This window comes from Alteromonas abrolhosensis (genome assembly GCF_001953635.1).
In the GTDB taxonomy this organism is placed as follows: Bacteria; Pseudomonadota; Gammaproteobacteria; order Enterobacterales; family Alteromonadaceae; genus Alteromonas; species Alteromonas abrolhosensis.
This window is the reverse complement of record NZ_MEJH01000010.1, coordinates 1-57,671: the sequence shown is the minus strand read 5'-3', so window position 1 is coordinate 57,671 and position 57,671 is coordinate 1. Positions and strand designations below refer to the sequence as shown.

The 57,671-nt window shown below is 44.9% G+C and carries 48 protein-coding genes and 1 tRNA gene; 29 read left to right on the top strand and 20 right to left on the bottom strand.

Annotated elements, in window-relative coordinates; translation table 11 throughout:
* The first annotated feature begins 322 nt into the window (after window positions 1-322).
* The 3 genes from BGK61_RS14795 to BGK61_RS14785 are packed head-to-tail and all read left to right on the top strand — an operon-like array spanning window position 323 to window position 2,493.
* Entirely contained in the window at window positions 323-988 is a 666-nt protein-coding gene (locus BGK61_RS14795; protein WP_014976894.1) for a FlgO family outer membrane protein, read from the top strand.
* Window positions 989-992: 4 nt separating this feature from the next.
* Window positions 993-1,757, top strand: coding sequence for a FlgO family outer membrane protein (locus tag BGK61_RS14790; protein ID WP_076012413.1), 765 nt, complete (start codon window positions 993-995; stop codon window positions 1,755-1,757).
* 10 nt (window positions 1,758-1,767) lie between these two features.
* Entirely contained in the window at window positions 1,768-2,493 is a 726-nt protein-coding gene (locus BGK61_RS14785) for a FlgO family outer membrane protein (RefSeq protein ID WP_076012414.1), read from the top strand.
* 124 nt (window positions 2,494-2,617) lie between these two features.
* On the opposite strand, the gene mnmC is transcribed toward BGK61_RS14785, so the two are convergent.
* The gene (mnmC, locus tag BGK61_RS14780) at window positions 2,618-4,678 is read right to left on the bottom strand and encodes a bifunctional tRNA (5-methylaminomethyl-2-thiouridine)(34)-methyltransferase MnmC2/FAD-dependent 5-carboxymethylaminomethyl-2-thiouridine(34) oxidoreductase MnmC1 (protein ID WP_076012415.1); all 2,061 of its coding nucleotides are present in this window, start codon (window positions 4,676-4,678) and stop codon (window positions 2,618-2,620) included.
* Between the two features lie 268 nt (window positions 4,679-4,946).
* Between mnmC and BGK61_RS14775 the strand changes: the two genes are divergently transcribed.
* From BGK61_RS14775 to BGK61_RS14760, 4 genes are all read left to right on the top strand, one after another.
* Window positions 4,947-6,512, top strand: a complete 1,566-nt coding sequence (locus tag BGK61_RS14775) for an AMP-binding protein (RefSeq protein WP_076012416.1) — start codon at window positions 4,947-4,949, stop codon at window positions 6,510-6,512.
* 293 nt (window positions 6,513-6,805) lie between these two features.
* On the top strand, window positions 6,806-8,020 hold the full coding sequence (gene fabB, locus BGK61_RS14770; protein ID WP_014949953.1) for a beta-ketoacyl-ACP synthase I: 1,215 nt from the start codon (window positions 6,806-6,808) through the stop codon (window positions 8,018-8,020).
* A 354-nt stretch (window positions 8,021-8,374) separates the two neighbouring features.
* A complete protein-coding gene (locus tag BGK61_RS14765) occupies window positions 8,375-8,605 on the top strand; it encodes a type II toxin-antitoxin system ParD family antitoxin (RefSeq protein WP_012518842.1) in 231 nt (76 codons plus the stop codon).
* Complete coding sequence (locus tag BGK61_RS14760; RefSeq protein ID WP_014998808.1) at window positions 8,602-8,898, top strand: type II toxin-antitoxin system RelE/ParE family toxin; 297 nt, start codon at window positions 8,602-8,604, stop codon at window positions 8,896-8,898. The genes BGK61_RS14765 and BGK61_RS14760 overlap by 4 nt, the downstream gene beginning before the upstream one ends.
* A 41-nt stretch (window positions 8,899-8,939) precedes the next feature.
* Here the strand turns inward: BGK61_RS14760 and BGK61_RS14755 are convergent, their stop codons facing one another.
* The gene (locus tag BGK61_RS14755; RefSeq protein WP_014998807.1) at window positions 8,940-9,629 is read right to left on the bottom strand and encodes a Crp/Fnr family transcriptional regulator; all 690 of its coding nucleotides are present in this window, start codon (window positions 9,627-9,629) and stop codon (window positions 8,940-8,942) included.
* A gap of 176 nt (window positions 9,630-9,805) precedes the next feature.
* Here BGK61_RS14755 and BGK61_RS14750 point away from each other — a divergent pair, with 176 nt between their 5' ends.
* The 10 genes from BGK61_RS14750 to purF all read left to right on the top strand — a co-directional run bounded on the left by BGK61_RS14750 (window position 9,806) and on the right by purF (window position 24,564).
* Complete coding sequence (locus BGK61_RS14750; protein WP_014998806.1) at window positions 9,806-10,561, top strand: class II aldolase/adducin family protein; 756 nt, start codon at window positions 9,806-9,808, stop codon at window positions 10,559-10,561.
* Window positions 10,562-10,799: 238 nt separating this feature from the next.
* A complete protein-coding gene (locus BGK61_RS14745; RefSeq protein ID WP_076011732.1) occupies window positions 10,800-12,002 on the top strand; it encodes a 4-phosphoerythronate dehydrogenase in 1,203 nt (400 codons plus the stop codon).
* A 29-nt stretch (window positions 12,003-12,031) separates the two neighbouring features.
* Window positions 12,032-13,048 (top strand): aspartate-semialdehyde dehydrogenase, encoded by a 1,017-nt coding sequence (locus BGK61_RS14740; RefSeq protein WP_014979671.1) that lies wholly within the window; start codon window positions 12,032-12,034, stop codon window positions 13,046-13,048.
* A gap of 497 nt (window positions 13,049-13,545) precedes the next feature.
* Complete coding sequence (locus BGK61_RS14735; protein WP_076011731.1) at window positions 13,546-18,225, top strand: FimV/HubP family polar landmark protein; 4,680 nt, start codon at window positions 13,546-13,548, stop codon at window positions 18,223-18,225.
* A 204-nt stretch (window positions 18,226-18,429) separates the two neighbouring features.
* Window positions 18,430-19,221 carry a tRNA pseudouridine(38-40) synthase TruA gene (gene truA, locus BGK61_RS14730; RefSeq protein ID WP_014998803.1) on the top strand — a complete coding sequence of 264 codons (792 nt, stop codon included), beginning with the start codon at window positions 18,430-18,432 and terminating at the stop codon, window positions 19,219-19,221.
* Between the two features lie 309 nt (window positions 19,222-19,530).
* A complete protein-coding gene (gene accD, locus BGK61_RS14725) occupies window positions 19,531-20,376 on the top strand; it encodes an acetyl-CoA carboxylase, carboxyltransferase subunit beta (RefSeq protein ID WP_014949945.1) in 846 nt (281 codons plus the stop codon).
* Window positions 20,376-21,707 carry a bifunctional tetrahydrofolate synthase/dihydrofolate synthase gene (gene folC / locus BGK61_RS14720; protein WP_083648679.1) on the top strand — a complete coding sequence of 444 codons (1,332 nt, stop codon included), beginning with the start codon at window positions 20,376-20,378 and terminating at the stop codon, window positions 21,705-21,707. Before accD ends, folC begins: the two co-directional genes overlap by 1 nt.
* Window positions 21,708-21,753: 46 nt before the next feature.
* Entirely contained in the window at window positions 21,754-22,377 is a 624-nt protein-coding gene (locus tag BGK61_RS14715; RefSeq protein WP_014998800.1) for an SPOR domain-containing protein, read from the top strand.
* 160 nt (window positions 22,378-22,537) lie between these two features.
* Window positions 22,538-23,026, top strand: coding sequence for a CvpA family protein (locus BGK61_RS14710; protein ID WP_014998799.1), 489 nt, complete (start codon window positions 22,538-22,540; stop codon window positions 23,024-23,026).
* Between the two features lie 14 nt (window positions 23,027-23,040).
* On the top strand, window positions 23,041-24,564 hold the full coding sequence (purF, locus tag BGK61_RS14705) for an amidophosphoribosyltransferase (protein WP_014998798.1): 1,524 nt from the start codon (window positions 23,041-23,043) through the stop codon (window positions 24,562-24,564).
* A 76-nt stretch (window positions 24,565-24,640) separates the two neighbouring features.
* Here the strand turns inward: purF and BGK61_RS14700 are convergent, their stop codons facing one another.
* Entirely contained in the window at window positions 24,641-25,240 is a 600-nt protein-coding gene (locus tag BGK61_RS14700) for a Yip1 family protein (protein ID WP_014998797.1), read from the bottom strand.
* A 208-nt stretch (window positions 25,241-25,448) separates the two neighbouring features.
* Complete coding sequence (gene miaE, locus BGK61_RS14695) at window positions 25,449-26,231, bottom strand: tRNA isopentenyl-2-thiomethyl-A-37 hydroxylase MiaE (protein ID WP_076011730.1); 783 nt, start codon at window positions 26,229-26,231, stop codon at window positions 25,449-25,451.
* Between the two features lie 179 nt (window positions 26,232-26,410).
* On the opposite strand from miaE, the gene BGK61_RS14690 reads away from it, so the two are divergent.
* Complete coding sequence (locus BGK61_RS14690; protein WP_076011729.1) at window positions 26,411-27,007, top strand: acyl carrier protein phosphodiesterase; 597 nt, start codon at window positions 26,411-26,413, stop codon at window positions 27,005-27,007.
* A gap of 250 nt (window positions 27,008-27,257) precedes the next feature.
* Window positions 27,258-28,769 carry a S10 family peptidase gene (locus BGK61_RS14685; RefSeq protein WP_076011733.1) on the top strand — a complete coding sequence of 504 codons (1,512 nt, stop codon included), beginning with the start codon at window positions 27,258-27,260 and terminating at the stop codon, window positions 28,767-28,769.
* A gap of 173 nt (window positions 28,770-28,942) precedes the next feature.
* On the opposite strand, the gene BGK61_RS14680 is transcribed toward BGK61_RS14685, so the two are convergent.
* A complete protein-coding gene (locus BGK61_RS14680; RefSeq protein WP_076011728.1) occupies window positions 28,943-29,881 on the bottom strand; it encodes a LysR family transcriptional regulator in 939 nt (312 codons plus the stop codon).
* A gap of 100 nt (window positions 29,882-29,981) precedes the next feature.
* Between BGK61_RS14680 and BGK61_RS14675 the strand changes: the two genes are divergently transcribed.
* Window positions 29,982-30,995: a zinc-binding alcohol dehydrogenase family protein gene (locus BGK61_RS14675; protein ID WP_076011727.1), complete on the top strand. Its 1,014-nt coding sequence runs from the start codon at window positions 29,982-29,984 to the stop codon at window positions 30,993-30,995.
* A gap of 266 nt (window positions 30,996-31,261) precedes the next feature.
* On the top strand, window positions 31,262-33,328 hold the full coding sequence (locus tag BGK61_RS14670; RefSeq protein WP_076011726.1) for a catalase: 2,067 nt from the start codon (window positions 31,262-31,264) through the stop codon (window positions 33,326-33,328).
* 211 nt (window positions 33,329-33,539) lie between these two features.
* Here BGK61_RS14670 and BGK61_RS14665 read toward each other — a convergent pair whose 3' ends face one another.
* Window positions 33,540-34,529 (bottom strand): YhdH/YhfP family quinone oxidoreductase, encoded by a 990-nt coding sequence (locus tag BGK61_RS14665; RefSeq protein WP_014998792.1) that lies wholly within the window; start codon window positions 34,527-34,529, stop codon window positions 33,540-33,542.
* A 228-nt stretch (window positions 34,530-34,757) separates the two neighbouring features.
* On the opposite strand from BGK61_RS14665, the gene BGK61_RS14660 reads away from it, so the two are divergent.
* Window positions 34,758-35,198: a winged helix-turn-helix transcriptional regulator gene (locus tag BGK61_RS14660; protein ID WP_014998791.1), complete on the top strand. Its 441-nt coding sequence runs from the start codon at window positions 34,758-34,760 to the stop codon at window positions 35,196-35,198.
* A gap of 212 nt (window positions 35,199-35,410) precedes the next feature.
* Here the strand turns inward: BGK61_RS14660 and gtfA are convergent, their stop codons facing one another.
* The 3 genes from gtfA to BGK61_RS14645 all read right to left on the bottom strand — a co-directional run bounded on the left by gtfA (window position 35,411) and on the right by BGK61_RS14645 (window position 38,438).
* Window positions 35,411-36,907 (bottom strand): sucrose phosphorylase, encoded by a 1,497-nt coding sequence (gtfA, locus tag BGK61_RS14655; RefSeq protein WP_076011725.1) that lies wholly within the window; start codon window positions 36,905-36,907, stop codon window positions 35,411-35,413.
* A gap of 357 nt (window positions 36,908-37,264) precedes the next feature.
* Entirely contained in the window at window positions 37,265-37,447 is a 183-nt protein-coding gene (locus BGK61_RS14650) for an oxidoreductase-like domain-containing protein (protein ID WP_076011724.1), read from the bottom strand.
* Window positions 37,448-37,682: 235 nt separating this feature from the next.
* A complete protein-coding gene (locus tag BGK61_RS14645; protein ID WP_076011723.1) occupies window positions 37,683-38,438 on the bottom strand; it encodes an SDR family NAD(P)-dependent oxidoreductase in 756 nt (251 codons plus the stop codon).
* A 114-nt stretch (window positions 38,439-38,552) separates the two neighbouring features.
* Here BGK61_RS14645 and BGK61_RS14640 point away from each other — a divergent pair, with 114 nt between their 5' ends.
* Window positions 38,553-39,458, top strand: a complete 906-nt coding sequence (locus tag BGK61_RS14640) for a LysR family transcriptional regulator (protein WP_014998787.1) — start codon at window positions 38,553-38,555, stop codon at window positions 39,456-39,458.
* Window positions 39,459-39,509: 51 nt separating this feature from the next.
* Here BGK61_RS14640 and BGK61_RS14635 read toward each other — a convergent pair whose 3' ends face one another.
* The 4 genes from BGK61_RS14635 to BGK61_RS14620 form a co-directional block, all read right to left on the bottom strand.
* Window positions 39,510-41,279, bottom strand: coding sequence for a flotillin family protein (locus tag BGK61_RS14635; protein ID WP_076011722.1), 1,770 nt, complete (start codon window positions 41,277-41,279; stop codon window positions 39,510-39,512).
* Window positions 41,280-41,297: 18 nt separating this feature from the next.
* On the bottom strand, window positions 41,298-41,912 hold the full coding sequence (locus tag BGK61_RS14630; RefSeq protein WP_014998785.1) for an OB-fold-containig protein: 615 nt from the start codon (window positions 41,910-41,912) through the stop codon (window positions 41,298-41,300).
* Window positions 41,913-42,036: 124 nt separating this feature from the next.
* The gene (lpxH, locus tag BGK61_RS14625; RefSeq protein ID WP_014998784.1) at window positions 42,037-42,762 is read right to left on the bottom strand and encodes a UDP-2,3-diacylglucosamine diphosphatase; all 726 of its coding nucleotides are present in this window, start codon (window positions 42,760-42,762) and stop codon (window positions 42,037-42,039) included.
* Window positions 42,763-42,888: 126 nt separating this feature from the next.
* Window positions 42,889-43,380, bottom strand: a complete 492-nt coding sequence (locus tag BGK61_RS14620; protein ID WP_014998783.1) for a peptidylprolyl isomerase — start codon at window positions 43,378-43,380, stop codon at window positions 42,889-42,891.
* 185 nt (window positions 43,381-43,565) lie between these two features.
* Between BGK61_RS14620 and cysS the strand changes: the two genes are divergently transcribed.
* Window positions 43,566-44,948 (top strand): cysteine--tRNA ligase, encoded by a 1,383-nt coding sequence (gene cysS, locus BGK61_RS14615; protein WP_014998782.1) that lies wholly within the window; start codon window positions 43,566-43,568, stop codon window positions 44,946-44,948.
* Between the two features lie 114 nt (window positions 44,949-45,062).
* Here cysS and BGK61_RS14610 read toward each other — a convergent pair whose 3' ends face one another.
* The 4 genes from BGK61_RS14610 to gloB form a co-directional block, all read right to left on the bottom strand.
* Window positions 45,063-45,476: a halomucin gene (locus BGK61_RS14610; RefSeq protein ID WP_234349429.1), complete on the bottom strand. Its 414-nt coding sequence runs from the start codon at window positions 45,474-45,476 to the stop codon at window positions 45,063-45,065.
* A gap of 118 nt (window positions 45,477-45,594) precedes the next feature.
* Window positions 45,595-46,626, bottom strand: a complete 1,032-nt coding sequence (locus BGK61_RS14605; protein ID WP_014998780.1) for a hypothetical protein — start codon at window positions 46,624-46,626, stop codon at window positions 45,595-45,597.
* 80 nt (window positions 46,627-46,706) lie between these two features.
* On the bottom strand, window positions 46,707-48,371 hold the full coding sequence (locus tag BGK61_RS14600; protein WP_076010871.1) for a lytic transglycosylase: 1,665 nt from the start codon (window positions 48,369-48,371) through the stop codon (window positions 46,707-46,709).
* 64 nt (window positions 48,372-48,435) lie between these two features.
* Window positions 48,436-49,227 carry a hydroxyacylglutathione hydrolase gene (gene gloB / locus BGK61_RS14595; protein ID WP_014998778.1) on the bottom strand — a complete coding sequence of 264 codons (792 nt, stop codon included), beginning with the start codon at window positions 49,225-49,227 and terminating at the stop codon, window positions 48,436-48,438.
* An 84-nt stretch (window positions 49,228-49,311) separates the two neighbouring features.
* On the opposite strand from gloB, the gene BGK61_RS14590 reads away from it, so the two are divergent.
* Entirely contained in the window at window positions 49,312-50,172 is an 861-nt protein-coding gene (locus BGK61_RS14590) for a class I SAM-dependent methyltransferase (protein WP_076010870.1), read from the top strand.
* A 187-nt stretch (window positions 50,173-50,359) separates the two neighbouring features.
* On the opposite strand, the gene BGK61_RS14585 is transcribed toward BGK61_RS14590, so the two are convergent.
* Window positions 50,360-51,199, bottom strand: coding sequence for a mechanosensitive ion channel family protein (locus tag BGK61_RS14585; RefSeq protein ID WP_014998776.1), 840 nt, complete (start codon window positions 51,197-51,199; stop codon window positions 50,360-50,362).
* A gap of 338 nt (window positions 51,200-51,537) precedes the next feature.
* Entirely contained in the window at window positions 51,538-53,565 is a 2,028-nt protein-coding gene (gene metG / locus BGK61_RS14580; RefSeq protein ID WP_076010869.1) for a methionine--tRNA ligase, read from the bottom strand.
* 108 nt (window positions 53,566-53,673) lie between these two features.
* Here metG and apbC point away from each other — a divergent pair, with 108 nt between their 5' ends.
* The 4 genes from apbC to BGK61_RS14560 all read left to right on the top strand — a co-directional run bounded on the left by apbC (window position 53,674) and on the right by BGK61_RS14560 (window position 57,370).
* Window positions 53,674-54,780 (top strand): iron-sulfur cluster carrier protein ApbC, encoded by a 1,107-nt coding sequence (apbC, locus tag BGK61_RS14575; RefSeq protein ID WP_076010868.1) that lies wholly within the window; start codon window positions 53,674-53,676, stop codon window positions 54,778-54,780.
* Window positions 54,781-54,989: 209 nt separating this feature from the next.
* Entirely contained in the window at window positions 54,990-55,583 is a 594-nt protein-coding gene (dcd, locus tag BGK61_RS14570; RefSeq protein ID WP_014998773.1) for a dCTP deaminase, read from the top strand.
* A gap of 139 nt (window positions 55,584-55,722) precedes the next feature.
* Entirely contained in the window at window positions 55,723-57,159 is a 1,437-nt protein-coding gene (locus BGK61_RS14565; RefSeq protein ID WP_076010867.1) for an SLC13 family permease, read from the top strand.
* Between the two features lie 134 nt (window positions 57,160-57,293).
* Window positions 57,294-57,370, top strand: a tRNA-Pro gene (locus BGK61_RS14560).
* A gap of 82 nt (window positions 57,371-57,452) precedes the next feature.
* On the opposite strand, the gene BGK61_RS14555 is transcribed toward BGK61_RS14560, so the two are convergent.
* A partial coding sequence (locus BGK61_RS14555) for a transposase (protein ID WP_167369501.1) occupies window positions 57,453-57,671 on the bottom strand: 219 nt, incomplete at its 5' end.

Genomic DNA, 57,671 nt, shown 5'->3' with positions numbered 1-57,671 from the left:
CCTATTTAATTATCGGCAGCTTTCTGTCCTAAGGCGGCAAGTCGCCTCCGCTTTTCATGTACGGCCTGACGATAAACATCAGTTTCTTTTAACACTGAGAAAGGTATATCTCCTTAAACTAGGCGCTTTACGTCACTTGGTTATCAGCAATTTTATCAATGTAACCTTCAATGCAGCTTGTAGCCTCTCTTTGGTGTGAATTTTGCAGAAGCCTGTTTAAAGACACTGAAAATGTCGGTTTGCGTAGTAGCTGATCACTGTTTTTCGATGAGTTTTTGCTTCTTTCCGATAGAAATTTGACGTTTTTCACTGGACACGTGTAATGAAAAGTATGACAAAACCTGTCTCTCACGCTTTGCTGACAGAAAATGGTCGCTTGGTCGCGAAAGCCTTGGCATATACCGCGCTTCTCTTGGGCTTACTCTCTGGTTGCTCTTCATCTGACGAACCTAAGAGTCAATTTGCGCAAACCGATGCCAGCGACGTATCGGCGTTGGGTAATGTGGAATACCACACCTATATGTTGGCGAACGAACTTTTTGCTGATGTGGGTCCAGCACGTCAGTCTCGCTATGCGGTAGTTGGCTTTGTACCTGCCGATACTATGAAATACAGTGCCGATCACCAACATCCGCTAATGTTGTTGGGCCATCAACTTGAACAGGGAATGATTACTGAGGCCACGAAAAGAGGCTTTTCTACTCAAGAATTTAAGCTTTCGAACGATATAATTGTTAGTAACGAAAGCGACAGAGTATTAACCCGCGATATCGACCAGCTTTCCAACATTGAGCGCGTCGATTTTTATATTACCGGCACCATGGTGTATCAAGAGTCAGGTGCGGTGGTTAACGCTCGAATTATCAACGCTAGAAATAAAAACATTGTCGCTGCAGCAACACGCTTTTTCCCTGCCGAACTGTTTTGGCGCGAAGAACAAGTAACCACCAGAAACGGCAAGTTATACAGAACTGAAGGTACGAGGTAACCCCATGAAAAGACGAAATCAATACGCGGCGCTTTCGCTTTGTGCTTCACTGCTAAGCATTAGCGGGTGCTCTATGATGATGGGGGAAGAAGAGGTAGCCGAACAAGCGCCTCAGCGCCCGGCCATAAATGTGATTGATATTACTGCCGCCGACCGCGCTCCCTCAAAGCCAGTTGAAAATACCAGTGATACCCAGTCTCAGGGTATGGACGCGTACGGCGCTATCGGTCAACCTCCTTTGTATTCGAGCGTACAGGGCGCGTACAAAGGTCGACCTCTAACCAAACATATTGGCGACTATGTGAAGAATATGGCGCAAGACTTAATTGCCAATATGGAATATGTGAATAACAAAACACCTATTGGTGTAACCCATTTTGCATTGCTAGATACTGACTTGCAGAAAACAGATTTGCTTGGTCGTCAGATGGCGGAATCTTTTGTTCACGAACTGCATAAATTCCGCGTGCCGGTTATCGACTTCAAAGCCACCGAGTATATTCGCATTACTGACGATGGCGATTTTGTATTAAGCCGAGACTATTTGGAATTGAGCAGCAGCCTTCCTATTGAATACGTGTTAACCGGAACGATGACCAAGCACCAGGGTGGCGTGTTAGTTAACGCCCGTATTTTAGGCATGGAGTCGCGCGCAGTGGTGGCAACTGCGCAAATGTTAGTGCCGTTCTACGTGGTGGATGCACTTATTCCAAGTGATGGTAGCCAGCAAAACGGTATGCGCGATGGCGTTAAGCTAAGTCGCGGCTAGGAGTTTCAGTATGGTGCTTACAAAGAAGCTTTTGCCAAGCAGTTGGGTAGCCGTTGGCGTAATGCTGAGTGTTTGTATGACAGGGTGCACTAGCACGGAGTCTATGGGCTCGTTTTGGTTAGGCGAAGACGGTGAAATTACTCATCACGCCGAGCCAGTACCTGTACCAAGCCGTTCAGGGCTGGAGTACACACCAGATTCTCGCGATAGACAATATCAACAGCACGTGGAAGTCGAACCCGGCTATAAAGACCCACTACACCATGGCTATTCACCTTCACAAACGCACAAGCGCTTAAATGATTACGCCTCGCAACTTGCGATGGAGTTAATGGACAATGCAACCCGTCTTACGCAGCAAGATATGGTGGGTGTGGCGAGTTTTGTGAGGCTTAATCAGTCGTTGAGCGACAGCACCGTGTTAGGCAATCAGCTTTCAGAGTATTTAATAGCCGAGCTACAAGACTTTGGGTTAGCGGTTGTCGACTTTAAGCTTGCAGGTGGCATTACCGTAACGCCAGTCGGCGATTTTGTTCTTACTCGAGATGGTACTGCGCTAGCTAAACAGGTTGAAATGGACCATGTTGTAACCGGCACCATCATTGAAGATGACAGAGGAGTGCGGGTAAACGCCCGTATTGTGTCGTTGGAAAATAAACAAGTGGTGGCAAGCGCCAACGTATACATTCCTGCGTTTATCGTGATGGATTTAAATAAAATGGCTAGCGTAAACTAGCCATTTACTTCCATTGCGCTCTGTTTTCGAAAGCGAACTCCTTTCATGTTCGCTTGAAAACCTCTAAACATCCGATCTTTTGTGTCTAGGCACAGTAGAATTTTCACAAAGATCTCTCCGTTTATTAACCCTGGCTTCTAATCGCTTCGCGAGTCATAAAGCGGCTTGTGTTTACAGCATTAAGCAGGTCGTTGCTTAAAGGTAGCGGCTCCTTACATAGACTGCTCACCAAGACCTCTGCCATTAAAGGCGCGGTGGTTAACCCTCGTGACCCTAAGCAAGTAAGGGTGGAAACTACGCTGCTTGGCAACACTGGCGCGCTAGTCAACGGTTTGCCCACGCCTAGCATAGTGTAGTGTTCTTTTAATGAGTCAAAATTATGTAGTGCACCGACAACAGGCTGGTGGTCGGGTGAACCTAAACGCGTAGCCGCTCTGGCTTTACCGTCATGTTGTAATGATTGCACGATGTCGGTGTTTGCCAGCGCCTGTTCGTGGGTGGCGAGGTTCATTTCAGTTTCATCGCCTCGTACATCGGTACTTAAGTCGTTTTTAACGTAGGTTGAACCTAACGCATGCCGACCTTCGAATACAGGTGTCATATAGCCTTTGTGACACAACACAGTGTTAAGCTGTTCAATTGGCATTTGGGTGGGAATAGCTTCAACCTGTCCGCGAACAGGGCGAAGGGATAGGCTGTCAAAATCGCTAGCGTTTACCGCACCTGCACCAAGGGCAAGGATAAGGTGATCGGCAGCAATAACTTCTTCACTCTCAGCGCTACCTAAGTTAAAACGAATCCGCACCCGCTGCTTTGTTGTCTCAACTGCCTCATGAGATACATAGGTATGATTGGGTTTCAGCGTGAGTTTGCCACTTTGAAGTGCTTCTTCAATCATGGCAGTAACTAGCTGTGGAGGAGAAAGCCAACCTCCGAGGCCAATGTATAAGCCTGAATAGGGAAGGGGCAGGTTAGCGATATCGCTCACTTCTTTGCTGTCTACGGGCTTAATTAAAGCTTCAGGCCAAACGTCGGCTGCTGCCAGTTTATTTTGGCGTTCTGCTACCTTGTCGTTAAAGCTTAGTTGAATAACACCACAGAAATCATGGGCAACGTCGGCTAGGCCACAGGCTTTTACATGTTCAATAGTGTGGTCGTAGGCTTGTCTAGCATACAAAAAACTGTGCGCCTGAATGCGGCTGGCAATACTTGCTTCGCTATGAAGCTGCGGGTAAAAGCCGCCTTGCGGGTTGCCAGAAGCGCCGCTTGCAAGGGTGTCACCATTAAAATACAAAGTAGTGTTAATGCCGCGTTTTACTAAAGCCAGGCATGCCGTAGCTGCTGCAAGGCCGGAGCCTACCACTGCGACTTTACTTGTTTTATCTAAACTGTCGTTCGCGTACCTGTAATAGGGACCAGCAGGTAGGCGAAGTTTATGCTGCACATTCTCATTGTCTTGGTCAAAAACGCCGGTCAACATGTCGCGCTTACGACCAAAACCGTTGCGTTTTTTTATGGTAAAACCCACACCAGCAAGTCCACGTTTTACGATGCCTGCGGCGGTAAAGGTTCCAAAGGTAGTTCCGGTTTTTGACAAGCGAGCCATTTGGCTAAACAGAGCATCTGTCCACATATCAGGGTTTTTGCTAGGTGCAAAACCATCTAAAAACCAGGCATCGATGAGGCCATTTACAGGGGAATGCCACTGAGGTAGAAGTTCGTGAACATCACCAATCCACAAGTCGAGTGTGGTTGAATGGTTATCAAAATGAAGGCGATGACAACCTTCAAGGCCCATGGGGTAAAGTGAGGCGAGTGCTTGCGCTTCGTCTTTAAGGGCTGGAAAAGCTTCTAGCGCACGCTGCATATCCTGTTGAGGCAGTGGAAACTTTTCCGTGGTAATAAAGTACAGGCGCTTTAGCGGATGATCAGGGTTCGCTGCCCTAAATTCGTTAAAACAACGCATGGCGACCAAAAAGTTCAGCCCAGTTCCAAAACCAGTTTCGGCGATAACAAAAGTAGGGTTGGGCCACTGTTGCCAGCGCTCAGCAAGGTCGTTGCCTGCAACAAAAACGTGTTGGGTTTCATCAATTCCGCTGTCGTTAGAAAAATAAACGTCGTCAAAATGGTCGGCGACAGGCGTACCGCTCTCATTAAAATGAACCTGTGCATGCTTAGATTTCACTGTTTATTTTTCTCCTGTGGTTTTGGCTGAGCGATAACAACACATCAGCCCGTTTTCTTGTTATTTAAATCTGTAACAGTTGGTGGCGTATTCTACCTGCCACCACTTTGTTTTTCTGCATAAGTTTACATGTGAGCAGGGCCTGCATTTTCCCATTGCATACGTAAATAGCAATGTATCAATAAAAACAATGCGTTTATTTAAATCTCATTGTAAAAATTTTGTTAATTTTATTGTGGGTATATTGCGAAGAGTACAGGGGGAAGATATGGCAAGCGTGTTCCATCAATGCGGCAAAAGTATTTACAAACGCACTAGAGACGAAATGGATGCTCGTGCACGTATCATCGCACATGCACTTGCTGAACATGGTGTGTGCGATAACGATGTGGTAGCTATTCTTATGCGAAACCACGTCGATATATTTGAAATAGTAGAGGCATGCCGATATGTGGGGTCGCGCTATGTTTTGCTTAATTGGCACAGCCCCGTTGCCGAACTTTTGCCTATTTTAGACGACTGTGGCGCTAAAGTGCTATTCGCTCATCGCGATTTATTAAAGGGTGAGAATGTCCACGAAACGTTATTACAAGTTCCCACCTTGTCTGCGATATACACGATTAAAACGCCGGAAAACATTTTAGAGCGCTATCATCTTACAGATGATTCTGAATTGGCTACGGAACCGAAAATCGGGGAGCGGTATCTTTGCCTTGATACGCTATTAGCTGCCCCAAACGCAAAGCGCCACAATGAACCGCCTAAGCGCTTTAAGGGCATGTTTCCCTACACATCTGGCAGCACTGGAAAACCTAAAGGTATTAAGCGAGATGTAGACCTAACTCGGCCAGACCCTTATTTAATATTTAAAGGGCTGTCTGAAGCGTTAATGCAGCTATCAATAGGTGATCGCTTTTTTGTCTCGGCACCGCTTTATCACAGTGCGCCACATGCGCTTACGCTCTGCTGTTTAGCAGCGGGTAATATTGATGTATACATTGAGCCTCAATTCGACCCCGAACGCTTTTTACAAGACATAGAGCGGTTTAAACTGACTCACGCCTACATTGTTCCTACCATGATGGTGAGGCTACTTAAACTGCCCGAGTCGATAAGAAGCAAATACGACACTTCAAGCTTGCGATTTGCCTTATCAACCGGGTCCGCACTGCCAAGCGACGTGAAAGAAGCAATGATTAACTGGTTTGGTCCAATTTTCTATGAATCTTATGGCGCTAGTGAATTGGGCTTTATGACCCTAATTTCATCTCAAGAAGCATTAGAGAAGCCAAATTCTGTGGGTAAGCCCATTCCCGGTGCCGCGATTAAAATACTGAGCGACGATAAAGAGGAGTGCGAAGTAGGTGATGTTGGCGTTATATATGCGTACCTTTCCATGTTCGCGCCATTCAAATATACCAATACTACGGGCACGCAAAGCGACTTACATGTTGGTGAATTCACGACATTAGGTGATATGGGTTATGTGGACGAAGATGGCTACTTATATATTTGCGATAGGAAAAAAGACATGATCATCTCAGGTGGCGCCAATATATTTCCTGCTGAAATAGAAAGCGTCATCATCGAAATGCCTGAGGTTACAGACTGTGCGGTGTTCGGTGTGCCTGATGCTGAGTTTGGTGAAAAAGTTGTGGTGGCTGTTCAATGCTCACCCGACAATGCGCTTTCAATTGATGCGCTAAACGAGTATTTAGATGGCAAACTAGCGCGGTTCAAGTGGCCTAAAATGTTACAAATACTCGCTGCTCTACCCAGAGAAGATACGGGTAAAATATTTAAGAACAAACTTAGAGCTCACTTTTGTCAATAAAAGAAACCGCTAGAGCTATTTTGAAGGTTTTATGAAGGTATAAATTAACGCTGGTCATGACCCTGTGCATTCGTGCTACATTGGAGATATTCTGAACAAGAAAGCTTAGACGAAGACGGCAAAAACGAAAAAGAAGGGAAGTGGGAAACTACCTGTTTATACACATAAGCCCAGAATTAAAACAGGTAATGCAACGCTTAAGTTTGGCAAATTTGAGTATGGCAATTGGCAGAGCAGACCACTTTACCATTCAAAATCGTTACCATAAGCCGCAACAACGCAAAGGGTAAACTATGAGAAGAGCAGTTATCACCGGTCTTGGTATCGTATCAAGCATCGGCGTAAATAAAGAAGACGTACTTGCTTCACTTAAAGCGGGTAAGTCTGGAATTACATTTTCAGAACAGTTCGCCGAAATGGGCCTTCGCAGCCAAGTTTGGGGCAACATCGACATCGATTTGAAAGACCATATTGACCGTAAAGCTATGCGCTTTATGGGCGATGCGGCAGGCTACGCATACGTAGCGATGCAACAAGCCATAGCAGACTCTGGTTTAGAAGAAAGCGACATTTCAAACGAGCGTACAGGTATTATTGCTGGCTCAGGTGGCGCGTCTTCTGAAAACCAAGTGCTTTCTGCTGATATTCTTCGCGAAAAAGGCGTTAAGCGTGTTGGTCCATACATGGTTCCCCGCTGTATGGCTTCTACGGTATCGGCTTGCTTAGCGACCCCGTTTAAAATTCGTGGCGTGAACTATTCAATTGCCTCTGCGTGTGCAACTAGTGCCCACTGTATTGGTAATGCGCTAGAGCTTATTCAGCTTGGTAAGCAAGACGTTGTATTCGCCGGTGGCGGTGAAGAATTACATTGGTCACTATCAAGCCAATTCGACGCTATGGGCGCACTAAGCTCTAAATATAACGACAATCCTGCTGTGGCATCACGTACTTATGACGCAGCACGCGACGGCTTTGTAAGTTCTGGCGGCGGCGGTATGGTTGTTGTTGAAGAACTTGAGCACGCGCTTGCACGTGGCGCAAAAATCTACGGCGAAGTAGTAGGTTACGGCGCTACATCAGACGGTTTCGACATGGTTGCACCGTCGGGTGAAGGCGCAATTCGCTGTATGAAGATGGCAATGCAAAATATCGATGCGCCTATCGATTACTTAAATACTCACGGCACATCAACGCCAGTAGGTGACGTGAAAGAACTTGCCGCTATTCAAGAAGTGTTTGGTCAAGCAGGTGTGCCAATTAGTGCAACCAAGTCGCTGACAGGTCACGCACTAGGAGCTGCGGGTGTAAACGAAGCTATTTACAGCTTGTTGATGATGGAGAATAACTTTATTGCGCCATCAATTAACATCGACACACTGGACGACGCGGCACAAGGGCTAGATATTGTTACCCAAGCACGTGAAGCAACGTTAAACACTATTATGTCTAACAGCTTTGGCTTCGGCGGCACTAACGCAACGCTTGTTATGCAGCGTTATAACGGTTAATTAAAACCGCTTGAACCAGTAAGCTTTTTTAGCTTCAGTTAAGAAGTTTCAAAGAAGACAAAAGGGCGTAAATCTGAGCACCGTGGGTGCTTGTGTTTACGCCTTTTTTTATTGCTGTTTTTTTAAATAAAACCTGTGTTTTCAGAAGCAGCCGCTTAAGTGATTGTAATTGTGTATTTTGTCCGTCAATCAGAATGTCAAACTTTTATTAAGCGCAATGTTTCGAGTGACGCTAAATTTGTTGTTTAACTAAGTGCTCTGAGTCATCGGTAAAACCTAACTTTCATTACTCAATTGGCAATCTTTGTCAATGTTTGCCATAATTTGCAAATGGTGAACATTCGGAAATAGACAATGGCAACTTTAAATGTGTCGCTTCCTGACGAAATGCGTACGTGGATTGATGAACAAGTAAAAACTGGCAAATTTGCTAATGCTAGTGATTATATTCGCGATTTAGTGCGTCGCAATCAGAGTGAGCGAGAGGCAATTAGCTTAGCTCTCATAGAAGGTGAATTGAGTGGTAAAAGTGATAAGAATGTTTTAGATATTATTCAAGCTAAGAAAACTCGAGCCTCAGAATGAATAAATATACCCTCTCTAATAAAGCAGAGGAAGATATCTCCGGGATTTACGATTATTCAGCCAATATTCATGGCGTAACTCAAGCTGAAGCCTATCTTGTTGCCCTACACGAAGCTCTAGTTGTTCTGGCGGAAAACCCTAGTATCGGTACTTCAGCTGAGGATATCAGAAAGACTTACTTTCAACTGCCAGTTCATAGGCACATGGTCTTCTATAAAAAAGTCGATGACGGCATTTTCGTCATTAGGGTACTTCATCAACAGATAAAATACTCTATACATCTATGCGATTGAAATATAAAGGGAAGGCCCAGTAATGTGGCGAAAGTGCCAAGTCAAATAAACTGATAACGACTAAACAAGGTATCTGGCTCGGGAATAGTGATTTTCCCGTAATGCCGTTTAACCAAGCCTTCTTGTTGAAGTTCACCTAATAACTGGTTCACCGTTTGCCTACTGCTATTTATCATTTGCGCTAAAGACTCTTGCGAAAGGGTAAGTGTAATCGCGTTGTGTTTGGGCAAATGCTGACCGTAACTGGTGGTAAGCATTAAAAGCCGTTTTACCAGCTGGTGCTTAAGGCTAAGCCCTGCGCTTGAGTCAATAAACTGAAAAGCGCTGCGCACTCGCGTGCATAAAAGGCGAGTAAAATGCGGGTAGAGTTCAGGATATTGCTCAAGCAGTGCTTTAAACGCGCTCTTTTGAATAATCGCCACCGTGCAATTTGTCTCGCAGAAGTTGTCGTGAGTACGAGGGAGGTCGTCAAACATCGATATCTCACCAAACCAGGTGCCGGGGCCCAGTAGCGCAAATAGCATTTCGCGACCATCCACGCCCACAGTGACAACTCTTAAACGGCCTTCGCATACGCCATAAAAACCGACACCCTCTTCACCTTTGGCATGCAGTTGCTGCCCAGCTTTTAAGTGTTTTAGACGCATCTTGTCGAACATGGCTTCCTGCAAATAGGGTGGAAGCGCACTAAACCAAGTAGAGCTAGCGAGTACAGGTTTAAACTTTTCCATTTAACAAATTTCTTACAATGTCGTATATCCGACAGTGTATAGCAATTACTGCGCGTAATGTAGGCGGTAAGAGAAAGTAAGTGGAAGTTTCATTGAAACGCTCAAGGTATCGAGCCTTTCAATTAGGGAACACCCGCCCCAAATGAAATTAATTTGTACGTTAAAAGAGTAAAGCTATGACAGATTCAGTAAAGTCGAAAGTTAGCAGTGAAGAATGGCAAACCCGTGTTGACCTAGCCGCATGCTACCGCGCAGTTGCTATGTATGGTTGGGACGACCTTATTTTTACTCACATTTCTGCCCGTGTTCCTGGGCCTGATCATCATTTCTTGATCAATCCTTACGGTTTAATGTTTGATGAAGTTACTGCATCAAGCTTGGTTAAAGTTGATCTTCACGGTAACAAGGTAATGGAAAGTGAGTACGACATTAACCCAGCAGGTTTTACTATTCATAGCGCTGTTCATGAGGCTAGAGACGATGCAAAATGTGTCTTGCATTTGCACACAGCAGAAGGTGTGGCGGTATCCATTTTAGAAGAAGGGCTGCAGCCTTACTCGCAACAGTCGCTTTTTCCGCTGGCGTCGATTTCCTATCATGCCTACGAAGGCGTGGCCCTAAACCCAGAGGAAAAAGCACGTTTGGTTCGCGACCTTGGCGATACCCAATTTATGATTTTGCGCAATCACGGGCTTTTAACCTGTGCAGACAATATTCCCGATGCATTCTTGTTTATGTTTATTATGCAGCGCGCCTGTGAAATTCAGTTAAAAGCGCAGGCCACAGGCAAGCCGCTTATTCCAATTCACTCTGCAATTCTAGATGGCATTCGTACACAAGCCGATCAAGTCACCCGGCAGGCTGGTGGTTCGTTAGCATGGCCGGGTATTAAACGACGCGTTGAACGCCGTTTCCCTGGATATGACAAGTAACGGCGTGAAGTTTAACGTTATATAATACGATGATCGTAACAGATGAAGTGGACAAAAAAACGCGAGCTAAAGCGCTTTGCTTTAAGCGTTCCCGTTTTTAAAGATTGTATGAACTTCGGTCGTCTCTAAATGTTGCGGCCAAACGTGCATCAAAATGACGTAAATTAAACGAATCACCGACAAGATAAATCAAGGGCGCTGGGTTACTAAAAGCCTAAGTTGAGGTACACTTAGCGCCATGAAAATACTTCTTGAAGACACCATTCCGTTTGGCACCGATTACCTTAATAGCGTAGGTGAGGTTGAAACCTATGCATGGCAATCTCTTGTGCCTGAAATGCTGCGCGATGTAGATATTCTTGCGCTACGTTCTACCACCAAGGTTACCCCTGAACTACTGACCAGCGCTAGCAAGCTCAAGTTTGTTACTACGGCAACGGCGGGGACCAATCATCTAGATAAAACGCATTTAGATAGCGTGGGTATTATGCATAGCAGTGCAGCAGGCTGTAATGCCGTAGCGGTTGCCGAGTACGTGTTGAGTGTTTTGCTGCACGCGCAAAAAGCCCAAAAGCTCGATTTATATAATGCGACAGTGGGAATAGCAGGTGCTGGTAATGTGGGAACTGCATTATCAAGAATTTTAACGGCAATTGGCGTTAAACACTGTCTGTATGACCCACCGCTACAGCAAGCGCTAGCAAAATCAGGTAAGAAGGAGCATATCGGTCAGTCATTTGTAGACTTAGCGCAAATAGCAAAGTGCGATGTTATCTCGCTTCACGTGCCTTTTATTAAAGGCGGCGAATATCCTACATATCAGATGATAGACGAAGCGTTTCTGGAAGGATTAACGTCAAACCAGCTGCTTATAAATGCATGCCGGGGTGAGGTTATTGATGAAGTGGCACTACTTAGCGTACTTCAAGAGGAAAAACCGCCAACGGTGGTACTCGACGTATTCGACAATGAACCTGCCATAAATACAGCATTATTTGACTATGTTTGGTTCGTTACACCACATATCGCGGGGCACTCTGTAGAAGGCAAAGTGCGCGGTACGCAAATGATTTACGAGCAAATTTGTGACGTAGTGGGCAAAGCCACAGACAAAGTGCTTAGCGACTTTTTAGAGAAAACTAACCCGATCAAAGCTGCGTTAAATTCGCCAGAGGCGGCGCGGTTGTCTGTCGATGATCTCATTGCCGTATTCCACAATGTGTATGATGTAGCTATTGACGATGAGATAACGCGAAACGCGTTTGCGTCAGGCCATAATGGAACGCCAGAGACACACATAGCAAATACGTTCTCTACATTGCGCAAGCAATACAGAGTGCGTCGCGAGTGCAGCGCCTATGCGTTACACTTGCCAAAAAACACCAGTAAGCAAATCCAAGACACATTCACCAAACTGGGCTTTCATGTAAGTCTGGTTTAGTTATTTTAATATTAGGAGCATAAAGCATTATGTCGCAAGCGTTTGACGTAGCGGTACTTGGCGCCACAGGTTTAGTGGGCCAAACCATGATTGAACTATTAGAAGAGCGAGACTTTCCGGTAAACCGTTTGTATCCGCTTGCCAGTAAACGTTCAGCAGGTAGTACCGTGTCGTTTAAAGGCGAAGACATTGAAGTATTAGATGCTGATGATTTCGACTGGTCATTAGTGCAATTCGGCTTTTTCTCAGCCGGAGGCAGCATTTCTGCAAAATTTGCTCCTCTAGCGGCAGAGGAAGGCTGTATTGTTATCGACAATACTTCAGAGTTTCGTTACGAGCCAGATATCCCACTTGTGGTGCCAGAAGTTAACGCCCATGCACTGGCAGAGTTTCGCAATAGAAACATTATTGCGAACCCAAATTGCTCAACCATTCAAATGTTGGTTGCACTTAAGCCTATTCAAGACGCGGTTGGTATTGACCGTATTAACGTGTGCACATACCAGTCAGTTTCTGGTGCCGGTAAAGAAGCCATGGAAGAGTTGGCTAAACAAACCGCAGGTTTGCTAAACGCACGTGAAGTAAAGCCAGAATCTTTTAGTCGCCAAATTGCCTTTAACGTTATCCCTCAAATCGACGTATTCCAAGACAACGATTACACCAAAGAAGAAATGAAAATGCTGTGGGAAACCCAAAAAATTATGGGCGATCAAAGTATTTTGGTAAACGCGACGGCTGTGCGCGTGCCGGTTTTCTATGGCCATGCTGAAGCCATTCACTTAGAAACACGTTCGCCAATAGATGCGCAGCATGTTAAAGAGCTTTTAGCCGATGCGCCAGGCGTAACAGTTTACGACGGTAATGAGCAATTCCCAACGCAAGTAAGCAGTGCTAGCGGCAACGACATTGTGCATGTGGGTCGTATCAGGAATGATATTACTCATCCTTGTGGTTTAAATTTGTGGGTGGTGTCAGACAACATTCGCAAAGGTGCAGCGACAAACAGCATTCAAATTGCTGAGACACTTATTCGCGACTACTTGTAAATGCTCTACAGAGACACAGCCTCTGATTAATCGGATAAGCACAGGAAAAGGTAAACATTTTTCTGTGCTTGCCGATACGCAATGAAAGGGCAATGCCTGTTGCAATGAAGCAGCACTGTTCAACGGGATAAAAAGACAGCACTCGAAGCTACTGAATGACGGTTTTTAGCGAAAATTTGAGCATAAGAGTGGTTCAATACTACTGTCTAACTAGATCACCCTCAATAACTGGTTTATAGTTTGTAAAGTTAGGAATAGAACAACGTTAAAAACAATACTCAGTCAGACACTTAGGCGAAGGGTAAGAACTCTAAAAAGCGCAAATAAATCTTACTGCTAAGTTCATAAAGGCTGTAAAACGCTAGCTTGATTATTAATGGTTTCAAGGTGGCTTAAGAATAAAAATAAAAGCCAATATTTTCTTCCGTACTGATTGGCTAGAAAATCCGCCCATACGTCTCGGGTGGTAAAGACGCTTGAGGGCATATAGGACTGCTATGAAATTGCATTTGACGGGCTTACTTTTACTAACACTTTGTTTGTCTGGCCCTATTATCACTGTAGATGCACAAGAACGCGCTACCTTCTTAAAAGGTCCCAAAGACGCAACTGATCAGTATTCGGGCCTAGAATATGGCCCTATCGACGCCAACGATACTCTATGGCGTATTGCCGAGCGTTACCGCCAAAACAATAACCTGAGTGTATATCAGGTTATGACCGCTATTTACGAGCTCAATCCAAACGCATTCGAAAACGGCAATTTAAATTTATTAGTTGATGGTGCGGTATTAAAGTTACCATCAGAGCGGTATATCGCCAGAATTGATAAGCAAAAAGCCCAGATGCGCGCTGAGCAGGATGATAGAGCATTTGCTGAAATGCTTAATAAACCTGGCAGTAGCGTGAGAAACATCAAGCCTGCATCTCCTTTAGTCAATCAACAAGACTTGACGCAAACCCAAACTGATATTGAGCAGAAAATCACTCGCTTGGATCAGGAGCAAACCAGACAATTCGACGAACTGCGTATGCAGTTTGCAGCCTCACTGGAAAATGTTGAAGCGATTCTTAACGAAAACAGACGCTTGTACGAGCGTGTTGAGGCTGTTAATGGCGAGCTAGAAACCTTGCGTGGGCAAGTCGAAGGTGATGTTAAGAGCCAGCTTGATATGCAAGTGGCGCTTCAGCAAGAATTGCTCGACATGATCAAGGCCGAGCAAGCGCAGCGCGAAGCAGAAAAGCAGTCTTCGTTTTTAAGCGCACTTACCAGCCCTTTGAGTCTAATTATAGGCTCGGCAATTCTGTCACTATTGTTGGTTGGTGGCCTTATCATGTGGCTGCTCAAACGCAACAGTAAGCCTGAAGAAGCGCCTGCAGCTGCCCCGACGATTACAGCTGATAATGATGAAGTGCCGGTACCTGATTCTGACATTGGCGATCTATCAAGCGCATTGGCATCCGATTTTGATGATAAAGCAGAGTTATCAGATGACGATTTATTTAATGACGACGACTTGCTCGATGACGTACTTACCTCAGATTTAGAAGAAAGCCTAGATGATGAGTTAGAAACCTTCGCCGACCTTGAGGACGATATGTTGGTGCCAGACGATGGCAGTGATGACTTGTTTGAGGCAGGCGATGATGAACTAGATCAAAGCGAACTGGATAGCCTGTTCGACGACGATGACTTGTCAGATAAAGTATTAAACGAAAACGACGCAGACGACCTTGAAGGCTTTGACCTTTCGGGGGATGACGACATCTTTGATGAAGATGCTGAAGAGGGCGAGCCAGAGACGGCGGTTGCTGAAGAGCCTGCATCGGCAGATGACGACGATTTTGACATCGACGACTTACTCGATAATGTTCAAAGCCAAGAAACAACAGAATCTGAAAGTGACGAGCTAGATGAGTCGGGCGACGTAGACCCTGACGATATCCTTGCCGAGGTTAACGGAACTGCAGAATCTGAAAATGTTGACGAAGACGATATCGACGCATTGCTTGCTAGTTCGGTTGATTCATTGCCTGACACCGAAGAAGACGACGGTTTAGAAAGTGTTGCATCATTGCCGAGCGTAGAAGATGAAGACGATAAGCCTGAAATCAGTATTGACGATTTGCTAGAAGAACACGGCGTTGATGCAGGCCTTACTGATGAGCTAGATAGCAACGATGACCTTATCAATGAGGATATGCTGAGCAAGCTAGATGATGAGATTAATCAGCAAAACAAAGAAATAGATAAAATCACCGACGATTTGCTAAACGAAATTGAGCAAATCGAAATGATGGGTGGTCTAGGCGACGAATATGACGAAGACGAAGATGACATTGAAGAAGAAATAACAACTTCTTCGCCGTCGCCGCAGTCGATCCAGAGTCTTGATGCCATTACTGATGATTTGGACGAAATTGTCACTGACGAAATAGAAACTAACGCGGACTTCAGTGACCCTCTTTCCGATGAGCTTATTGCAGAGTTACAGGCGGAAGATGAGCTTGCTGAAGAGCCCTCAGCGGATCAAATGCCCTCAGCGGATCAATTGACCTCAGCAGAGCAAGAGCATTTAGAGGATGAAAATAACTCGGCTGATGACGAGGCTGAAGAAAATGACCCAAGCGCATTACCTTCTGATAGTGAAGAAGACGGTGACTTTGACGACCCGTTTACCGACGAGTTACTTGCAGAGCTAGAAGCAGAATTGGAAGGTGAGCCTGAAGTTAGCCCCGAACCTCATGATGAAGATTTGGACCTTGGTGATGCCGAAAGCGAAGAAAACGACGATGATTTTAGCGACCCGCTAACTGACGAGCTGCTTGCTGAATTAGAAGCTGAAGAATCTAAAGGCAGTGAAGATGTAGATCTGCTGACAGACGAGCTACTTTCTGAACTTGAATCCGAAATAGAACCTGATGATGAAACAGACGCAGAGTTTGAATCTGAAGTCGAGGTTGAGTCAGAAGGTGAAGTGGCACTTGAGTCTGAGCCAGAGCCAGAATTTGGCACTGAAGTAGAAGCAGAACAAGACGCTGAGATTGAGCCTGAATTAGAGGCGGAACTTGAGTCTGAGCCAGCGCCGGAATCAGAGCTAGAGTTTGAAGCTGAGCCTGAGCTTGAATCTGAATTAGAACAGGATATCGATTCTGAAACAGAACAAGACCAGGAATCAGAAGATAACGTTGAAACTGAAACTGAAGCTGAGCCTGAAGCCGACTCGGAAGATGAAGCAGAGCTAGAGGCGGAAGCCGAAGGTGAAACGGAGTCAGAACTAGATTCAGAGCCAGAATTTGCCACTGAAGTAGAAACAGAACAAGACGCTGAGATTGAGCCTGAATTAGAAGCGGAACTTGAGTCTGAGCCTGAGCCGGAATCAGAGCTAGAGTTTGAAGCTGAGCCTGAGCTTGAATCTGAATTAGAGGAGGATATCGATTCTGAAACAGAACAAGACCAGGAACCAGAAGAAAAAGCTGAACCTGAAGCCGACTTGGAAGATGTACTAGAGCTAGAGGCGGAAACCGTAGGTGAAACGGAGTCAGAACTAGATTCAGAGCCAGAATTTGGCACTGAAGTAGAAGCAGAACAAGACGCTGAGTTTGAGCCTGAATTAGAAGCGGAACTTGAGTCTGAGCCAGCGCCGGAATCAGAGCTAGAATTCGAAGCTGAGCCTGAGCTTGAACCTGACTTAGAACAGGATTTCGATGCTGAAACAGAACAAGACCAAGAGCAAGAAGAAAAAGTTGAACCTGAAGCCGACTTGGAAGATGAACTAGAGCTAGAACCTGAAGCCGAGACAGAACTAGAGCCAGAAACTGACGTAGAGCCAGATCCCGAAACCGTCGATGAAGACGCCGAAGAAAGAGCGGAGGAAACGTCAGACGATCCACTAGATGACGCTATTGAAGCGTTTGAAAGGCAAATGATGGATGATATCCCTTCGTTCAGTCAGATGGATACGGAAGAGCCTTTAGCGGGAGAAGAGCCCTCAGCGCAGGAAAAGCCTTCGGCGCCAACAGAGCAATCGGAAGATGCTTCAGCAGAAGACAGCGATGAATACGACGACAGCCTTCTAAACGCTGCTTATGACGAAATAGAAAGCTTTGAATTAGAGCAAGAAATTGACGGCGTAGTAGACGGTGAAGATGAAGATGAAGAGTTATTATCAAAATCTGACGCTGACGAAGATTCAAGTTCACCTGAAACAGCTGATTCAAACCAGCGCGACTCAGATGAGAATAAAGAAGACTTTAACGAACTTGACGATGTTCCAGGTCTTGACGACTGGTTGTCTGCTTCCGGTGACGATGACCATGTAGACGACAACGAGATTCTTGACGATCTTGACAGTGCGGAATTCGATGAGCTTCTTCAAAGTCTTGAGTCAGACACCATAGTCGATACAAGTGAAATCGAAAGTGATGACGGTCAGGAGCCAGAAGAATCTTTGGCAGACAGTGAAGAAGATACTTTCGAACTTGAGCAGGAAGATGATGAAGCCACATTCGAGTTAGAAGAGAGTGACGACAACCTTGGATTCGACGAAAGCGATGATACGTTTGAACTAGACGAAGAAGATGAAACCTTTGAGCTAGACGAAGATGGCGCTTATGAGTCTGAGCAAGAAGACGACGAAGATACTTTCGCCCTTGAAGAAGATGATTCGGAGCTTGCATTAGACGACCTTGAAATTCCAGATGATGTGGAATTGGATATTGCCACACCAACTGAAATTGAAGAGGACGAACAAGACGCTCAATCCGCTGAGACTGAAAAGGCTCAAGAGGATGACCTTAAACTCGATAACCCTGATTTAGATCTCGCTGCCTTACTTAGTGATGTCGACGGGGAAAGTGATGCTCAAACGCCTCCAGACGACTTCCTTGATGTGGAGGCTTTAATGGACGATGGCGATGATGCAGATGCTATTGACCCAGATAGCCAAGCACTAGATCTTGATGTGAGTTTATCTGACTTCACAGGTGTATCTGATGAAGACACGGTGATTGACATAGATAAAGACGCAGGACAAAACGCTAACTTGGATTTGGCTCGTGCTTATATTGAAATGGACGATGTAGACGCTGCAAAAGAGTTACTTGAAGAAGTGATGGAAGAGGGTAGCGAAGAACAAAAACAGGAAGCAGCAGCGATTTTAGCGAATATTGCCTAAGTAATCTTTACGGACACGCATAATAGATTGTTCGCTAGACGTAATGAACGGCCTGTATATTTAAAAGATATACAGGCCGTTTTTGTTTTAGGCGATGTACATTCATTTTCTATGAGCGAAAAGGGTTTTGCGTATTAGCAGCATTGCATGTTGCAAGCGACATGACTACACTTAGCGCCTTTTCAGAAACGGGGTAAAACAGATATGGGGCGAATTGCCTTAGGGATTGAATACGACGGTGCTGCTGTATACGGATGGCAACGCCAACGTGAAGTACCAAGTGTTCAAGAACATCTTGAAAAGGCACTATCGACAGTAGCCAACCAACCCATTGAAGTGCAATGCGCTGGACGTACCGATGCTGGTGTACACGCTACTGGGCAAGTAGTTCACTTTAACTGCGATGCGCCACGCTCAGAGCGCGCTTGGACACTCGGTGTTAATGCGAACCTACCAAATTCTGTTGCGGTTACTTGGGCAAAGAACGTCAGTGATGACTTCCATGCGCGTTTTTCTGCTACCCATCGCCGCTATCGTTACGTTATTCATAATGCGAAAATGCGCCCAGCTATTCTCCATTCCGGTGTTACCCATATTCACCGCGAATTAGATGAGAAAAAAATGCATGTTGCCGCACAAGCCTTGCTAGGCGAGCAAGACTTTACCTCGTTCCGCGCAGCGCTTTGCCAAAGTAAAACGCCATTTCGCAACGTTACTGATGTAAGCGTATATCGCCAAGGGCGATACGTTATAATTGATATTCGAGCCAATGCTTTCTTGCATCATATGGTTCGCAATATCACGGGCGCGCTTGTTGAGATTGGGGCAGGGGAGCAAGACGTAAATTGGATAGCTCACTTGTTAAGCCTGAAAGACAGAAGTAAATCTGCAGCCACGGCGAAGCCAAATGGGTTGTACTTGGTTGACGTCACTTACCCCGACGAGCATGGTTTACCTAAGCCGCCTTTAGGACCACTATTCCTTCCAGAAGCCTAATCTATCTACCTTCGTCTTTAAATTTTTCAATCTGAGTTAGCTGCACATCGCCTAGCAGTTAACTCAGGTTGAATTGAAGCGTGTATCTTTAAATCATCCCTTGCCAACTTCTAAGACCAGTTTTGTTTTTTCCATTTCGTTGTATTGTGGTCTAATAGCGCGCTATATTAGGTAGCTGTTCTATTGTGTTACGTATTTTTTCTTTGTAATACAGTATGAAACTTAAAAAATTAATGTGTTGTTGACCACAAGTATGAACAAACATCAATCGTCATGGTCGGCAAACAAAAAACAAAGGATTCAATTTCCATGAGCTGGATTCAAAAAATTCTTCCTCGCACGCAAACATCAACCAAGGGTAACGTACCAGAAGGTATCTGGACGAAGTGTGGTTCATGCCAAGCAGTGCTGTATAAGAGCGAACTGGAAAAACTTCAGGAAGTTTGCCCTAAATGCGACCATCACATGCGTATTACGGCGCGCCGCCGTATCGATGCGTTCTTAGACGATGGCGATCGCGTTGAGTTAGGTGCAGAGCACGAGCCACAAGACGTACTTAAATTCAAAGACTCTAAGCGTTATAAAGACCGTATTGTTGCTGCACAGAAGGCAACAAACGAAAAAGACGCACTAGTGGTAATGCAGGGCAAGCTAAAAGGTATGCCGGTAGTGGTTGCGTGTTTTGAGTTTGCGTTTATGGGCGGCTCAATGGCATCAGTAGTAGGTGCTCGCTTCGTTGCTGCTGTGAATGCATGCTTAGAAAACGATATGCCGCTTATTTGCTTTAGTGCAAGTGGTGGTGCGCGTATGCAAGAAGCACTGATGTCGCTAATGCAAATGGCTAAAACATCTGCAGCGCTTGCCAAAATGAGTAAGAAAGGCCTGCCTTATATCAGTGTACTTACAGACCCTACAATGGGTGGTGTATCTGCAAGTTTGGCAATGCTTGGTGACGTAAACGTGGCCGAGCCAAAAGCGCTTATCGGCTTCGCGGGCCCTCGTGTAATCGAACAAACAGTAAGAGAAAAGCTGCCTGAAGGTTTCCAACGCAGTGAATTCCTTGTTGAGAAAGGTGCAATTGATATGATTGTTGACCGCAGAGATATGCGTGATAGATTACACAGCCTGTTGGTAAAGTTGCATTATAAGAATTAGTGAATAACGAAAACAATCTAAATACTGGCTCAGCGCCACACGCAGAAAACGCCTCAGCGTCTTCACCTTCGCAAAAAAGCCTGAGCCAGTGGTTATCCTACCTAGAATCTATTCATCCTAGCGCCATCGATATGGGGCTAGACAGAGTGAAAGAAGTGGCCAATGCCATGGGACTTTCGCTTAGCCAGTCTTTGGTTATTACTGTAGCAGGCACTAACGGTAAAGGCACAACGTGTCGCTTACTCGAACAGGCCATGCTATCGCAAGGAAAAAGTGTTGCGGTATACAGTTCACCCCATTTAACCGACTATCGTGAACGCGTGCGCTACAACGGCGAATTACCGCCTGCAAGTGAATTTGTAAATGCATTTGAGTTTGTTGAAAACGCGCGGAAAGACACGGGTAGCGAACCTATTACCTTAACTTACTTTGAGTTTGGTACGCTGGCTGCCATGAAAATGATGCAGTCATGGGCTGTTGATGTGGTCATTCTTGAAGTAGGCCTAGGCGGACGTTTGGATGCCACCAACATTATTGATCCCGACCTTGCTGTTATTACAACTATCGATCTTGACCATCAAGATTGGCTTGGCAATACCCGCGAAAAAATTGCTCGGGAAAAAGCGGGGATCATGCGCAAAAACGGTAATGCTGTGGTTGGTGAGCTGTTTCCTCCATCATCGCTTTACGATGTGGCAAACGAGCTACAAGCAAACGTGCGATGGGCTACACAAGATTTCGAAACAGTAGTAGCAAGTGATTACAGTGAGTGGAGCTGGAAAGGGAAGAGCAATAGCTATGCGTCTCTACCTTACCCTAAAATTCCACTTCAAAATGCGAGTACTGCGTTGGCAGCGCTGGAACTTTTAGACTTGCTACCCGAAGAACTTGTGGTTAGAGATATTATTGAAAATACCACCATGCCTGGGCGTCAGCAGACTATCAGTGAATCACCCCTCGTAGTTGTTGATGTTGCCCATAATCCACAGGCTACGACAGCTATGCAAGATTGGCTAAATCGTTACGATGTAAGCCAAATGCGTATTGTGGTGGGCATGCTAAAAGATAAGTCTATTGCAGAGACCTTAGCGCCACTGGCGGCACTTAATGCCAAGTGGTACGTAGCATCAACAAGTGGTCCTCGGGGCTGTAAGGCAGAAGTACTTGAAAATGCACTTGTTAATGCCGGCACAACCATAGAGAATATAGACACGTTTCAGGACGTGGCCTCGGCATATAAGCGCGCGCTTGCAGATTATCAAACTGGTGAACTTATTCTCGTTTTTGGTTCTTTTGTTACCGTAGCAGACGTGCTTGCTGAGCAAAATTAACACGCGCATTGTAGAGTAAAACCGTGTATTCAAGCAGGAGAGCACAGTGACATCGGCATTAAAGAATAGACTGGTGGGGACAATTATTGTTGTCGCCCTAGCGGTTATATTTTTACCAGACTTTCTTGATGGCAAAAAGCAAACAAACAGGGAGCCTTTTGTCTCTGTTCCTGCTAATCCGCCTAAAAAGCCCATCGTAGAGCCTGAATCTTTTCCATCAGAGCGAGTAGCAAAAGCTGCAGTACCAGCGGTTGAAATTGAAGAAGAAACGGCATTAGATGATGAGCCGGTTTCTTCAGGCGCCGGCGACACTGGTACTTCGGACGAAGCCACTGTTGCAAAAGCGCCAGCGGTTAAAGCTTTTGAAGAAGAAGACAAGCTAGCGAGTCAAACGGTTGTAGACACAAAAAGTGATGCTGCCGACGATGATGCCGGTTGGGTTATTCAACTTGGTAGTTTCCGTCACGAGAAAAACGTGAAGGCACTGCTCGCCAAGCTAGAAAAGGCTGGATATCGCGCATTTAGTCGTAAAATTCAAACCAGCTCTGGCCCGCTCAATAAAGTCTTCGTAGGCCCGGATTTAGACAAGAAGAAACTGGAATCGGCACTACCACATTTAAAAGAGCTTACGAGTCTTAAAGGTAAAGTCACCACGTTCAAAGTTGAGTAACGCGTGGTGTTCATCATGCTTGTCGAATTTAGCATGAATGGAGAGGCAGTGATTGGTATTACAGACTAGTAATATTTCTATCTTCTGTTAGAATGCGCGCCATCTCGCCAAAGGCTCGTTGCTTCACAATAAAAAGCAACATCAACGCAATAAAGAGACGATGAACTGGGTAGACTTTTCCATACTGGGTATCATTGCGGTATCTACCTTAATAAGCCTGATCAGAGGGTTTGTTAAAGAAGCCATCTCGCTAGTGGTGTGGTTTGCTGCACTCTTTATTTCAAGCAATTTCTACGCTGACCTCGCCGTTTATTTTACAGCCATTGACGACCCTTATTTAAAAAATGGTGCTGCAATTGCGGCATTGTTTGTCACCACGCTCATTCTGGGCGGCATGATTAATTACGTTATTAGCCAGCTGGTTCAGGCAACAGGCTTGTCTGGCACAGATAGGGCACTAGGTATAGTTTTTGGTGCACTGCGTGGCGTGCTTATAGTTAGCGCATTGCTCTTTTTTATGGACACCTTCACTGGCGCAGCCTCCTCAGATTGGTGGCAATCATCGGTGCTCATTCCCGAGTTTGGTGTCATCATAGAGTGGTTTTTCAGCTATGTGAAAGACTCCTCCAGTTTCTTAAATCCCGCTTGAAATAGGTAACGCACATGTGTGGTATAGTCGGAATAGTTGGTAAAACGCCCGTAGCTCAGTCACTGTACGACGGTCTAACGGTTATTCAACACCGAGGACAGGATGCCGCAGGCATTATGACTATCGACCAAAATATGTTTAATTTGCGCAAGGCAAATGGTTTGGTTCGAGACGTGTTTCATACCCGCCATATGAAAAGGTTGTCTGGCAACATGGGCATTGGTCACGTTCGCTATCCAACAGCGGGTACATCAAGCTCTGCAGAAGCGCAGCCATTTTATGTAAACTCGCCGTTCGGTATTGCCTTTGCTCATAACGGTAATTTGACTAACGCGCATGAGTTACAAGAAGAAGTATTCCGCATCGCACGCCGCCATATCAACACCACCTCAGATTCAGAATTATTGCTTAACATTCTTGCTCATGAATTACAGCAAGTAGCGGGTTTAAGCGTAAGTGCTGAACACATTTTTGAAGTGGTAACGAAAGTTCACAAAAAGATCCGAGGTGCTTACGCAGTCGTTGCAGCCATTATCGGTCAAGGTATTGTTGCGTTTCGCGACCCGCACGGTATTCGCCCTCTTGCGCTAGGTAAGCGTATGAGCGAGTTAGGTGAAGAATGGATGGTGGCATCTGAAAGCGTGGCGCTTGATGCTGTTGGCTTCCAGTTTGTGCGCGATGTAATGCCAGGTGAAGCGGTATTTATTACCGAAGAAGGGCAGTTGCACACCAGACAGTGTGCCGAAAACCCAGTAACCTCTCCGTGTATCTTTGAGTTTGTTTACTTTGCTCGCCCAGACAGCTTTATTGACGGTATCTCAGTTTATGCATCACGCGTAAACATGGGTCGTAAGCTAGGTGAAAAAATTAAGCGCGAATGGGCGGACCTGGATATCGACGTGGTTATTCCTATTCCAGAAACGTCCATGGATGTGGCGCTTCAAATCGCGAACACACTCGATTTGCCATATCGCCAAGGCTTCGTTAAAAATCGCTACATTGGCCGTACTTTCATTATGCCTGGCCAAACTATGCGTAAAAAATCAGTACGTCGTAAGCTAAACGCAATCTCATCTGAGTTTAAAGGTAAGAGTGTACTACTTGTCGATGACTCTATCGTACGCGGGACTACATCAGGTCAAATCATTGAAATGGCGCGAGAGTCAGGTGCGAAGAAAGTGTACTTTGCGTCAGCTGCGCCAGAAATTCGTTTCCCTAATGTGTATGGAATCGATATGCCATCGGCAAACGAACTAATTGCTTATGGTCGTGAAATCGATCAAATTGCAGAGCTCATCCAAGCAGATGGCCTTATCTTCCAAGACATTTCTGACTTGGTGGATGCAGTTCGTGAAGAGAACGAATCTATTCAGCGTTTCGAAACGTCGGTGTTTGATGGTAATTATATTACTGCGGATATCGACCAAGAATACCTTGAGCGAATCGATATGTCGCGCGGTGAAGCTTCAAGAAAAGCGCCAGTGGTGCAAGCAGAGCTTAGCAACCTTGATGTGCATAATATTGATGCCGCTGACTAATGTAAGACGCTCTTTGGAATAACAAAAAGCCGCTTCTTAAAGCGGCTTTTTTAATGCTTTTAATTAATGAAGAAGGTTAGTGAACGAATACCGGTCCGCCGGACAGTCCCCATACCAATACCGAGCCTGTCATTAGGATAACGAGTAACACTAATCCGCATGTCACCACCGAACTTGAGTAAATGAAGCCTTTATCTTCAGGCATATGCATCAAAATAGGCACGCCAGAATAAAGCAAATACACCGAGTAGCTAATACCGACTAACAGAGCCGTCATCACCACCCAAAGTTCAGGGTAAAGACCTGCGAAGCCCACCATAAACAATGGAGTAGCCGTGTACGCTGCAAGTTCTAGCGACTGAGTATAAGTTGGCGTCGCATCAAACGCTTTCGCCAACTCATGAATAAGTACAGCCAACGCGACTACGCCTGCAATTAAGCCAAAATACATGCCTATGCCCATCATAATGGCAGTATTTTCACTAAGGCGTATTATGTCACCAGCACCGATACTCCAGCCTGTATGAGCACTGGAGTAATACGCCACAAGTGAAGGGATAAGTGCTATAAAAGCGATATGGGTAAGCGCGTAAAAATAAGTTTCGTGTTTGGTATCAATGGTTTGCCACTCTTCTTTAGGGTGAGTGTAAATACCAATTAAATGATTCAAAATCATAAAGTCCTGCCTTTTTCACCAACGTTATTATTTTAAAATATTGTTGTAGGGCAGGGAGAACACACGGACAACCCGTAATAACAAGGATACACAACCACGGCGCAAGGCGCCAAACACTGCCGTTAACAATATGTTTACAAAATGAGTGTGCAGCAGAAATCCAAAGCCGTCAATATAAATTGATTAATTTATAAACGGATGTAAAGCGTTAACTTAACTGTGGTGCACCTGAGTGGAAACGCAATTCGTTGTCGTCACTTTCTATCAGCGATTTTTCAACGCTTCCGAAGTGGGCAACGCGCTCTGAAATATCAGTTTTAGCGATTTGTCCAGCAAGAGTAAGGTAGTCTTCGAAGTGTCTGGCCTCAGAGCGCAACAGCGACACATAGAACTTGCCTAAATCTTCGGAAACATAAGGAGCAAGCTTCGCAAAGCGCTCGCACGATCGGGCTTCAATGTAGGCGCCACAAATAAGCTTATCGACAAGCTTTTCAGGTTCATAAGTACGTACGTGACGCAGCAAACCATTGGCGTAACGACTAGATGTTACTGATTTATATTCAAAGCCCAACTCGTGCATAATTTCTAATACTTGGTAGAAATGGTGAAGCTCTTCTTTAATTAGCATGACCATTTTATCTAGCATATCTTTTTTAAACGGGTCTAGCCCTTCAGTGTTAAACACATTTTTGGAAAGGTGCTTAGTATTAAGCGATTGCCAATTGCCTTCGTGGCGGTAAGTGAAGTCTTCGTAAGGTTTCAACCAGCCTAGCAATACCTTACTGGTTTCCTCATCGGCCACATAGCGGCGAAGTAGGTACATGGCCGACTGAGCTGCTTTTAGCTCACAAATTAGGTGGTCGGTAAGGATAACGCGAAGGTTTTCTTCTTTCTGCGCTTCGTCTATCCACGACTGGGGCGTCTCGCAGTGTAAAAAATCATTAATTGGTGAAAGCAGAGACGTGACTTCAGAGGTGGAGATTACAGACATGTTGAAACTCAATTTTAAGTGCTACGGTTTTCAGTTACATTTGAATTTGGCTACTGCTGACGCTAGTCTCGGCAGTATCGAATTATGGGCGTACCAGTTCGATGTTCTGAATTGAGCGCTAATTTTACTTGATACCTACAAGCCCTTACAACTTAAAATCGAGGCCAATAATTTTCAAAATGAATTACCTAGCCCACCTTTTTCTTGCTCGTCCCACCGCCGACTCTCATTTCGGCAATTTACTCGGTGATTTCAGACGAGGTGTTGACATAAGCAGGTTTGGCAATGCAGTTCAGCTAGGTCTTAAAAATCACTACGAAGTCGATAGGTTCACTGATAGTCACACTAGTGTTTTGACTGCGAAGGCGTTATTTCATAAAAGTCGTCGACGTTTTGCACCTGTGGCGCTGGATATCTACTTCGATCACTTGTTAATCAAACACTGGACGTTGTTTACAACACAAAGCTTTGACGACTTTCGAGAACAGAGCTTTTCTTTGTTAGAGCGGCGACTGCCCACTATGCCAAGAACCATGCAGCATAGCGTCGGGCATATGATTACTCACGACTGGTTTGAGGATTATGCTAAAGAAGAGGGGATTGCCAAGGCAATTTCTGTTGTTGCTAAGCGTATTCGTTTCCCCAACACATTTCATCTTGCTGTGGATGATATCAATGCGAACCAAGATGAAATAGAAAAGAGATTTTTGGGCTTTTTCCCAGATCTAATCAAACACATTAATAACAACGGCCCTGAAAATATTTGTCGCTGCTAACCCTTGTTACAGAAATGTATCGAAGAAATTGGTGGTTTTGTCGTTCATTGCTAAGCTGTTACGCGAACAGCGATATAGTAAAGCGACCAATATAAAGACAATGCAAAAACGATAAAACTAACAACACACAAAGACAATAATGATGAATATTCAATTCCTAACTCGAAATACATCGCCCCTATTATTTAGTCAGGGAAATAACAAACGCAAAGCGCCATTGAACCCAGCCTTAGCATGGTTAACCGCGGCGATGATTGCTTTTGTAAGCCTAACTGCCAGTGCTTCAGATAAGGAAGAAAGTCCATCGGCGCATGCTCGCGCCATTAAAATTGACAGCAGTGTAGTAACAGAACACGAAACTAAAATTCTTGGTCAACGTGTAAAGTACAGCGCAACCACAGGTACTCAACCGGTTTGGAATAGTAAAGACGAAGCGGTTGCTACTTTGTTTTACACTTACTACCAGCGAACTGATGTTAAAGAAAATACGAAGCGCCCACTTATTATTTCCTTTAACGGGGGGCCGGGCTCCGCGTCAGTGTGGATGCATGTAGCCTACACAGGTCCACGTATTCTTAATATTGACGAAGAGGGTTATCCGGTTCAGCCATATGGCGTTCAAACCAATCCTTACTCTATTTTAGATGTGGCTGACATTGTCTTTGTTAACCCAGTAAACACAGGGTATAGCCGTGTACTGCCTAAAGCTGATGGCAGCATGCCGTCGCAAGATGAGCAGCAGAAAATGTTTTTCGGCGTAAATGCCGATATTAGCTATTTGGCAGACTGGGTGAATACCTTCGTAACGCGCAATAACCGTTGGCGCTCGCCTAAATACCTTATTGGTGAAAGTTACGGTACGACACGTGTTTCAGGGCTTGCATTAGAACTACAAAACCGCCAATGGATGTACCTAAACGGCGTTGTGCTTGTATCGCCAACTGATATCGGTATAGAGCGCAACGGGCCGGTGAAAGCCGCTAATCGTCTACCTTACTTTGCAGCCGCTGCCTGGTATCACAATAAACTTGAACCGGAATTGCAAAATAAAGATCTCACTGAACTATTGCCTGAAGTTGAAGACTTCACCATTAATACGCTTATTCCTGCTCTGGCCAAAGGTGGCTTCATCGGTGAAACGGAAAAACGGGATGTGCTAAAAAAAATGGCGCGTTATTCGGGTTTAAGTGAAGCGTCCATTGCGCAAAATAACTTAGACGTGAGCACTGCATTTTTCTGGAAAGACTTGCTGCGAGAAGAAGGGAAAACGCTAGGCCGTCTTGATAGCCGCTATTTGGGTATAGATGCCAAGCAAGCCGGCGACCGCCCTGATTATTGGGCAGAGCTAACGTCATGGCTTCATTCGTTCACGCCCGCTATTAATTACTATTTGCGTGAAGAGCTGAACTATAAAACTGATATTAAGTACAACATGTTTGGAAACGTGCACCCGTGGGATAGAAGCAATAATCAAACAGGCGAAAACTTGCGATTAGCTATGGCGCAAAACCCGTATCTGAATGTGATGATTCAAGCTGGCTATTACGACGGTGCAACGAATTACTTCGATGCTAAGTATACAATGTGGCAGCTTGATCAAAGTGGTAACTTAAAAGACCGTTTGAGTTTCAAAGGGTATCGCAGCGGCCACATGATGTACTTGCGCCGCGACGACCTAAAACAGTCAAATCAAGACCTACGTGAATTTATTAAAGCAAGTACGCCGAGCAACGGCGCGCCTGCTATGTATAAGCGGCAATAAAACGTTAATCGCAGTATTGCGTTTACCCGAATTTGTTCATTGTGCGGCTATAGTTGCTATCATTTCTTAAAGATACGACTATGGCCGCTGATGACCGCGAATAACTTGTAAGTTCACCTTTTACTTAAAGTTATACGCTTAGCTAAATTTCATTAGTTCTTCCAGCTATTTCTTTACCCTTTATCTTTGCCTGCAATAGATACACTCGCTTCTTTGAGTCGCACTAAACATTCAGCGCAGCGTGCTTTTAACATGTCTCTTAATAATCTAACCGCCAGAGTAATCGACTGTCGGCTTGGGCAAATTAGCCAAAGTTGAGTAGGTTTTGGTTGGTAATCAGGTAATAGCGTAAGAAGGCGACCATGTATAATATCGTCGCATATGTCCAAACCAGATTTAACCGCAACCCCTTTGCCCGCTACAGCCCACCGTCTTACCATTTCACCGTCGTTTGCCGTTCTGTTGCCCTGCATTTTTATTTTTAGCGGCTTGCCTTTGTGCAAAAGTTCCCATTCGTTATACACCTTGTCGTGCAATTGATAAAAAAGCCCATTGTGCAACTGTAAGTCTTCTAAGTTCTCGGGGGCTCCATGGCGGGCAATATAGGAAGGAGAAGCAACAAGAAGCCTAGGAACATCACAAATTTTAAAGCCGTAAACGCTCGCATCATCTGGCGAACCGTATCTCAGCGCTAGGTCGATGGGGTCGCGGTAAAAATCAATGTTACTGTCATTCAAATTAAGTTTTACACTTACTTTGTCATGCTCATCCATGAAGTCATCAAGCCATGGAGCCACTACGTTTCTTCCTAAATCAGACGACAAACCCAGCCGCAATTCACCCTCAATAATACCGGTGTCACCTTTCAGGTTTTGCTTAGCGTTTGTCAGCATCAACATGGCCTGTTCGCATGTAGGTAAAAAACGTTCACCTGCAGAAGACAATCTGAGCGAGCGCGTTGTGCGTACAAACAGCTCTGCGCCAAGGGATTGTTCCACCCTTTTGACAGCAGCACTTGCCGTTGCGGTGCGCATGTTCAAATGGGTCGCTGCTGCGGTGATGCTTCTGAATTTGGCAACTTTTAATACTACGGTTAAGTCATCGAATAGCATAGATTTTCAAATATTATTTGATAATGTTTCTTTTATTGTGCTGTTTATCGGAATTTAATCAAGCGTATGATGAAGGTATAACTCAAAGGAGAGACGAACAATGAAAGCTATCGGCTTTACCCAATCACTTGATATCAATGAACCCAATGCATTAATGGACATTGAAGTTGAAAAGCCCTTCGCGTCGGGTCGGGACTTACTTGTTAAAATTAATGCTATAGCAGTTAATCCTGTCGACTATAAAATTCGACATCGCGTAAACCCAGAGGGTGGTGAGCCTAAAATACTTGGCTGGGATGCAGTGGGCGAAGTGGTTGATATTGGTGCAGATGTTACCGAATTTGCCGTTGGAGACAGAGTTTATTACGCGGGCGATCTTACCAGAGCCGGCTCAAACGCTGAATTTCAATTAGTTGATGAACGCATTGTGGGTAAAGCACCGAAGTCTTTGTCAGACAGCGATGCTGCGGCGCTACCACTAACCACAATTACCGCGTACGAATTGTTATTTGATCACCTCGCACTGAAGCAGCAAAGTGAAAAAAGCGATGAGGTTGTGCTTGTGGTAGGCGCAGCTGGTGGCGTAGGTTCTATTATGCTGCAATTGCTTAAAGTACTAACGGGAGCCACCGTGATTGCTACTGCCTCGCGTGAAAGCTCGAAAAGCTGGGTACAGGAGTTAGGTGCCGACTACGTAGTGGATCACAGTAAGCCCATGGCTGAGCAAATCAAGGCATTAGACATTGGTGAAGTGACGCATGTCGCAAGTTTAAATAACACACACCAGTACATTGATAGCTTTGTTGAAGTTATGAAGCCGAAGGGCAAACTGGCGCTAATTGACGACCCAGAAAGTCTTGATGTAGCCAAGCTTAAACAAAAGAGCTTGTCACTTCATTGGGAGTTTATGTTTACGCGCTCAATGTTTGAGACCGACGATATGGCAGAGCAAAGCCGTCTACTTACTCAGGTAGCATCGCTTATTGACGAAGGCAAAATTAGAACTACCGTTGGCAAACACTTAGGTAAAATTAACGCTGCTAACTTAATCGACGCTCACAAAATTTTAGAAGAAGGGCGCGCCATCGGTAAGTTGGTTCTAGAGGGCTTTTAACAACGAAATTTCGAAAAGTTTACGTTATAGGGGGGCGAAAGTTGCTCCCCTAACAAAGGTCGAAATCTTGCTTAGTTGAAGGCGCTTTAAACTGGACACGTGTAAAACTTTCTTCTCAAATTGTAAGATTGTCATTTTTTCGCCAGCTTGTTTTTTAAATTACTGATTATTTTGAGTTTTTATATGGACTCTAATTTGCTGTGATTGGTAGACATTCATTAAATAACGATGAGATGTGTGTTTAACTTTTACGACAAGGAACAATCATGGCTGAATCATTTAAGTATGAAGGAAACAAAGGACAGGGCGGCGAACTACATCAAAAGGCGGGCGACGGATACCCGGTCATGACGACCGCGCAAGGCTGTCCCGTGCACGACGATCAAAATTCGTTGAAAGCGGGAGTTAGAGGCCCTACGACTCTCGAAGATCATGTAATGCGTGAGAAAATTTTCCATTTCGATCATGAGCGAATTCCAGAGCGCGTAGTTCATGCGAGAGGATATGGAGCCCATGGCTATTTTGAGACATATGAGTCTTTATCCGATATTACTTGCGCCGATATTTTTCAAGAAAAAGGTAAGAAAACACCTGTATTTACGCGTTTCTCGACGGTTGCAGGTAACCAAGGTTCTCCTGACCTTGCTAGGGATGTTCGAGGCTTTGCCGTAAAATTCTACACACAGGAAGGCAACTGGGACTTAGTTGGTAACAACATTCCAGTATTCTTCATTCAGGACGCGATTAAATTTCCCGACTTGATCCATTCAGCGAAACAAGAGCCGGATAGAGGTTTTCCTCAAGCTCAAACAGCCCATGATAACTTTTGGGATTTCGCAAGTTTAAGCCCAGAGTCCACGCATATGTTGATGTGGGCAATGTCAGATCGCGCTATTCCTCGCTCATTCCGTTTTATGGAAGGCTTCGGCGTTCATACGTTTAAGCTCATTAATGCAAAAGGTGAGATGAAGTACGTTAAGTTCCACTGGAAACCAAAACAGGGTCTTCAATCGGTTGTTTGGAATGAAGCACTTAAAATCAATGGTGCAGATCCAGACTTTCATCGTAGAGATTTATGGAACGCTATTCTTGCCGGCGATTTCCCAGAGTGGGAGCTTGGTATGCAGATCTTTGACCAAGAATTCGCGGACAACTTTGAATTTGATGTACTAGATGCTACTAAACTCATTCCAGAGGAACAGGTGCCCGTTAAGATAGTGGGTAAAATGGTTCTAAACAAAATGGTAGATAATTTCTTTGCCGAGACAGAGCAGGTCGCATTCTGTACACAAAATATTGTACCAGGTATCGATTTTACCAATGACCCACTATTACAAGGTAGAAATTTCTCTTATCTAGACACTCAGCTTAAGCGTCTCGGAAGTACTAATTTCACTCATTTGCCTATAAATGCCCCTAAGTGCCCAATGCGCCACTTCCAGCAAGATGGTCATATGGCTATGCACAATCCGAAGGGAAGAGTGAACTACGAACCTAACTCGTGGGAAGGTGATGAGAATAACCCTCGCGCTTGTCCGGCTCACGGGTTCCAATCTCATAGTGAAGAAGTCTCAGGTCAAAAAGTCCGCCACCGCTCAGAAACGTTTGCCGACCACTATAGCCAGGCTCGCCAATTCTATTTGAGTCAAACAGAAACAGAGCAAGAGCATATTCGTGATGCTTTCGCGTTTGAGTTGTCTAAAGTAGAAAAGTTAGCTATACGCGAAAGGGTAGTGTCGCACCTATTAAATGTAGATAAAGACCTGGCTAAGGCAGTTGCCGAAGCACTAGGGTTTGAAGAGATGCCTGCGCCAGCCGAGGCCGCCATGCCTACTAGGGACGATCTTGTTAAGTCTGATGCATTGAGCATCTTGAAGAATGCGCCTAATACCTTTAAGGGGCGTAAATTAGGTATTCTGGTAAGCGACGACTTAGATGGAAAAATACTGGAAGCAGTTAAGGATGCATTAGAAAAAGAAGGCGCTATGTTTGAGGTGGTGGCACCTCAAATTGGCGGCGTAGTCTGTGACAAGGGCAAGAAAGTCGATGCGCAACAAAAAGTAGATGGCGGCCCTTCTGTGCTCTACGATGCAGTATTACTACTGCTTTCAAAATCTGGCGCAAAAACGTTGGCTGAAAAACCCGAAGCTAGAGATTTTGTCTCTGATGCGTTTGCACATAATAAGTTCATTGGTTATACCGATGAAGCAATGCCATTGATTGAAGCAGTGGGTCTTGACAGCAAGATGGACGACGGATTTATTGATGTAGAAAAAAATTCGGCTAAAGACTTTATTAAGACCCTTAGGGAGATTCGTTACTGGGCGAGATAACACAACGCACTTAATCGTAGTTATCTATGGGGACGCTATTTAGCGTCCCTTTTCATTACACACTGATAAATTTCCGCTTTATGGGTTTTTGAATGGTAGCTTGGCAGCCGTTCTATTTTAATTTAAATGTCTAATTTTAGTAACTTTCCAAGGATCATGTGCTTTTTTCGCACAGTGCGCGCTGTCGGAGTCAACCTGCCATGGTATACCTTCACAGCTTCACTAGTGTTCTACCGGTTACCTGTCCGTTTAGAATTGCATCAATCTTTGTGCTTATATCACCTAACGGGATCTCTTGAGTAAGTTCGTCAAGACAGTCCAGCTTCCATTCGCTAGCAAGCTTGTCCCACAACCTCAAACGAGGTGGCATAGGGCACTGCACAGAGTCGATACCGAGAAGCGACACGCCTCGTAAGATAAACGGAAATACGCTTACGTTAAGTTCAGCAGATGCGGTTAGGCCACAGCACGTTACTGTGCCGCCATATTGTGTCGCTTTAATTGCCTGCGCTAAATATTCACCGCCTACCGTATCAATAGCGCCAGCGTATAGCTCTTTTAACATAGGGCGTTCTTTATTTTCTAATAACTCGTCGCGGGTTATCACTTTGCTCGCCCCCAGTGCTTTTAAGAATGCCTCATGCTCCTTTTTTCCGGTACATGCCACTACCGAATACCCCGCTTTAGCTAGCAGTGCTACAGCGACCGACCCCACGCCGCCAGTGGCTCCTGTGACTAATACGTCGCCCTTTTTTGGAGTAACGTAATGTTCAACCAAGCCTTGTACCGATAGCCCAGCGGTAAAGCCTGCGGTACCAATAACCATAGACTCTCTCAACGTAAGGCCATTTGGTTTAGCTACCGCCCATTCACTTGGAATTCTTATGTACTCACCAAAGCCTCCTGAGGTATTCATACCGAGGTCAAATCCAGTGACAATAACTTCATCGCCTTCTTTAAAGCGATTGTCATCACACGATACCACTGTGCCTGCTGCATCAATTCCTGGGGTATGAGGAAAGTTTCTGCTCACACCTGGGTTGCCGGTTGCTGACAGTGCATCTTTGTAGTTAAGCGATGAATAATGCACCTTAATGAGTAGCGAGCCTTCAGGCAAATCATCAAGTGAGCGTTGCGTTACGTTGCGCGTGAAGGATTTATCTTCCTGTTTTTCTACAAGCAAAGCTTTAAACGATGTCATACCTGTCTCCGTTAGTCGAATGATTACGCTACCCATTGTGACAATATATAAACTTTGCGCAAGTATGCACTTTTTAGTAGGGTAGTACCCTAAAAGATACTATTGGCGTGATGTAAACCCTTTGTTCGATTGATTGCTTGGACAAAGCGCACCTACATCAATGCTGACGTCAATAACAGTGCCTGTTACGTAGTAAATATGAACGTAGTTACTCTACGAGGGAGTAGTATGACCGCAACTTTGAACAGTGTAGTGGCAGAGGAAAGTGCTGTGACATCAGACATTGATAATAACGCCGTCCTAAAAAGCCAGAAACAAGATAATGCGCCCAATGCTGCAGAAAATACGAACGACTCAAATCAATACATTTGTGGCGTAGCAGTATCCCTTGAGATAATAGGCGGTAAATGGAAAGGGGTTATTTTGTGGCACCTTTGCCATAAAACGCTACGTTTCAGTCAGTTGCGTAGACGATTGCAAGGCGTTACCCAAAAAATGCTTACACAGCAGCTAAGAGAGTTAGAGCGTGATGGGTTGGTAAACAGGAAAGTGTATGCAGAAGTGCCCCCTCGTGTAGAGTATTCTCTTACCGATTTAGGCCGTACACTAGAGCCAACTTTACGTCAGCTATGTGACTGGGGTAGGGCGTATAACGACGACTACAGATAAAACACCAACAAAACATGATACGTCGTTTAGGTAAACGAGTACTGAGTTAATTCATAACAATAGCGGTTCTTCTGATGGGGCTTTCAATACTTAAATCGTAATGGCTAATACAAGGTTTACGTGCCGCTAATGCGTTTAAGCGCATTGACGGCACGTGTTAATTTCTAAATAGCTGAACGCTAAGTAGCTAAGCTAACGCTAGAGAGTGCGTTTTAACCAAGTAGTGAGTCGATTGACAACACACTTTCTTCACCATTATCCACTGTATGAACAGTTGCATCCATTGTGCTGAAATTAACATTTAATGAAGCTGCGTCATCGCCTTTTTTCCACGAAAGCGCCAATACATTGTTGACGTAACTCACATCAAAGTTGCCATTGAACGCAGGGCTTTCGTTTCTTAGCCTAATAAGCTGCATCAAACCTTTAACCACTGGCTTTTCAACGGCTTCTTTCACCATGGCAGTAGACAAGTATGGGCGGTTAATGTCGCGGCCAACATTGGTTTTAGCAAGTAAAGCCATGTCGTTTTCAACAGCAAGCAAACCTCCGTAATAAACCTGAGGAATACCCGGGCTAAAGAACTGTATGGCGCGCGCAACCAAATAGGCAAAGTTATCTTTACCTAACGCGTCGTAGTATGTGCAGTTGACCTGATAAAGATCGACATTATTTGCCGCAGCACCTGTAGCTTTCTTAGACTCGCCATTGGAATTTTCATGTATTTGCTCAACAAGCGCGTTAATCGCATCCGCAGAAAGCAGGCCTGGCTTGGCGCCACTAGCGCCCACATCAACAATGCCGATGCCATCGTGAGTATCAAGCACGGTAAAGCAGTTTCGTGGCGAAATGGACAGCCAGTGCGCCAATGCCTCTGCATTTTTAGTAAATAAGGTGTGCAGTACAAGGGGAGGTAAAGCAAAGTCGTAAACACTATCGCAACGTGCGGCAATATCAATCTGTGTTTGATAGTGGCTGTGAATTTCTACCAGACATTGCATACCCATACCACGTGCGCGATTAGATAGCTCTTCGATAAATTCGAAGGTTTCTTCCAGCATAAAACAGTTCGTGCCTGCACGTTTAATTGCGTATCCCGCCGCATCTAATCTTATAAGATCTACATTGCTTTCAGTAAACGATTGAAGAATAGACGATAGATAGTCTTTGCCTAGCTGTGACTCTACATCAATATCAATTTGGTTTGAGGTAAAGGTTGTCCAAAATGGCACAGTTTCGGGGCTGTCAGTTTCTGTGCCTACTTTATAATCGCTAAAAAATGGCGTTGGGCGAGGGCGAAATACTTGCGCAATTTGTTCGTCAATTTGTGCTTGGTCATTGCCCTTAAAAATATCTTCTTTAGTTAGAAACAGTGGCCAATAAGCAGAGTCTCGCCCATTTTTTAGCACGTCTTTAAACGCTTCACTTTGTCCCGACATATGATTGACTATCAGGTCGGCCATGATATCTACCGATTCACCAAGCTTTTTGATGTTGTTCCAATCGCCTAAGCGCTTATCGACCGATGTGTGGTCGATAGGATCAAAGCCTGCGTCTTCGCCATCATAAGGATAATAAAAGGGAAGAACGTGAACACCAGCGAATAGTCCATTTAATGGGCCCTGAAGTACGCTCGTTAGGCTTTCGATGTTGCCATCGCCTAGTCGGTCTGCATAGGTGATTAATTGAACGCCATTGCGTATTGACATGATAACTCTCCAAAATTCAGCATGCGCTTGCTCGTACTTCCATTGTGTATCGCGAGCACACATTACTACGAATTAAGCACTACCAACGTGGTAGGTTCGCTATTGACCATGTATTGGATTTAGCTTAATTCTTAATCTTCTATGATGAGCAATCCAAATTCAGCTGAGATACATAGAAAATCAAATTCTTAATCGATTAAGTTAAGATAGCAAGGGAAGTGAAAATTGTAAATGAGAAGTTTAAAGATGAGGGTGCATTAAGCTCTGCAGAGGGTTATAAGTCTCTGGGTCAGTGTTTGTGTTAACTGAGTTTATAATGCAGATAAAAAGCGCGAGCTTTGTTTTTGGTATCGCGCACTAATCTTTGGGTTCGATATTTGTTGAAGGCTGGCTGTTATTTTGCTCTTCAAATTCTCGCTTTGCCTCTTTCCATTTATCAAGCTTTTCATAGTATACGTCCCAAATACACGGGCAACACGAACCGCCACCACAGCAATCATCTCTTAGTGGTTTTTCTGGTTCTTCGGGTAGCGACTTCATAGTATTTGTCTTAGACCTTATTTCTTAAAAAATACATTAAGCACAGGTATTATCTTGGAGACTCAACAATACTTTTTAGCCTGTACGTAACCTTTAAGCTCAGGTAGTTAAATATCGGCTATTTACGCTATATTACTCTTTCTGAAGTGCCTTTGCAGCCTCAAAGGTTGCAAAGGCCTTTACCCCGGTTTATTAACGAACGAAAATTAGCATTAACGGGAATTACATGGAGTGACTATAATTTCATCCCGCCAGATGCCTCAACCCGTTGGCCGTTAACCCAATAACAATCATCACTCAAAAGCGCCGCCATAACGGCACCAATATCTTCGGGCTTACCCACGCGACCTAGTGCCGTTTGAGAGGCAACAGCTTTATTAACTTCGCTATTATCGCGGATATAGCCTCCGCCAAAGTCAGTTTCAATAGCTCCTGGTGCAAGGGTATTCACTCTAATGTTATGGTCTCCTAACTCGGCCGCCAGATAGCGACTCATTACTTCAACAGCGCCTTTAGCCATTCCATAGGCACTGTATCCGGGAAAGCAAAATCGCGCTAAGCCAGAAGATATATTCAGAATTGCCCCGCCTTCTTCGATTATAGGTAAAAGTGTTTGAGTCAGGAAAAAAGGGCCTTTCACATGCATATCGAATAGTGTGTCGAATTGTCTAATACTGGTTTCTGCAAAAGGAGCGTTCATTCCAATGCCCGCATTATTTACCAGGTAGGTAATCGACGATTCTCCAAATTGACTGCTCAACGCTTTTTTAAGCGAAACGAGAAATTCTGGAAAGGAATAATGAGACGTCGCGGTATTAAGGGGCAGGGCGAAAGCCTTTCTTCCAAAGCTTTGAATTTCGTTTACAACTTCGTTTGCCGCGCTTTCGTTAGTGTTATAGGTGATAATAACGTCTACCCCTCTTTTAGCTAGTGCTAGCGCACCAGCGCGTCCGATCCCTCGACTTCCACCTGTTATTAATGCAATCGCCATTGTTATCTCTCTTTTCGTTGGTTAATTCGCAAACGATTATATTGGCTCGAATTAGTATGAAAAACCTGCCTAAAGCGATAACATTGTTCGTGTTTTGTGAACAATGGGCGGAAAATGGACAGGTTTGATATGCTTACTCGGTTTGTAGAAACCGCTAGATTGGGGAGCTTTAGTGCGGCGGCTGCACTTCTGGGGGTGCCGAAATCGAGTATTTCCCAAGCGGTAACAAAGCTTGAAAAGCAGTTAGGGACACGTCTTTTTAATCGAAGTACGCGAAGTGTTTCTCTCACATCTGATGGGGAAACCTTCTTGCCTCAAAGTATCGCCATACTGAGTGAGTGGGACGCTTTACAATCACAATTTAGTTCATCCGCAGACAGCATTAGCGGTGAACTTCGAATTGACATGCCCAGTAGATTTGCAACAAATATCCTGCTTCCCATATTAGGAGAGTTCATTAGTGCTTACCCCAACATAAAATTAAGAGTGAGCAGTGTCGACCGCAAAGTTGATATCATTAAAGAAGGGTTTGACTGTGTAATACGGGTTGGTGCATTAACGGATAGCAGCTTGGTCGCTCGTCGCCTTTTAACTTATCCAATTTACAATTGTGTAAGTCCTGAGTACGCAACAAAGTGGGGTATACCTCAGTCGCTGGATGATTTGGCTAATCACAAGGTCATTGATTACTCTCACACGCTAAGTCACAAAGCTCCTGTGTTTGAATATATGAAAAATGGTGAGCTACGTACGGTTGAAATGCAAAGCTTACTAAGTGTTAACAGTACCCAAGCCTATTTTGCCGCGTGTTCAAACGGGCTAGGGATAGCGCAAATTCCAAGTGTGGGTGTTGAAGTTGAACTAAAAGAAGGAAAGTTAATTCGCGTGCTTCCAGAGTATGAAGCGCAGCCAATGCCAGTAAACCTTTTATTCCCCTCTAGAAGACAGATGCCTCTTAGGTTAAAAGTGTTCTCTGAATGGTTAGTTAATAAGATGCGTGAAAACAAAAAGCCCTGTTGAAACACAGGGCTTTGGATGTTCTAGCATGCTAAATTGATAAGCATTAGCTCGCTAATCGGCAGGGACTTCTTCTGGGGCTTTATTGCCACTTAAATTTTCTGGTGCTGCAACGATTGGCTTTGGTTTAATGGCACTGGCTTTAGACAGTAAGTCGCTATTACCTGTTACCAAGTCTTCCAAGGTGCCCTTTTCTGCATCTACCAGGCCCACTTCACGTAACATAGAGTCTACCAGTGGAGCATTGGCTCGATAGCTTAGTGCGGCTTGCGTTACTTGCTCTGCTAAGCCACTGCCTGCAGTGGCAACAGTGTGGTCGCCCTTCGCGCCGCTACCTTGGCCGTAACCTTGAAGAATTTTAATACCTTCAATGTTTTCCAGCGGCTTAACGGCATGTGCCACAAGTTCAGGCAATACCTTAAGCATGGCAAGGGCTTTTTGCAGCTCAATTTGCTCGTTTTTAAGCGTATTTTCAGCCTCATAAAGCGCTTGTTTACCTTGTGCTTCAACAGCAAGCACTTTCTCATCAGCTTCAGCTTGAAGCATTTTGGCATCGGCAGCGGCCTTAGCTTCTGTAAGAATAGCGGCAGCAGAGTTTTCAGCTGCTTCTTTCTTAGCTTGTGCTTCTACGGTAATCCCCACAGCTTCACGCTCTGCTTCTTTACGGGCGTCAATAACTTCTATTTGTTTCTTACGCTCAGCTTCCGCCACCATTTTCGCCGTGGTAACAGCCTCAACCTTCTCCACCTTGGCTTTTTCAGCTTCAGCCGCTTTTGCACGTGCCGCCGATTCTTCTTCAGATTTTATCGCAACAGCAATTTGCTTAACCTGTTCAGATACTTCTACTTCTTGTTGCTGGCGAATGCGCGCTTGTTCTAGCGCCTGACGCTTAGCAATTTCTTGGGTTTCAATTTCGCGTGACTTTTCAATTTCCGCCGCCTCAATAGCACGGTTTTTAGCAATTTCTGCTTCGCGCTCTTCCCGTTCTTTCATTTCACGCTGTTTGGCAATTTCCGCCTTCTGTTCTTGACGTTTAAAGGCAAGAACTTGCTCTTGCGCCAAGCGGGCTTCTTCTTCATCGCGCTTTACTTCTAACGACTGTTTTTCCGCTGCTAAATTGCGCTGTTCAATCAAGATGCGGTTTTCTTGCTGAATATCGTTGGTTTCTTTGCGCTTTTCTTCAATGATTTTGGTCAGACGGGCGCGACCTTCCGCATCGAATGCGTTGTTTTCGTTGAAAAACTGTAGGTCGGTTTGGTCAAAGCCGGTTAAGCTCACCGACTCCAATTCAAGACCGTTCTTTTCAAGGTCGTTAGCTACACTTTGCTGCACCTTTTGCACAAAATCAGCGCGCTGTTCGTGCATTTCGGTCATGCTCATTTCAGCTGCAACGGCACGCAGTACGTCAACGAATTTAGACTCCATTAACTTTTTAACTTCTTCAGCGCGGGTGGTACGTGTACCTAGCGTTTGCGCAGCCATTGAAATGCCATTGGCATTGGGTGCAACACGCAAATAGAAGTCAGCCTTAACATCAACACGCATGCGATCTTTGGTGATAAGCGCGTCTTTTTGAATTTTTTCTACTTCTATTCGAAGGGTGTTCATGTTTACTGGAATAATTTCATGAACAACGGGCAGTACGATAGCACCGCCATCTTTAATTACTTTCTCACCGCCAAGGCCCGTTCTTACAAACGCGGTTTCTTTAGTAGCGCGGGTATATAGTTTGGCAAAAATAAGGCCAATAACGATAAGCCCTACAACAATAGCACCGGCAATAAAGAGTATTGACGGCAAGCTAGATGGTTGAATTGTATCCATACTTTTATCTCTTTTAGGTTATAAGTAGCGGGTTGCTAACCAGCTGTGTTGATTTTTTTTAACTAAAATGACGCGCTCTCCCTGTGTGAACAACTCTTCTTCTTCAAAAGGTTCAACTAATACAAAATGAGGCTGAGAGTAGTGGTCGGTAAATTTTGCTTCTGCTGGATTGCCTCGGCTAGCTTTACCAATAGTGATTTCCGCCACAGACCCGATGAAGTCATCGCTATTTACAGCGCTAGACTCGACGCTAGGCAGCAAGCCTGAAATTATTTTTACGGTTCTAGCTGTGACAAGTAGACTAATAACAAATGCGAGAGGGACTGACACAAATGCGGGCAGAGTAAAACCAAGCGCACTGGCAGTGATGCCGTTAATAATTAATCCGGTAAGGCCAAATAGTGTAAGTAATACAACAAGATAAATAAGAAAGGGAACTTTATTAATGTTAAGCCAGTTGGCAAAAGAGGTGTTAAGGAAGCCTTCGCCATCTAACTCAGCAAAGTCATCGCCTAATCCCAACAGGCTTACACCAAAAACGGTGCTGACAAGTTCCAATATGAAAACAAAGAATACAGCAATAAGCGATATGCTAAACCAGAAGTTTGCTGGGGAAAGAAGAACATCTGTCATTTACACCGTCCATGATGACTAACTTGCTTTTATTCTTTATACCACAGAACAAAAATTAAGCCAGCGCATAGCACATGTACTTTCGGCTAGTTTGTAACAAATAATGATGTATCGCGATTAAGTGCTAGCTGAAGTTATGTTTTTGCAATATCACTTCGTTTTCGGTAACTTTTAATACGCTACCTTGATCGTACCAGTCACCCAAGACAATGCGCGTCGCAGGTTTGCCATTTGCATTGAGGCTATGAATGTTCGGTCTGTGGGTATGGCCGTGGATCATGCGCTGCACGCCCCATTTTTCCATTACTTTTACCACTTCTTCAGGCGTGACATCCATAATTTCCGGCTTGAGGTTTTGTTGTTTAGCCTTACTTTCTGCGCGGCCGTTGTCCGCAACACGCTGGCGATACCATAAGGGAAGCGCAAGCATCAAACGAGGCCACCACCAACCACGGGATTTCTTGCGAAACTTTTGATAGGCAACATCGCGAGTACATAGTTCGTCACCATGAGTAAGCAGGGTAGGTGTGCCGTATAGATCAATAACCTCTTGTTCGTTTAACAGAACCATGCCGGCTTTTGATAACCACTTTTCTCGTATAGCAAAATCGCGATTACCGTGAATAAAATAAACAGGGCAGTGCTGGCTAACTTCCTTGAACGCTGATGCTATGGCGGTGTTAAACGGCGTAACGTTGTCGTCGCCAATCCAAACTTCAAATAAGTCACCAAGAACATAAAGTGCGTCAGCGTTAATCGCATCTTCTTTTAAAAAGCGCATTAAGCATTCTGTGATATCAGGGCGGTCGGCACTTAGGTGTAAGTCGGCAATGAAGTAGGTAAACGACATAAATCTTCTTAATGTGGTTTAAAAAGCCGCGTTAAAGTAACGCGGCTTGCTTTTAACTAATGGCTCTAAGCGTGTTGAAAAACATGCCAACCAAGCCATTATTTAGTCATGTGTTTTAGCTGCTATTTAGGCAACCACTGCTTTTTCGATGATCACTGGCTCTACAGGCACATCCTGATGATAACCGTGGTTACCAGTTTTAACAGCTTTAATCTTCTCAACCACGTCCATACCTTCAATTACTTTACCGAACGCACAGTAACCCCAACCATTTACAGATTTGCCTGAGTGGTTAAGGAAGTCGTTGTTGTTTACGTTAATGAAAAACTGAGCAGTTGCTGAGTGAGGATCTTGAGTACGCGCCATTGCGATTGTACCGACCTCATTTGCTACACCATTGTCTGCTTCGTTTTCAATAGGAGCTTTGGTGTCTTTCTGATCCATATCAGGCGTGAAACCACCACCTTGGATCATAAAGTTGTTTATAACGCGGTGAAAGATAGTGTTGTCAAAAAAGCCGTCTTCTACGTAAGAAAGAAAGTTAGCTACTGTTTTAGGGGCTTTATCTTCAAAAAGCTCAAGGGTGATGTCACCGAAATTTGTTTTTAACGTAACCATTGTGGTTTGTCCTGTGTGTTAGCATACATATAAAGTGGGTGCAGTTTAGCGCAAAACGAGTAGCTAGCGCAAAGAGACGGTTATTGAAAAACGCTGCTATATGCTTGCAAAAGGCTTGTACCATTTAAATCGTGACAGTGCTAAACTTTGCGACCCAAAAATTATGACTAATAGGAAATATAGACATGCTGCATCTTTACAACACCCGAACCCGTGAAAAAGCGAAGTTTGTACCGCTTCAAGAAGGGAAAGTGGGTTTGTATGTATGTGGTATTACTGTTTATGACCTAAGTCATATGGGCCATGCCCGTACCTACCTAAGTTTCGATGTTTTAGTACGCTACATGCGTCACCTTGGTTTAGACGTGAAGTACGTGCGTAATATCACTGACATCGACGATAAAATTATTGCTCGCGCTAATGAAAATGGCGAAAGTTTCGAAGCGTTAACCGCACGAACTATTGGTATGATGCATGAAGACTTTGCGGCAATTAACTTGCTAGAGCCAGACGTTGAACCGACTGTAAGTGGCCACATGGATGAAATCATCGCCATTATCCAGCGTCTGATGGACAAAGGCTATGCTTATCAAGCGCAAAGCGGTGATGTGCTATTCGACGTAAGCAAGTACGAAGATTATGGCAAGTTAAGCAAACAAGACTTGGACCAGCTTAAAGCGGGTGCGCGAGTGGAAGTGGCGGCAGGTAAAGACGACCCGTTAGATTTCGTGCTTTGGAAAACCACCAAGCCTGGTGAGCCAGCATGGCAATCGCCATGGGGTGAAGGCCGCCCGGGCTGGCATATTGAATGTTCTGCAATGAATCACAAGCATCTTGGTGCGCACTTTGACATTCATGGCGGTGGGTCAGATTTAACTTTCCCGCACCATGAAAACGAAGTGGCTCAGTCGTGCTGTGCATACGACACACCTTACGTAAACGTATGGATGCATACGGGTATGGTTCAGGTTAATGACGAAAAAATGTCAAAGTCATTAGGTAACTTCTTTACCCTGCGTGATGTGCTTAAAGAGCACGACTCAGAAACGTTGCGTTTCTTCTTAATGTCGGCACATTATCGTAGCCAGTTAAGCTACTCTCAAGACAACATCACGCAAGCAAAAGCAGCTTTGGAGCGCTTGTATACAGCCCTTCGTGGCGTTGAAGTAGATGAAAGCACTGATCTGAGCTACGGTGGCTATTTAACGCGCTTTGAAGCAGCAATGAACGACGACTTAAACGTACCTGAAGCTTTTTCGGTGTTATTCGACGTGGCACGTGAGCTTAACCGCCAAAAAGACAATGCTGACGAAGCGGGTAAATTAGCCGCGGTTCTTAAAGGTCTAGGTGCAATTTTAGGTATGCTTCAAAGTGACCCAGATACTTACCTTAAAGGCGGTGAAGGCAATGACGATGAAGCAGCAGAGATTGAAGCCTTAATCAAACAGCGTAACGACGCCCGTGCAGCTAAGGATTGGGCGGCAGCTGATGCTGCTCGCGATGCATTAAACGCGAAAGGTGTTGTGTTAGAAGATGGTCCGGCTGGCACTACGTGGCGTAAAGCGTAGTTATATAGCTTAATCTTTTAGCTTCAGCGCTGAATATAGCCGTGAGTAAAACCAAAAAAAGCCTACACGATGTAGGCTTTTTTGTTCCTGCTAAGTGAACCAGCAGGAAAGGCATTAACAGCTACTATCACCATTTACCCAGCGGCGAACATCGGCACTTAAATTCAGATCAGAGCCCAAGTCGAAATCACCTTCTCGTACTTCAACGTTACTACCGTAGTCAGAACCGGTGATTGTAACGTGCAAAAACGGGTATTGGGGGGAACTTCCTGCCATTCGGCTGGCAGTCAATTTATAGCCATTCGCTATTTCATACTTTTTAACTGCGATGTTATTGTGAATAGGCAAGTTAAATGTCGACCAACAGCGGTTGCCATTATACTCGATACGCTCGGCAACTTTTTCTGGCTTCTGATTGGTTGATATCGATGATGTAGGAAGGATTATCATGCAGCCCGATGTAAAAGCGGCAACACTAATGACAAATATTGCCAGCGTTGATTTCAAATAGCGTAATTTTTTGTTCATAAGTCCCTCTAATCTTTATAGTTATGTAGTCAGAACTGTATATTAGCTTAAGTATATGAACAATAGCTGAACATAAAATAAACAAATCACGTCTGCCACATTTTTAGATATAAAGTGACTAAATTTCGGGTTTGCCAGTGGGGATGGCTGACTCTTTTTCGGTTAAATGTGACTTCCAGCGCTGCTGCGCGACGTGGGCTTTCACTAATTCTAAGCACTCATTTACAACGTTAAGCACTTCTTTATCTAGCGCATCGGCGGTAGGGGTATAGTCGTGCATACCTACTGAAATGAAATGGTCAATGCGCTCTGCATCCAAATCGCTTAACAGGTTAACTAGCGATGTGGTTACAATGTCGGTAACCGACTCTTCCAAAGTATTCTCTATTGTTTTACCAATAACAGGTAGGTAGTGCAGGGAAGAGACTTGAGCATTGCTTCTAACCGCTTTGCCCACGCTTTTTCTCACGTGTTCGCGAATCACTTCGCCGTGTTCTTCGCTTTGAATTGACTGACCTAAATGATTGATGACACCTGCCATCCATTGAGTAATGACAGGACGGCGTGGTGCCAGAACCTGAGCATTGATGTCGTCTAATAAAGGCGACCCTGCTGAGATATCTTTCTGCGCGTCGCTGAGTACCTTGACAACAATCCGGTCGCTCAGCTCTTCAACAAAAACATCATAGTAGAAGGCAAAAAAACGAAAGACAGCAGTTTGATTCAAATCGATTATTTCGAACTTATGCAGTCGGTGAAGGATGGAAAATATTCGTAAAAAGCGAAATAGGCGGGTGGGCCCCGTGGGGATTAAGCCAATGATATCGTACCAATGCAAAAACGGGAAAAAGTACCAACGAAGATGCTCTTTTCGTACCACTGCCACGATCCAACGAAAGCAAAACTCCGCGAAGAAAATAGCGATAAATACTAAATCTACCAGAAGAAAATTGTTGTGGACGGGGTCGTAGGCGCTTAAGAAAGCAGGAAAGTAGGTGCCTAGTAAACCATAAACAAAGTCGGTGGCGTACAGAGCATCAAAAATGAGCCATGCTAGGTTCACAAAAAGTATACCTAACATGACCAAATCTAAGATTAACCAAGGCGTTTCATGACTGTTTCGCAAATTTTCTCGGTTAATTCTTAGCATTTCCGTATCCTGTATTTTGACTTAAAGCGTAATGTTAATGCAGTCAGGCATGAACAGTGTTGTACCTTAAGCTTAAAAGGTTAACTTGATGCGTTTAACCTAGTGACGTCCACGTAGAGTTTAAGCTTTTGACCGGGTTGTAAATAGCGCTTGGTATTTAGCGAATTCCACTTACCTATGTCATTAACCTTAACATTGAATTTGCTGGCGATACGAGATAATGAATCACCGTTTCTAACAGTGTAAGTCACTTTTTTGGTTACACCATCTTGCGATTTACCTTCCTGCCAAATAACTAACGTCTTACCTGGGTGAAGCATATCGCCAGGGGCCATTCCGTTCCATTTGGCTAACTGCTTGGTGCCTATGTTGTACTTACGGGCAATATCCCAAAGCGTATCACCGGATTGAACAGTATGACGTACTTTTTGCTTAGACGTGTTGCCGTTCTGCAAGCTGGCAAGACGCTGTTCCTGAGATAATGTGTAGCTATCCAGTTCCTGTAGTGCCACAGGTACCATTATCGCCTGACCCACGCGGATCATAGACGAGTCTAGCTCATTCACTTTTTTAAGAACTTTCACGGTGGTGTGATACTGCTTAGCGATTTTACCTAAACTGTCGCCGGGCTTCACTGAGTGGCGTACCCAGTTCAATCGCTCTTTTTGATCAATTTTTGCCAGTGCTTGAGAAAAAGCGGCCGCTTTGTCTAGAGGAAGTATCAACCTATGAGGTCCTTCTGGCGACGTTGCCCAGCGATTGAAACCAGGGTTTAGCCCGTGAAGTTCCTTCAAAGACATGCCTGCAAGCTCGGCTGCAAACGCAAGGTCAACCTGTGAGCCAATATCAACCACTTCGATAACTGCTACATTCGCAACTTCAGGCCATGAATAAGCATATTCATCTTTATTTTTTAGAATATCGGCCAGCGCCAGCAATTTAGGCACATAAGCACGAGTTTCTTTAGGAAGGTTTAAATTCCAGAAGTCAGTTGGCTTACCTGCACGTTTATTGGCTTTGATAGCTCGTTGAACGCGACCTTCACCGCTATTGTAGGCTGCAAGCGCGTGCAGCCAGTTACCATCAAACATTTCGTTTAAGTAGGTAAGATAGTCAAGGGCGCCTTGGGTTGATGCAATTACGTCGCGACGTCCGTCATACCACCAGTTTTGCTGCATGCCAAAGCGTTTGCCTGTGCCTGGAATAAACTGCCACATACCGGCTGCGCGGCCATGAGAATATGCGAAAGGATCGAACGCGCTTTCTACTATAGGTAACAGTACCAGCTCCATTGGCATGTCACGCTTCTCAATTTCTTCTGCAATATAATAGAGGAACGGTTTGGCACGCTTAACAACACGCGCCATATATTCTGGGTGTTTTAGATACCAGTTACGCTGTGCGCTAATGCGTTTGTCATCAGGAATAGGTAAAGCAAAGTTAGCACTTGCTCTTTCCCACACGTCAGTAACAACGGCTTGCGTATGCATGTCCGGCGTATCAGTAAGCTCGGCACCGTCTTCTAGCGTATCGTCGTTAGGGTGTACAACGTCAATAACGCCGTCTCTTGCAATTTCACAATCGGAAATGGCTTCTTCGTTGTTGTGAATTTCACTGCACGCTTCTAGAGAAGCGGTTTCGTTACTTTCTAATTGTGCATTGTCGTTATTATTATCTGTTAACTGACAACCCGTTAAACCTAGCGCCAATATCAGTGGCGACAGTGGGAAAAACTTCAACTGCATATATGAAGAAACCTCTTGGAGCACTGCAAACCGACCATATTACGATAATCGGCTTACTTTTGCATCAAAACTCATCTTTCCAGCGGCGAACTGCAGCAAATACAGCTACATCGTCAGCCAGGTTATTTTCGCAATAGGCTTCGGCAGCAGTTTTCACAGAAAGTTCATGAGCACGTAAAAATGGGTTTATATTTTTTTGCTCTTTAAGAGTGCTAGGTAGCGTAGGTTGATTTTGAGCGCGCTTCTCTTCAACCCATTTAGCATAGCTGCAAAGCGTGTCATTATTTGGCTCTACAGCTAAAGCAAATTCAACATTTGCTTTTGTGTACTCGTGTGTGCAATACACCTTGGTGGTGTCGGGCAGGCGTTTTAGTTTATTCAGTGAGTGATGCATTTGCTCTGGCGAACCTTCGAACAATCTCCCACAACCAGCAGAAAATAACGTATCGCCGCAAAATAACGCGCCATGCCCAAAAAACGCTATGTGATCAAGGGTATGACCCGGTACTTCCATAACCTGTAGCGCCATTTTAAAAACAGGCAGCGATACTGTATCGCCTTGTGCTACCGATTTGGTGATGCCCCTTATATGGTTTCCTCTTGGGCCAATAACCGGTAAGTCTGGTACTGCGGATACTAATTTAGCAATGCCACCAGTGTGATCTCTGTGATGATGAGTAATAAGCACAGCGCTAAGCGTTAAGTCTTTAGCTTTAAGAAACGCCAACACGGGTTCAGCATCACCTGGGTCGACAACAATAGCGCTACTCTCGTTATAAATGCACCAGATGTAGTTGTCGGTAAAAGCGGGAATAGGATGAATGGCTACGCCTGAAGGAAGTGTTTCTGCCGTCATTAGAGTACCTGCTTGTGTAGGTAGAATTATGCGTTACTATAGGGGCTTGTGAAGAGCAGAGCAACCTAAGAGCGCGCAGTGTTAATGAGATCGGCGTTTAAAGCCAAACCGCCTCGCTATCCTACAAACTGGGATGATTTTCCCGCCGGAGAGCATATTCGACATGCTGTGAATGCTGTGTGTAACGATTATGCTGAGCGCATTTTCGGGTATCACTTTGCCAAATTAGGTTCGCTAAGTGCCGAGATAAATCTCGATAGCAGCCCAATTCGGCACCATATCAATTATGTTCCAGATAATGGCCGATTGGGCGACCCATCGTGTGGCAACGGCTCGAAAGAAGACTTTGCTAATCATGATGTAGCATCTGGTAAGCCCCTAAACGGTGACAAAAATGAACTGAAAGCAGGCAAGGAAAACATGGTAGTAGGGCAGTCGCACTGCTTACCTTTCGCCGAAAACAGTATCGATGGCTTCCTATTGGCAAATGAGCTAGATTTCGCGCAGGACCCCCATGAAATATTAAGGGAAGTAGATCGGGTTATTACACAAAACGGTTATGTGATCATAAGTGGCTTTAACCCTTTAAGCCTCGCCGGTATTGCCAAATTTCTACCTGTTAAACGCGGAAATATTCTACACGATGCCCGCTTTTTTACGTCTTATCGCATTAAAGATTGGCTTCAACTGCTGGGGTTTGAAATTGTTGAGCAACGCCAAGTGTTGTTTTCAACGCTCTTTTTTCAACAAAAGTGGAAAGGGGCGGCTAAGCTTCAAGACTATTTAGCATCTTATTTGCCCTGGTGCAGCGCGGTATACGTAATACTCGCTAAAAAGCGGGTTATACCCATGACGGCCATAAAACCCAAACGCAATTTGAAGCCGCGTTTTTCAGCGGTGGGCGCCAGTGTCAGAACCTCTACGGTGAATCGCACGCTTCGTTAGCACCATTAATGTATATTGTACTTGTACGCGGAGCACGCCACGCTCTTAATTAGCAAGCAGCGACAAACACTAACCATCTTCAAAATTCATTAAGGTACTGTAACCAGAACGCAAGGCTGTCGCGTTTTTAATCAAATCTGGAAGGGGAATTGGAGATAGCTTAGAATGCTATCTCCAAAATGAAAGACTAATCGTCACTCGTTTTATAGAGGTGCACGTCTCGCTGTGGGTAAGGGATACTAATTCCTTCTTCATCGAAGGCTTTTTTAACTTTTTCCTGCATATCCCAGTAGTAGGGCCATAAATCATCTGTGGCAACCCACGGTCTAAACATCAGGTCGACCGAATTATCACCTAAACCACCAACACAGATTCTAGGAGCTGGCTCGGTCAGGGAACGTTCATCTTCTTCAAACAGACGCTGCAACACCTTCTTTGCTTTGTCGATATCGTCATCGTAACCTATGCCAAATGTCATATCGCAACGGCGTTTATCGTATACGCTAACGTTAATTAATGTGGCATTAGACAAGCTACCGTTGGGGATAACAATGCGTTTGTTGTCAAAGGTGTTAAGTACTGTATAAAGAATTTGAATCTCTGCCACCGAACCCAGGTGACCTTCTGCTTCTATGGTGTCCCCCACTTTGAATGGTTTGAAAATCAGGATTAGCACACCGCCAGCAAAATTAGCTAGGCTGCCTTGTAATGCAAGACCTATAGCCAAACCAGCTGCACCGACTACGGCAATAAATGAGGTGGTTTCAATGCCTATCATAGAGGCGACAGAAATCAGCAACATCACCTTCAAAACAGCGCTAATTAGTCCGCATAGGAACTTATTTAACGTGGGGTCCTTTTTACCTAGCCGGTGGTCTAGTAAACGCACAAAACGATTCACTAACCAGAGGCCTACTACTAAAGTAACAATGGCCAATAACAGTTTGGGTGTGTAAGTCATCACCAGTGCTATGGCCTTTTCGGTTAATTCCGATAAATCGATATTAGTCCCGAAGAAATCTTCCATAAATACCTCTTTCATTAATTAACCACGTTGATTACGTTAAGAAAAGAAGGATAGATCGCCGTGAATCAACCCGAATTTGAATGAGCAGCTTTTTTGACTAGAAGTTATTAGCCGTTTTGCCTTAGGCAAATAAGGTTAAAGAGTGTGTAAGTAAAGAGTGAGTGGAGTGTGGGAAGGTTTATTAGCATACCAGGTTATGTGCCTGCACCGTGATTCTGGCTATGTGATATTTTACTTTATAAATCTAAGCGCCGCTTCGACCGCCCAATAAAAAAGGTGACATCCCGTCGCGTTATAGCGCTGAATGTCACCTTACTTTTAAGGGGGCGCTTTACAGCTTACTTAACACGCATACCCGGCTTTGCACCTTCGTGCGGCTCAAGAATGTATAGCTCGTCGCCACCAGGGCCCGCGGCTAATACCATGCCTTCACTCATGCCAAAACGCATTTTACGAGGAGCGAGGTTCGCCACCATTACTGTGTGCTTACCAATTAGGGCTTCAGGCGAGTAAGCCGACTTAATACCTGCAAAAACTTGCTTGGTTTCGCCGCCTAAATCTAGCTCCAAGCGCAGAAGCTTATCGGCTTTTTCCACGTGTTCAGCTTTAGCGATACGCGCAATACGTAAATCTACTTTGGCGAACTCATCAAACGAGATAGTATCGCTAATAGGGTCTTTAGCAAGCGGGCTGTCTGGGTCGATTGCCGGTGCTGCTGGCGCTAGGCTTTCTTTTGAATCTTCAACCATGGCGTCGATTTTCTCCATTTCTACACGCTGCATCATCGGCTTAAATTTGTTGATGGCGTGGCCTTTCAATAGGGTTTGCAGTGAATTCCAGTCGAACTTGTCGTTTAGGAATTCTTCTGCTTTTTCTGCAAGTACTGGCAGTACAGGCTTTAAGTAAATCACCAACAGACGGAACATGTTGATACCTAGCGAGCACACATCGTGTGTGAACTGCTGCTTAGTCTCGTCTTTAATGGTTACCCAAGGTGCGTTGTTATCAATGAACTGGTTTGCTTTGTCAGCAAGGGCCATGATTTCGCGCACGGCTTGGTGGTATTTACGCTTCTCGAAAAGTGCAGCAATGCTCTCTGACGCGTTTTGGAACTCTGCAATAAGCTCTGGCTCAATCACATTGTCAGACAATTTGCCGTCGAAACGCTTGGTGATAAAGCTTGCACAGCGGCTTGCAATGTTAACTACTTTACCTACCAAGTCAGAATTCACTTTTTGTGCGAAGTCAGTAAAGTTAAGGTCGATGTCGGTAACACCGTCGCCTAACTTAGACGCAAAGTAGTAACGAAGATATTCTGGGTTCAGGTGGTCAAGGTAAGTACGGCCTTTTATAAAGGTGCCGCGCGACTTTGACATTTTCGCACCGTTTACGGTGACGAAACCGTGAATGTTTACACCAGTGGGCTTACGGTATCCCGCGCCTTCTAGCATGGCAGGCCAGAACAGGCAGTGGAAGTAGGTTATATCTTTACCAATAAAGTGATAAAGCTCAGCGTCTGAGTCTGCTTTCCAGAAGTCATCAAACTCTAGATTGTTTTGGTCGCAGAAGTTTTTGAAACTAGCCATGTAGCCAACAGGCGCATCTACCCACACGTAGAAAAACTTGTTCGGCGCACCTGGAATTTCAAACCCGAAATACGGCGCATCACGGCTAATGTCCCACTGCTGAAGGCCTTCAGTGAACCACTCTTGTAGCTTGTTAGCCATTTCTTCTTGAAGGGCACCTGAGCGGATCCACTCTTTCAACATGCCTTCAAATTTTGGCAGGTCAAAGAAAAAGTGCTCAGACTCACGTAGTACTGGTGTAGCACCTGATACAACGCTGCGCGGGTTTTTCACTTCAGTCGGGCTGTAGGTTGCACCACACACGTCGCAGCTGTCGCCGTTTTGATCTTCTGCGCCACAGCTTGGGCAGGTACCCTTAACGAAACGATCCGGCAAAAACATTTCTTTTTCAGGGTCGAACAGTTGGTTAATGGTGCGCTTGCTGATGTAACCCGCATTATCCAAACGGGTGTAAATTTCTTCACACAGTGCCTTGTTTTCTGGCGAATGGGTTACATAGTAGTTGTCGTAATCTACGTGAAAATCAACAAGGTCTTGGTGATGTTCAGCACGCGTTCTTGCCACCATTTCTTCTGGTGTAATGCCAAGCTCTTGGGCTTTAAGCATAACCGGCGTACCGTGTGCATCATCGGCGCAAACACTGTAACATTCGTTTCCGCGAAGGCGCTGAAAACGAGTCCAGATGTCGGTTTGAATGTGTTCTAGCAAATGACCTAAGTGAATAGAGCCATTTGCGTATGGCAACGCACTGGTTACCAGAATTCGGCGTTTTTCTGACATAATGACGTTATTGATTCTTTGCGTTTCAAAATGGCTGCAAATACTAGCGGAAAACCGCGTTTTTTGCATTACGTAATTCACACAATTCTACTACTAGTAAGGCATTTTATGTTCTTTTCTCGCAAAGCAGAGCCGGCAACTCAAAAAGTTGCTGTAATTTTGGCCAAGTATTTTTCATTAGATGTTGAAGTTACCTTGCCATGGTGTGCTTTTAGTCAGCCAGAGAACGAAAATGAAGGCGTGACAGTTACCTTGCCATTTTGTATTGCTACCCAGTTAGACACGCTAAAACAAGAAGTGCTTAAACAGCTAAAAGGGAAGCTTGGCGATGACCAGCTTACGTTTAAACAAAGTGTAGCAAGTGGAGAAACAGAAGTAGCTCCGGTCACAAACATTAAAAACATCATAGCGGTGGCTTCTGGCAAGGGCGGCGTAGGAAAATCGACAACCAGCATTAATTTGGCGTTTGCACTTATGCAGGAAGGCGCGAAAGTAGGAATTTTAGATGCCGATATTTATGGGCCATCAATTCCCATTATGTTGGGCAACCCCGATGCTCACCCTGAAAGTGAAGATAATAAGCACATGCAGCCGCTTATGTCACATGGGCTGGTGGCGAACTCCATTGGTTACTTAGTGCCCCAAGAAGACGCGGCCGTATGGCGCGGACCCATGGCAAGCAGAGCGTTAAAGCAATTATTAGATGAAACCCTATGGCCTGTGCTGGACTACTTGATTGTAGACATGCCACCAGGAACAGGCGATATCCAACTGACAATGGCGCAACAAGTTCCACTTACTGCTGCTGTGGTAGTTACAACGCCGCAAGACTTAGCGCTAGCCGACGCCCAAAAAGGCATAAGCATGTTTGAAAAAGTTAATGTACCTGTATTAGGGCTTATTGAAAACATGAGTTATTACCAGTGCAGAGCCTGTGGTACCAAAGATTATGTGTTTTCAAAAGACGGGGGCGAGGCGCTGGCCGAACGTCACGGTTTGCCGCTTTTAGGTCAGCTGCCACTTGATATCCATATTCGCGAGCATGGCGATGCCGGTACGCCATTGTTAATTACCTCGCCTGAAAGTGCATTGAGTGAAAGTTATCGCGAGGCAGCGCGTGCATTGTCTATGCAGTTAGCCCTTACCGTCGCCCCACGTAAAGGAGCAGCCAAGCACATTAAAGGCGACCCGATTGGCGTTGTTGGCAAAGAATAGCTAGCAAAGAGCTGCTTAGAAAGCCAATTGATAAGTAATTCGAGAGAGGCTCAGTTAAGGTAAATCATAGTTCGGTTTGGTTGTTTGAATTTGAAATTTGGTAAAACAGTATAAAAATTGCGTAAAAGCAGATAAAACAAGCCTTTGAGCAGTTGAATGCGTGCGGTGACATACGCATAATAGCGGCCTAACGAAATGAGGAATACACCATGCGCTTGTGCGACCGCGATATCTACGAACATCTGCAAGATGGAAAAATCAAAATTGACCCTACGCCTAGTTACGATCAAATAAGTGGTGTAACGGTAGATATCCGCCTAGGCAATAAATTTCGCGTCTTTGAAGATCATCAGGCGCCCTTTATCGATTTAAGTGGTCCAAAAGCTCAGGTACAAGAAGCGCTTGACCACGTAATGAGCGATGAAATCGAATTAGAAGAGGGTAAAGCTTTCTTTCTACACCCAGGCGAATTAGCACTAGCAATAACCTACGAGTCAGTAACCTTGCCAGACAACATTGTCGGTTGGTTAGACGGGCGTTCTTCACTTGCACGTTTGGGCCTAATGGTGCACGTAACCGCCCATCGAATCGATCCAGGTTGGTCGGGAAACATCGTTCTTGAGTTTTACAACAGCGGTAAGTTACCGTTGGCGCTTCGCCCTAAAATGAAAATAGGGGCACTTAGCTTTGAAGTGTTGTCAGCGCCAGCTGAAAAGCCGTACAACGCAAGAGTGGACGCAAAATACAAAGGCCAAGCGGGTGCAGTAGCTAGCCGAATCTCGTCAGATGATGAGAGCAAGTAAAAAAATCGGCTAGAAAAACTAGATTTTTTAGTAAAAGCCTAGTGCGTTTCCCGCTGATTACTGATAGAAAATAATAAGGCACTAATAAGGGCTAAGGGCCCCAACACTTATAATAAAGCTATTAGTAAAGGGAAGCGCAATGCACACCAACCCTCCACCTTCGTCGGAAATTCAACTACGAAAGCCAACCCGCAAGAACAGTATTATTCTGTTTGCGTTTATCGCCTCTGTGTTAAGTGGCGTTGGGTTATGGGCTGTTAACCAGCCCAGCGAGATCATTTTTACCGCCGCAATTACGCTATTTGTAGCTGTGCTCTGGGTAACTGAAGCGCTCCCTATTCCGGCTACATCACTTTTACCCTTCGCGCTGTTCCCGTTGTTCGGTGTGTTATCACACAGCGAAGCCGCCTCTGCACTTGGAAGTCATGTCATTATCTTACTAATGGCTGCGTTTATGCTTTCAAAAGGATTAGAGCGCGCCAACTTACACAAGCGTTTCGCCATTTACATGTTGCGTATTACCGGTAGCGGAAGCCCGCTCAAGTTAGTGTTGGGCTTCATGTTAACAACCGCAGTACTGAGTATGTGGATCAGTAACACAGCAACAATTCTAATGATGTTGCCTATGGCTATTGCCATTATCAATGCAGTAGACAATCCGCGGTTTGGCGTGGCGCTCATTCTTGGTATTGCTTATTCGGCAAGCCTTGGCGGGGTAGGTACGCCTATTGGTACACCACCTAATATCATCTTTATGAGTGTGTATGAGGAAACGTTAGGTATTGAATATAGCTTTATCGATTGGATGAAAACTGGTGTACCCATCGTGATTTTAGGCGTACCGATTATGGCTTTATGGTTGGCACGGGGAATTAAGGAAGTGGGCAACATAAATTTGCCCGTACCAGGTACGTGGACAAAAGCCGAGAAGCGTGTTCTTGCTATATTTGGCACCGTAGCTTTAGCTTGGATTTTCAGACCGTTTTGGACCGCCTGGATAGGCGTAAGCACAATAAGTGACAGTACGATAGCCGTAGCGGGTGTGGCCGCCATGTTCCTCACCAATAGCGGAAACGACAACGGGGAAGTAGACGACAAAGGAAACAACGACAAACTACTTGATTGGAAAACGGCTAACGATATTCCGTGGGGTATGTTGTTACTGTTTGCTGGCGGTATTTGTATTGCCAAGGCATTCATGTCATCGGGCTTAAGTGTGCTGATGGGCTCATGGCTAACGGGTCTTTCTACACTTCCAGTACTGTTGTTAGTGCTTGCTATTTGCCTGTTCGTTACCTTCTTGACGGAAATTACCTCCAATACGGCAACCTCTACCTTGCTGATGCCAATTCTCGCGGCGGCGGGGATGGCAGTAGGTGTAGACCCTAAGTTATTAATGATCCCCGCAGCAATTAGTGCAAGTTGCGCATTTATGTTGCCGGTGGCAACAGCGCCCAATGCCATTGCGTACTCAACGGAAAAGTTCGACATAAAAACCATGGCCAAAGAAGGTGTTGTGCTAAACGTGCTCGTTGCGTTGGTAGTAACTGGTGTGTGTTACGTTACGTTGGCCTAACAAATTAATTGGCAACTATGTGATTTGACGTAGAAATTAGTGAAGATGGTTAGCAATTGAGCGCTTAAACAGGCTTATTGCTAATTCTCGTTGCAATGTGAACAAATTTGAGTAGACTTATCCGCTCTTTCGGTCGGTGTGTAGCGCAGCCTGGTAGCGCACTGTCATGGGGTGTCAGGGGTCGGAGGTTCAAATCCTCTCACACCGACCAACTTATTTCACCCCATTCAATAACTTACGGGCTCTACCCCATAAACGGGGGAGGCTCTACCCCATAAACGGGGGATCAGCATTCACCTTACACGATTGATAACACCATCCCATCCACAATGGGTCATCACTCTTAGTCTGTAATTCTCAAAGTTTCTAAAACCATACGCTCTTCTCGATATCATTTCCATTTTGTTGTGGAAGCCTTCGGTGATGCCGTTGTTGCGTGTAAAGCGCCACATTGCCACTATCGGTTGTAGCCAGGATGCCAAGGTCTTCCCTAAGGCGTTGAGTGGGCTCTG

What these genes read in the sequence shown, in the direction of transcription:
- BGK61_RS14565 (WP_076010867.1), top strand. Translation starts at nt 55,723, where the DNA reads ATGCACACCAACCCTCCACCTTCGTCGGAAATTCAACTACGAAAGCCA.
- BGK61_RS14745 (WP_076011732.1), top strand. Translation starts at nt 10,800, where the DNA reads ATGAAAATACTTCTTGAAGACACCATTCCGTTTGGCACCGATTACCTT.
- gloB (WP_014998778.1), bottom strand. Translation starts at nt 49,227, where the DNA reads ATGACGGCAGAAACACTTCCTTCAGGCGTAGCCATTCATCCTATTCCC.
- BGK61_RS14605 (WP_014998780.1), bottom strand. Translation starts at nt 46,626, where the DNA reads ATGCTAAGAATTAACCGAGAAAATTTGCGAAACAGTCATGAAACGCCT.
- lpxH (WP_014998784.1), bottom strand. Translation starts at nt 42,762, where the DNA reads ATGTCGTTTACCTACTTCATTGCCGACTTACACCTAAGTGCCGACCGC.
- BGK61_RS14590 (WP_076010870.1), top strand. Translation starts at nt 49,312, where the DNA reads ATGAGATCGGCGTTTAAAGCCAAACCGCCTCGCTATCCTACAAACTGG.
- BGK61_RS14775 (WP_076012416.1), top strand. Translation starts at nt 4,947, where the DNA reads ATGGCAAGCGTGTTCCATCAATGCGGCAAAAGTATTTACAAACGCACT.
- fabB (WP_014949953.1), top strand. Translation starts at nt 6,806, where the DNA reads ATGAGAAGAGCAGTTATCACCGGTCTTGGTATCGTATCAAGCATCGGC.
- BGK61_RS14685 (WP_076011733.1), top strand. Translation starts at nt 27,258, where the DNA reads ATGATTGCTTTTGTAAGCCTAACTGCCAGTGCTTCAGATAAGGAAGAA.
- cysS (WP_014998782.1), top strand. Translation starts at nt 43,566, where the DNA reads ATGCTGCATCTTTACAACACCCGAACCCGTGAAAAAGCGAAGTTTGTA.
- BGK61_RS14635 (WP_076011722.1), bottom strand. Translation starts at nt 41,279, where the DNA reads ATGGATACAATTCAACCATCTAGCTTGCCGTCAATACTCTTTATTGCC.
- BGK61_RS14610 (WP_234349429.1), bottom strand. Translation starts at nt 45,476, where the DNA reads ATGAACAAAAAATTACGCTATTTGAAATCAACGCTGGCAATATTTGTC.
- BGK61_RS14670 (WP_076011726.1), top strand. Translation starts at nt 31,262, where the DNA reads ATGGCTGAATCATTTAAGTATGAAGGAAACAAAGGACAGGGCGGCGAA.
- BGK61_RS14750 (WP_014998806.1), top strand. Translation starts at nt 9,806, where the DNA reads ATGACAGATTCAGTAAAGTCGAAAGTTAGCAGTGAAGAATGGCAAACC.
- gtfA (WP_076011725.1), bottom strand. Translation starts at nt 36,907, where the DNA reads ATGTCAATACGCAATGGCGTTCAATTAATCACCTATGCAGACCGACTA.
- BGK61_RS14690 (WP_076011729.1), top strand. Translation starts at nt 26,411, where the DNA reads ATGAATTACCTAGCCCACCTTTTTCTTGCTCGTCCCACCGCCGACTCT.
- BGK61_RS14755 (WP_014998807.1), bottom strand. Translation starts at nt 9,629, where the DNA reads ATGGAAAAGTTTAAACCTGTACTCGCTAGCTCTACTTGGTTTAGTGCG.
- BGK61_RS14620 (WP_014998783.1), bottom strand. Translation starts at nt 43,380, where the DNA reads ATGGTTACGTTAAAAACAAATTTCGGTGACATCACCCTTGAGCTTTTT.
- metG (WP_076010869.1), bottom strand. Translation starts at nt 53,565, where the DNA reads ATGTCAGAAAAACGCCGAATTCTGGTAACCAGTGCGTTGCCATACGCA.
- BGK61_RS14740 (WP_014979671.1), top strand. Translation starts at nt 12,032, where the DNA reads ATGTCGCAAGCGTTTGACGTAGCGGTACTTGGCGCCACAGGTTTAGTG.
- BGK61_RS14795 (WP_014976894.1), top strand. Translation starts at nt 323, where the DNA reads ATGAAAAGTATGACAAAACCTGTCTCTCACGCTTTGCTGACAGAAAAT.
- BGK61_RS14650 (WP_076011724.1), bottom strand. Translation starts at nt 37,447, where the DNA reads ATGAAGTCGCTACCCGAAGAACCAGAAAAACCACTAAGAGATGATTGC.
- BGK61_RS14585 (WP_014998776.1), bottom strand. Translation starts at nt 51,199, where the DNA reads ATGGAAGATTTCTTCGGGACTAATATCGATTTATCGGAATTAACCGAA.
- BGK61_RS14645 (WP_076011723.1), bottom strand. Translation starts at nt 38,438, where the DNA reads ATGGCGATTGCATTAATAACAGGTGGAAGTCGAGGGATCGGACGCGCT.
- BGK61_RS14760 (WP_014998808.1), top strand. Translation starts at nt 8,602, where the DNA reads ATGAATAAATATACCCTCTCTAATAAAGCAGAGGAAGATATCTCCGGG.
- BGK61_RS14665 (WP_014998792.1), bottom strand. Translation starts at nt 34,529, where the DNA reads ATGACATCGTTTAAAGCTTTGCTTGTAGAAAAACAGGAAGATAAATCC.
- accD (WP_014949945.1), top strand. Translation starts at nt 19,531, where the DNA reads ATGAGCTGGATTCAAAAAATTCTTCCTCGCACGCAAACATCAACCAAG.
- BGK61_RS14630 (WP_014998785.1), bottom strand. Translation starts at nt 41,912, where the DNA reads ATGACAGATGTTCTTCTTTCCCCAGCAAACTTCTGGTTTAGCATATCG.
- BGK61_RS14765 (WP_012518842.1), top strand. Translation starts at nt 8,375, where the DNA reads ATGGCAACTTTAAATGTGTCGCTTCCTGACGAAATGCGTACGTGGATT.
- BGK61_RS14700 (WP_014998797.1), bottom strand. Translation starts at nt 25,240, where the DNA reads ATGATTTTGAATCATTTAATTGGTATTTACACTCACCCTAAAGAAGAG.
- miaE (WP_076011730.1), bottom strand. Translation starts at nt 26,231, where the DNA reads ATGTCTGTAATCTCCACCTCTGAAGTCACGTCTCTGCTTTCACCAATT.
- apbC (WP_076010868.1), top strand. Translation starts at nt 53,674, where the DNA reads ATGTTCTTTTCTCGCAAAGCAGAGCCGGCAACTCAAAAAGTTGCTGTA.
- BGK61_RS14735 (WP_076011731.1), top strand. Translation starts at nt 13,546, where the DNA reads ATGAAATTGCATTTGACGGGCTTACTTTTACTAACACTTTGTTTGTCT.
- BGK61_RS14660 (WP_014998791.1), top strand. Translation starts at nt 34,758, where the DNA reads ATGACCGCAACTTTGAACAGTGTAGTGGCAGAGGAAAGTGCTGTGACA.
- BGK61_RS14790 (WP_076012413.1), top strand. Translation starts at nt 993, where the DNA reads ATGAAAAGACGAAATCAATACGCGGCGCTTTCGCTTTGTGCTTCACTG.
- BGK61_RS14785 (WP_076012414.1), top strand. Translation starts at nt 1,768, where the DNA reads ATGGTGCTTACAAAGAAGCTTTTGCCAAGCAGTTGGGTAGCCGTTGGC.
- BGK61_RS14680 (WP_076011728.1), bottom strand. Translation starts at nt 29,881, where the DNA reads ATGCTATTCGATGACTTAACCGTAGTATTAAAAGTTGCCAAATTCAGA.
- dcd (WP_014998773.1), top strand. Translation starts at nt 54,990, where the DNA reads ATGCGCTTGTGCGACCGCGATATCTACGAACATCTGCAAGATGGAAAA.
- truA (WP_014998803.1), top strand. Translation starts at nt 18,430, where the DNA reads ATGGGGCGAATTGCCTTAGGGATTGAATACGACGGTGCTGCTGTATAC.
- BGK61_RS14600 (WP_076010871.1), bottom strand. Translation starts at nt 48,371, where the DNA reads ATGCAGTTGAAGTTTTTCCCACTGTCGCCACTGATATTGGCGCTAGGT.
- BGK61_RS14710 (WP_014998799.1), top strand. Translation starts at nt 22,538, where the DNA reads ATGAACTGGGTAGACTTTTCCATACTGGGTATCATTGCGGTATCTACC.
- BGK61_RS14675 (WP_076011727.1), top strand. Translation starts at nt 29,982, where the DNA reads ATGAAAGCTATCGGCTTTACCCAATCACTTGATATCAATGAACCCAAT.
- purF (WP_014998798.1), top strand. Translation starts at nt 23,041, where the DNA reads ATGTGTGGTATAGTCGGAATAGTTGGTAAAACGCCCGTAGCTCAGTCA.
- BGK61_RS14640 (WP_014998787.1), top strand. Translation starts at nt 38,553, where the DNA reads ATGGACAGGTTTGATATGCTTACTCGGTTTGTAGAAACCGCTAGATTG.